Here is a 55,179-nt window from a genome sequence, read left to right on the forward strand (position 1 = left end):
CGTTGCAGATGACGGCGAGGCGGCGCAAAAACCGGTCCTACGTAATCTTTAGGCGGATAAAAATTGCTGGCTGATATATATAGCGGAACTGAATGGAATTATTACGCTGTGTTGGGTAACCGTAATAAATTGAATAAGTATAATCAGACAACATTTCCCCATCGATTCTCCGCCGTCTTGCGACGAGCTATGGCGAATAACCTGCGCGCGTCGCCATTCGTAGCTTTTGCGTCATTTTCTTTGACCGTAATAAGCATTTTTACCCGGTACCCCCGGGCAAGGTTAATTCTGTTTATTGTTAATTATTTGTTAATTAATCGCTATTTGTTGGGATTTTGTGATGATGTCTTGCATTTTCCTCGGTTCCCGCAGGGGCTGCGGCGACGCATTATTATTCGCCGCGAAGGACCGGGGAAAGAAAAACGAAACTTCTGTTACGAAAAAAAGTCTGAGAAAGACGAATTAGTCGGGATAGAGATTGTGTTGTGTTTGCGCTCACGGCTATAGTATCGGCTTAACTTTGTTATCGAACCTTGGGCAGAGATAGCCCAGGCTATGGAGAAATGGATGAAATCACTGTTTAAAGTCACGCTGTTGGCCACCACTATGGCGCTTGCCCTCAATGCCACACAGGTTATGGCTGCGGATACTACGGCCACTGCGGACCCTGCCGCCACGGCTGGCGCCACAGCGACTGCTCCGGCAACTGCTCCAGCCAACGCCACTTCGGACAAATTTAAAAGCAGCGAAGAACAGGCTGCCTACGCGCTGGGTGCATCGCTGGGCCGCTATATGGATAATTCGCTGAAAGAACAGGAAAAACTGGGCATCAAACTGGATAAAGACCAGCTGATCGCCGGTGTGCAGGATGCCTTCGGCAACAAAAGCAAGCTGACCGACGAAGAGATTGAAGCCACCCTCCAGGGCTTCGAGGCGCGCGTGAAACAAGCCGCCCAGGCCAAAATGGAGCAGGAAGCGAAAGACAACGCCGACAAGGGCGATAAATTCCGCGCTGATTACGCCAAGCAAAAAGGCGTGAAGAAAACGCCGGGCGGCGTTCTATATAAAGTTGAAAAACCGGGCACCGGCAAAGCGCCGACCAACAGCGACACCGTGGTCGTCAACTATAAAGGCACCCTGGCCGACGGTACTGAATTCGACAACTCCTATAAGCGCGGCGAGCCGCTGTCATTCCGTCTCGACGGCGTGATTCCGGGCTGGACCGAAGGCCTGAAGGAAATCCACAAAGGCGGCAAGATCGAGTTGGTCATCCCGCCGGAACAGGCCTATGGCAAAACAGGCGTCCCGGGTATCCCAGCCAATTCGACGCTGATTTTCGAGGTCGAACTGCTGGATATTAAACCTGCGGCCAAACCCGCTGAAGGCGCTAAACCCGCTGCGGAAGAGCCTGCCGCCGGCGCGTCTGAAACCAACAAATAATTATCCCGTTTAGCCGGGGCAGCCAAAAGCTGACCCGGCGTTAAACTGGCTGAAGCGGCGTCCGTTTACCGGACGCCGTTTTTTTTATAGACGACAAATCACCCCTATGATCCTGCGATCCCGGGTGTCGGCGCCATGGTTTTTCGCGCGGCAGGTGCTTTTTACATCACCCGTGTGAATAAATATTCCGCAATTCTTGCGCTAATGGCAGTAATGTGTGCGTTATAGTGGCATCATCGGCCGCGAAGATGTAAAAATCTGCCAAACACAAGGACAGTGTTTTACCGGATTTGCTAGAATAGCGACCGGGTAATACAACTTACAGCCGAGTCTGCCAATAGATTCTGTGACAGGCTCGCTTTCACGGGTGGTGTCTGCATATGTCTATTTCTCTTCCGACCTCAGAATTCACCGAGCTGGATGTTTTGGACGAACGGCCATTCAGCCCGGTTGACCACGAAATCTTATCCTCTTATGAAGCCGCGGTGGACGGTCTGGCCATGCTTATCGGTGAGCATTGCGAAATCGTTTTGCATTCCCTGGAGGATTTAAAAAGCTCCGCCGTGCGTATTGCCAACGGCGAGCATACCGGCCGTAAAATCGGTTCGCCCATTTCCGATTTGGCCCTGCGTATGCTGCATGACATGGCCGGCGAAGACAGCAGCGTCTCCAAGGCTTATTTTACCCGCGCCAAAAACGGCGTATTGATGAAATCAGTCACCATCGCTATCCGCAACCGTGAGCAGCGGGTCATTGGTTTGCTTTGCATCAATATGAATCTCGACGTGCCGTTTTCGCAAATCATGCAAACTTTTATTCCGCCGGAAACCCAGGAAAACGCCACGTCCGTGAATTTTGCCTCGTCGGTGGACGACCTGGTGGCGCAAACGCTGGAGTTCACTATCGAAGAGGTGAACGCGGACCGCGGCGTTTCCAATAACGCCAAGAACCGGCAAATCGTGCTCAATCTCTATGAGAAAGGCATTTTTGATATCAAGGACGCCATCAACCAGGTGGCCGACCGGTTAAATATCTCCAAACATACGGTTTACCTGTATATCCGCCAGTTCAAAAGCGGCGATTTCCTGGGATTGGATCGGTGAGTCTGTGCTATTGCCTGATGGTGTCCGGCCCGGCTTACGGCACGCAGCGGGCCAGCTGCGCCCTGCAGTTTGCCGAGGCGGTGCTGGCCGCGGGCCATCGGCTCAAGAGCGTGTTTTTTTATCAGGACGGCGTCTATAACGCCAATCGCTATACGTCCCCCGCCGGCGACGAGGCGGATATCGTGCGCGCCTGGCAGTTGCTGGGCCAAAACCACGGCGTCGCCCTGGATGTATGCGTGTCGGCGGCGCTGCGGCGGGGCGTTATCGACAAGCCAACCGCCGGTGATATCCCGGCCGGGCAATATAATTTGCAGCCGGGGTTTACCATGAGCGGCCTGGGCGCGCTGGCGCAAGCCCTGCTCGAATGCGATCGGTTCATACAGTTTTAGGATGTATAGATGAAACGTATTGCCTATGTCTTTACCCATGGCCCCCACGGCGGCGCGGCGGCGCGGGAAGGGCTGGACGCGCTGCTGGCCACTTCCGCCCTGACCGACCGGGTCGGCGTATTTTTTATCGGCGACGGCGTCCTGCTGTTATTGCCGGGGCAGCAGCCGCAAAACATCCTGGCGCGTAATTTCATCCCCACGTTCGGTGTCCTGCCCATCTATGATATCGATCGCTATTATCTGTGCGCGGAGTCGCTGGCGGAACGCGGACTGGCTGACGCGGGCGCCTGGGTGCTGGACGCCGAGGTCCTGCCCGCCGAGCTTTGGCGGCAAACCTTGTCCGGTTTTGACCTCGTACTGACTTTTTAAGGCGCTGACCCTATGCTCTATACGCTGAGCCGTTCCCCTTATGCCTGCGATCTCGGCGCGCTGCTGCTTAGCGCGCGGCCGGGGGACGATTTGCTGCTGCTGCAGGACGGGGTCATCGCCGGGCTGGCGGGAACGGCGGCGCTGAAACGGCTCGCCGCCGCGCCGTTCGCGCTGTACGCCCTGGAGGCCGATATTCTCGCCCGCGGCCTGTCTGCTCATTTTTCAGACAAAATTGCCGTTATCAGTTATAATGACTTTGTCTCGCTCACGGTTAAACAACCGCAACAAATGGCGTGGTAAGCAGGGTGGCGCCTATGGATTTCGAGTTGCCCCCAGCCCGAAAGATTACGGGTATATTGTATATTTCTTGACACCCTCACCAGTCGGCCATAAAATTCTGCGTCCTCGTTCTTTGCCTTGCGGCTTGACGAGGCGATTTATTACGTGTTTACGAAGCAAAAACCAGGAGTTTTATCGAATGGCAACAATTAACCAGCTGGTACGCAAGCCACGCACCATGAAGGTTGCTAAAAGCAACGTTCCGGCGCTGGAAGCATGCCCGCAAAAACGTGGCGTATGTACCCGCGTATATACCACCACCCCGAAAAAACCGAACTCCGCACTGCGTAAAGTGTGCCGCGTTCGTCTGACTAACGGTTTTGAAGTCACCTCCTATATCGGCGGTGAAGGTCATAACCTTCAGGAACACTCCGTGATCCTGATCCGCGGCGGTCGCGTAAAAGACCTTCCCGGTGTTCGTTACCACACCGTTCGCGGTGCGCTCGACTGCTCAGGCGTTAAAGACCGTAAGCAAGGCCGTTCCAAATACGGCGTGAAAAAGCCCAAGTCTTAATGGTTCTCCGTTAAGTAAGGCCAAACATTTTATTATTAATGTCAAAGAACTCATTGAGTTTTGGACAATCCTGAATTAACAACGGAGTTATCCCATGCCACGTCGTCGCGTCATTGGTCAACGTAAAATCCTGCCGGATCCTAAGTTCGGATCTGAGCTGTTGGCAAAATTTGTCAACATCCTGATGGTAGATGGTAAAAAATCTACAGCTGAAGCAATTGTCTATACCGCGCTGGAGACCCTGGCTCAGCGCTCTGGTAAAGGACATCTGGAAGCTTTTGAAGTAGCACTGGACAACGTGCGTCCGACTGTCGAAGTCAAATCACGTCGCGTTGGTGGTTCTACTTATCAGGTGCCAGTAGAAGTTCGTCCGGTCCGCCGTAATGCCCTGGCAATGCGTTGGATCGTTGAAGCTGCTCGTAAACGCGGTGATAAATCTATGGCCCTGCGTCTGGCGAACGAACTTTCCGATGCAGCAGAAAATAAAGGCACTGCTGTTAAGAAACGTGAAGACGTTCACCGTATGGCAGATGCCAACAAGGCGTTCGCCCACTACCGCTGGTAATTACCTCGCAGTAGTTATGCTAACCAAGCGGGCGGGTGAAACGGCTCGTCCACTTGGGCTAGCTCGAATCGAACGCCCCAGTAATCGAGGATACAAATGGCTCGTATAACACCTATTGCACGCTATCGTAATATCGGTATCAGTGCACACATCGACGCCGGTAAAACCACCACGACCGAACGTATTTTGTTCTATACCGGTGTTAACCACAAAATCGGTGAAGTTCATAACGGCGCGGCCACCATGGACTGGATGGAACAGGAACAAGAGCGTGGTATTACCATTACCTCCGCTGCGACCACCTGTTTCTGGTCAGGCATGGCTAAACAGTTTGATGCCCACCGCATCAACATCATCGACACCCCGGGACACGTTGACTTCACCATCGAAGTAGAACGTTCCATGCGTGTTCTTGATGGCGCGGTCATGGTTTACTGTGCGGTAGGCGGTGTGCAACCACAGTCCGAAACCGTATGGCGCCAGGCGAACAAATATAAAGTTCCGCGTATCGCGTTCGTCAATAAAATGGACCGTATGGGCGCGAACTACCTGCGCGTTGTTGAACAGCTGAAGACCCGTCTGGCCGCTAACCCGGTTCCGATTCAGCTGGCCATCGGCTCGGAAGAAAAATTCACCGGCGTTGTCGACCTGGTGAAGATGAAAGCCATCAACTGGAGCGAAGCTGACCAGGGCGTGACTTTCAATTATGAAGAGATCCCGGCCGAGCTGGAAGAACTCGCTCATAAATGGCATCAGCATATGGTGGAAGCCGCGGCTGAAGCCAACGAAGAGCTGATGGACAAATACCTCGGCGGCGAAGAGCTGACCGAAGAAGAGATCAAAAAAGGTCTGCGTCAACGTGTACTGAACAACGAAATCATCCTGGTAACCTGCGGTTCCGCATTTAAGAACAAAGGCGTACAGGCGATGCTGGATGCGGTTATCGAATATCTGCCCGCTCCGACCGACGTTCAGGCCATCAACGGCGTGCTGGAAGATGGTGAAACTCATGCTGAGCGTCACTCCAGCGATGACGAACCCTTCTCGGCGCTGGCGTTTAAAATCGCTACCGACCCGTTTGTGGGCAACCTGACCTTCTTCCGGGTGTATTCCGGCGTGGTTAATTCCGGTGATACCGTGCTGAACTCCGTTAAAGACAAACGTGAGCGTTTCGGCCGTATCGTCCAGATGCATGCCAACAAGCGTGAAGAAATCAAAGAAGTGCGCGCGGGCGATATCGCTGCGGCAATCGGCTTGAAAGACGTGACCACCGGCGATACGCTGTGCGATCAAAGTCAGCCGATCATCCTGGAACGCATGGAGTTCCCAGAGCCGGTTATCTCCGTTGCCGTTGAACCGAAAACCAAAGCCGACCAGGAAAAAATGGGTCTGGCTCTGGGCCGCCTGGCGCAGGAAGATCCGTCTTTCCGCGTTTGGACCGATGAAGAGTCTGGTCAGACTATCATCGCCGGCATGGGTGAGCTGCACCTTGAAATCCTCGTTGACCGTATGCGTCGCGAATTCAATGTGGAAGCTAACGTCGGTAAACCGCAGGTAGCTTATCGCGAAACCATCCGCAACACTGTTGAACAAGAAGGCAAGTTTGTTCGCCAGTCCGGTGGTCGTGGTCAGTTCGGTCACATCTGGTTGCGTATCGAACCGATGGAACCAGGCGGCAAAGGCTATGAGTTCCTTAATGAAATCGTTGGTGGTGTGGTTCCCAAGGAATACGTGCCCGCGGTAGATAAAGGAATCCAGGAACAGCTGAAAAGCGGCGTCCTGGCAGGCTACCCGATTGTCGACGTGCGCGTTGCGGCCTTTGATGGTTCGTACCACGAAGTCGACTCCTCGGAAATGGCTTTTAAAATCGCCGGCTCCATGGCGTTTAAAGAAGGCTTCATGAAAGCGAAACCAGTTCTGCTGGAACCTATCATGAAAGTTGAAGTTGAAACGCCTGAAGACTACATGGGTGACGTTATCGGTGACTTGAACCGTCGTCGCGGTATGATCGACGGCATGGAAGACACCGCGACCGGTAAAACCGTTCGTGCGCAGGTCCCCTTGTCTGAAATGTTTGGATATGCTACAGATCTGCGTTCACAGACTCAGGGCCGTGCTTCTTACTCCATGGAGTTCCTGAAGTACAATGAAGCACCGAACAACGTTGCTCAGGCCATTATCGAAGCCCGTAAAGCCAATAAATAAGCTTTAGGGTCTACAATTAATATCCCGTGCTCTCTCCAATGGGGGGGAGCATAAGAGTAAGGAATATAGCCGTGTCTAAAGAAAAGTTTCAACGCACAAAACCGCACGTTAACGTCGGCACCATCGGCCACGTCGACCATGGTAAAACGACCCTGACCGCCGCCATCACCACCGTTCTGGCCAAAGCTTACGGCGGCAGCGCCCGTGCTTTCGATCAGATCGACAACGCGCCGGAAGAAAAAGCCCGTGGTATCACCATCAACACGTCACACGTTGAATACGATACCCCCGCTCGCCACTACGCGCACGTAGACTGCCCGGGACACGCCGACTATGTGAAGAACATGATCACCGGCGCCGCCCAGATGGATGGCGCAATCCTGGTGGTTGCCGCAACCGACGGCCCGATGCCGCAAACCCGTGAACACATCCTGCTGGCTCGCCAGGTAGGCGTTCCTTACATCATCGTGTTCATGAACAAATGCGACATGGTTGATGATGAAGAACTGCTGGAACTGGTTGAAATGGAAGTGCGTGAACTTCTGTCCCAGTACGACTTCCCAGGCGACGACACCCCGGTAATCCGTGGTTCAGCGCTGAAAGCACTGGAAGGCGACGAAGCCTGGACGTCTAAAATCATCGAACTGGCCGAAGCCCTGGACAGCTACATCCCGGAACCGGTCCGTGCGATTGACAAACCGTTCCTGCTGCCAATCGAAGACGTATTCTCCATCTCCGGCCGCGGTACGGTCGTGACCGGTCGTGTAGAGCGCGGTGTGGTTAAAGTGGGCGAAGAAGTTGAAATCGTCGGCATCAAAGCCACCATCAAAACCACCTGTACCGGCGTTGAAATGTTCCGCAAACTGCTGGACGAAGGCCGTGCCGGTGAAAACGTGGGCGTGCTGCTGCGCGGCACCAAGCGTGACGACGTAGAGCGTGGCCAGGTACTGGCAAAACCGGGTTCAATCCACCCGCATACCCAGTTCGAATCAGAAGTTTATATTCTGAGCAAAGATGAAGGCGGCCGCCATACTCCGTTCTTCAAAGGCTACCGTCCCCAGTTCTACTTCCGTACCACTGACGTGACCGGTACCATCGAACTGCCGGAAGGCGTGGAAATGGTAATGCCAGGCGACAACATCAAAATGGTTGTCAACCTGATAGCACCGATCGCGATGGACGACGGCCTGCGTTTCGCTATCCGCGAAGGCGGCCGTACCGTTGGCGCCGGCGTGGTTGCCAAGGTTATCGCTTAAGACCGCAAGGTCTTTGGTTAAAGGGGCGCTTCGGCGCCCTTTTTTATTGGCTAAAGAAGCGCTTAGCTCCTTGCTGCCAATATTTACAAAACAATTATACTTCCGCTATTGAAATGACAAGCGTTCTCATTTAAATTATGCTTAGTTTTAGTTCAATGAGTATAAAGAATGTACGTTTGTTTGTGTAATGCGGTAAGCGATACGGCCATACGCAAAGCGGTTAGAAGCTATCAACCGAATACTTTTCAAGAACTTAAGAGCATCATTCCGGTGGCGAACAAGTGCGGCAAGTGTGCTTGCAAAGCCCGCCTGATCATGGAAGACGAATTACAGCAATTGGTACATTACGAAAAAATTGCATAATTAGTAGGGTTATTACCTTGATTTACTCTGACGCGGTTATATTCTGTACATTACCGCAACGGAGGAGTTAATTATGAAAGGCGATGCCCAAATCATTACCCATCTCAATAAGCTGCTTGGCAACGAGCTGGTAGCCATCAATCAGTATTTCCTGCATGCCCGTATGTTCAAAAACTGGGGACTCATTCGTCTTAACGATATTGAGTACCATGAATCCATCGATGAAATGAAGCATGCGGATCGTTATATCGAACGCATTCTTTTTCTGGAAGGGCTGCCAAATCTGCAAGATCTCGGCACGCTGAATATCGGCCAGAATGTGGAAGAAATGCTGCGCTCGGATCTTAACCTTGAGCTGCAAGGCGCGCAGGATCTCCGCGAGGGCATTGCTTATGCCGATAGCGTCAGGGATTATGTCTCCCGCGATTTGCTGATCGAAATTCTGGCCGATGAGGAGCATCATATCGATTTCCTCGAAACCGAATTGGATTTGATTAAGCTGGTCGGCCTGCAGAATTATCTCCAGTCCCAGTTAAAAGATGCCGCGCAGTAATGATTTGAGCGTGAATAGCCAGCGGGCCTCCGTTACCCGGCCCGATACTTAATAATAAATAACCGCCTGCCCGTATATTGATTTTACTATGGCACGCATCGGCTTGTAGTTGACGCACCTGTGGTCGTCGGACGTTGTTGCCAGTTGTTGGCCGCCCGATCGCTGGGCCAGCAGGCGCCGGCGGGCGACAGCGCAGGGCGCCGGCTACGGGCTGATGTATATCAACCAGCCCGCCAACGCCAGGCAAGGGCCAAAAGCAATCTGCCTGTGCCTATCGGCGCAACGCGTCATCCAGCACCCCGCCAGGCCGGCAAGCGCCGCCCCGCAGCATAATTCCGGCAATACCCGCCACCCCAGCCAGGCCCCCAGGCCCGCCAGCAGCTTGATATCGCCTCCGCCGATACCGTCATGTCCCTTGACGCGCCGGAACAGCCCATTGAGCAGCAGCAGTGCGCCGCCGCCGCACAATGCCCCCAGCAGGCCGTCGGCCAAGGCGCAGATCGTCGGGATGCCGCGCTCGCGGGTTATCTGGTTTAACAACCCGCACACCAGGAAGGGCAGGGTAAGCCGGTCGGGTAGCCGCAGGGTGTAATAATCTATCCAGCTAAGGGTCACCAAAAACCAGTTGAACAGGCAGTGAAACAGATAATGTATCCACAGGGCCGCCAGCAATCCGTCCGCCGGCGCGCCGATCGGGACGGGCAGCAACGCCAGGATACCGCTGGCCTCGTAGCGGTGGCGCCAAACCCCACGGGTTGATGCCGTCCAAAGGGCGCGACGCGCCTTGCCGTGGCCGCCCCTGCGCCCCCGCGCCTCATGTTCTGAACCGCAGGCCGGCCCGGGCAATTCCCCGGATGATAGATAGCGCGGCAGACCCGGCGCCTGCTGGATAATACACCCGGTCCACCGGCCCATCACCGCGCCCGGCAGCACGACCCAAAGCAAATACATCGCCGCTTCCATTGGCATTCTCCTTCCTTCATCCGCAGCTTGCCAGCCTGCGGCAAAATCACCCCGCTTGCCAAATTGAGCGGCAAAAACTGTAATCGATGCCGCATCCAGGCGGTTTAATCCCATATCCCGCTTGCTTCCTGAGCAGATTTACGTATAATGCGCGGGCTTGTCTTATGCAAATAAGAAAAAAGCCGACTTGCCACCTGCGAAGTCCGCGCTGGCCATGTAAGCCCGACGGCGAATGCCCAAGGGTGAAATTGAAATGGTAAGCCAGCACACAACATTCCCGATATGGGGATAATACTGAACGATTACACTCCCCCATCAATCGAAATGGGTGTGAGGAGTAATTTTCTACGTTTATAAATAATTGGAGCTCTGGTCTCATGCAGAACCAAAGAATCCGTATCCGTTTGAAAGCGTTTGATCATCGTTTGATCGATCAATCAACCGCGGAAATAGTCGAGACTGCCAAACGTACCGGTGCTCAGGTACGTGGTCCGATCCCGCTGCCGACCCGCAAAGAGCGCTTTACCGTTCTGATCTCTCCGCACGTCAATAAAGATGCGCGCGATCAGTACGAAATCCGCACTCACAAGCGTCTGGTTGACATCGTTGAGCCAACCGAAAAAACCGTTGATGCTCTGATGCGTCTGGATCTGGCTGCTGGTGTTGATGTGCAGATCAGCCTGGGTTAATCAGGTCACCGAACGATTGAGAGGTTGAAACAATGAAGGGTTTAGTCGGTCGTAAAGTGGGCATGACTCGCATCTTCACTGAAGATGGCGTTTCCATCCCAGTAACCGTAATTGAAATCGAAGCAAACCGCGTGACTCAGGTTAAAGACCTGGACAACGACGGATACCGCGCCATTCAGGTCACTACCGGCACTAAAAAAGCCAACCGTGTTACCAAGCCTGAAGCCGGTCACTTCGCCAAAGCAGGCGTTGAAGCTGGCCGCGGCCTGTGGGAATTCCGCGTCGAAGACGTCGCTGAAATCACCGCCGGTCAAAGCATCAGCGTAGAACTGTTTGCTGACGTTAAAAAAGTTGACGTTACCGGTACGTCCAAAGGTAAAGGATTTGCAGGCACTGTAAAGCGCTGGAACTTCCGTACCCAGGATGCTACCCATGGTAACTCCTTGTCCCACCGCGGTCATGGTTCAATCGGTCAGAACCAGACTCCGGGTAAAGTATTCAAGGGCAAGAAAATGGCAGGCCAGATGGGTAACGAGCGTGTAACCGTTCTAAGCCTGGACGTAGTACGTGTTGACGTTGAGCGCAACCTGCTGCTGGTCAAAGGCGCTGTTCCGGGAGCAACCGGCGGTGACCTGATCGTTAAACCGGCTGTCAAGGCGTGACGTTGAGGAGATAGGAATGGAATTGGTATTGAAAGACGCGCAAAGCGCGCTGACTGTTTCCGAAACTACCTTCGGGCGTGACTTCAACGAAGCGCTGGTACACCAGGTTGTTGTTGCTTATGCAGCAGGTGCCCGTCAAGGTACTCGCGCTCAGAAGACCCGTGCTGAAGTAACTGGTTCCGGTAAAAAACCGTGGCGCCAGAAAGGTACCGGTCGTGCGCGTTCAGGTACGGTGAAGAGCCCAATCTGGCGTTCTGGTGGTGTGACGTTTGCTGCCAAACCGCAGGATCACAGCCAGAAGGTTAATAAGAAGATGTACCGTGGGGCGCTGAAAAGCATCCTGTCTGAATTGGTACGTCAAGAACGTCTGATCGTCGTTGAATCGTTTTCTGTAGAAGCGCCTAAAACCAAGCTGCTGGTACAGAAACTGAAAGACATGGCGCTGGAAGATGTGCTGATCATTACAAGCGAACTCGATGAGAACCTGTTCCTGGCCGCGCGTAACCTCTACAAAGTAGACGTTCGTGATGTCGCAGGTATCGACCCGGTTAGCCTGATCGCCTTCGACAAAGTCGTCATGACGGCTGACGCTGTGAAGCAAGTTGAGGAGATGCTGGCATGATTCGTGAAGAACGTTTGCTGAAAGTTTTGCGCGCGCCGCACGTTTCTGAAAAAGCGTCTGCAGCGATGGAAAAGCATAACACCATCGTACTCAAAGTAGCTAAAGACGCGACCAAAGCAGAAATAAAAGCCGCTGTGCATAAACTGTTTGAAGTCGAAGTCAATGACGTTCGTACCCTGATCGTTAAAGGGAAAACGAAGCGTCATGGACAGCGTATCGGTCGTCGTAGCGACTGGAAAAAAGCTTACGTCACCCTGAAAGAAGGCCAGAACATGGACTTCATCGGCGGCGCAGAGTAAGTCGGAGGAGAAGAACAATGGCAATTGTTAAATGTAAACCGACATCTCCGGGTCGTCGCCACGTAGTTAAAGTGGTCAACCCTGAGCTGCACAAGGGCAAGCCTTACGGCCCGTTGCTGGAAAAACTCACTAAATCCGGTGGACGCAATAACAATGGCCGTATCACTACGCGCCATATCGGTGGTGGTCATAAACAACAGTACCGCGTAGTCGATTTCAAACGCGACAAAGACGGTATCCCGGCGATCGTTGAACGCCTGGAATATGATCCGAACCGTTCCGCCAACATCGCTTTGGTGTTGTATAAAGACGGTGAACGTCGTTACGTACTGGCGCCGAAAGGCATGAAAGCCGGTGACCAGATTCAGTCTGGCGTCGACGCTGCCATCAAAGCCGGTAACACGCTGCCGATGCGCAATATCCCGGTTGGTTCCACAGTGCATAACGTGGAAATGAAACCAGGTAAAGGCGGTCAGCTGGCTCGTTCCGCTGGTGCTTATGTTCAGATCGTTGCTCGTGACGGTGCTTATGTCACGCTGCGTCTTCGCTCCGGCGAAATGCGTAAAGTGCAGTCTGAATGCCGCGCAACCATGGGTGAAGTGGGCAACGCCGAACACATGCTGCGCGTACTGGGCAAAGCCGGTGCAAGCCGCTGGCGTGGTATTCGTCCAACCGTTCGCGGTACGGCGATGAACCCGGTGGATCACCCGCATGGTGGTGGTGAAGGTCGTAACTTTGGTAAGCACCCGGTCAGTCCGTGGGGCCTGCAGACCAAAGGTAAGAAGACCCGTAGTAATAAGCGTACCGATAAGTTCATCGTACGTCGCCGTAGTAAAAAATAATTATTAGAGGATAAACCATGCCACGTTCTCTCAAGAAAGGTCCATTCATAGACCTGCACTTGCTGAAGAAGGTAGAGAAAGCGGTGGAAAGCGGTGACAAGAAGCCTATACGCACTTGGTCCCGTCGTTCAACGATCTTTCCAACAATGATCGGTTTGACCATCGCTGTCCATAATGGTCGTCAGCACGTACCGGTATTTGTTTCCGATGAAATGGTCGGACACAAACTGGGTGAATTCGCGCCGACGCGTACTTATCGCGGCCATGCGGCCGATCGAAAGGCTAAAAAACGCTAAGGTAGGAGGAAGAGATGGAAACTATCGCTCAACATCGCCACGCTCGTTCTTCTGCTCAAAAGGTTCGCCTTGTGGCTGACCTTATCCGCGGTAAGAAAGTGTCGCAAGCTCTGGAAGTTTTGGCCTACACCAACAAGAAAGCTGCTGGTCTGGTTAAAAAAGTACTGGAGTCTGCCATTGCTAACGCTGAACACAACGATGGCGCAGATATCGATGATCTGAAAGTCGCGAAAATTTTCGTCGACGCCGGCCCAAGCATGAAGCGCATTATGCCTCGTGCCAAAGGCCGGGCAGATCGCATCCTGAAGCGCACCAGCCACATTACTGTGGTTGTGTCCGATCGCTGAGACTCTGGAGACTAGCAATGGGTCAGAAAGTACATCCTAATGGTATTCGCCTGGGTATTGTCAAACCTTGGAACTCTACCTGGTATGCGAATACTAAAGAATTCGCTGACAACCTGGACAGCGACTTTAAAGTTCGTCAATTCCTGATTAAGGAACTGGCGAAGGCTTCCGTTTCTCGCATCGTGATCGAGCGTCCGGCCAAGAGCATCCGTGTGACTATTCACACCGCTCGTCCGGGCATCGTCATCGGCAAGAAAGGTGAAGACGTCGAAAAACTGCGTAAGGTCGTTGCGGATATCGCCGGCGTTCCTGCGCAGATCAATATTGCCGAAATCCGTAAACCGGAACTGGACGCTAAATTGGTCGCTGACAGTATCTCTTCACAGCTGGAACGTCGCGTTATGTTCCGTCGTGCTATGAAGCGTGCTGTACAGAACGCCATGCGTCTGGGCGCTAAGGGTATTAAAGTTGAAGTCAGCGGCCGCCTTGGCGGCGCTGAAATCGCACGTACCGAATGGTACCGCGAAGGTCGTGTTCCGCTGCATACGCTGCGTGCGGATATCGATTACAACACCTCCGAAGCGCGCACCACTTATGGTGTCATCGGCGTAAAAGTGTGGATCTTCAAAGGTGAGATCCTGGGTGGTATGGCTGCCGTTGAACAACCGGAAAAACCGGCTGCTCAACCTAAAAAGCAGCAGCGTAAAGGCCGCAAGTAAGGAGAGTCGCTGATGTTACAACCAAAGCGTACAAAATTCCGTAAAATGCATAAAGGCCGCAACCGCGGTCTGGCTGCGGGCACGGATATTAGCTTCGGTACTTTCGGTCTGAAAGCTGTTGGCCGTGGTCGTCTGACTGCTCGTCAAATCGAAGCAGCGCGTCGTGCTATGACGCGTGCAGTTAAGCGTCAAGGTAAGATCTGGATCCGTATTTTCCCGGACAAACCGATTACCGAAAAGCCGCTTGAAGTTCGTATGGGTAAAGGTAAAGGTAACGTAGAGTATTGGGTTGCCTTGATTCAACCTGGCAAAGTCCTGTATGAAATGGACGGCGTACCGGAAGAAATTGCCCGCGAAGCATTCAAGCTGGCAGCAGCAAAACTGCCGATTAAAACCACCTTTGTAACTAAGACGGTGATGTAATGAAAGCAAAAGAGCTGCGTGAAAAAAGCGTTGAAGAGCTGAACACCGAACTGCTGAATTTACTGCGCGAGCAGTTTAACCTGCGCATGCAGGCAGCAAGTGGCCAGCTGCAACAGACTCACCTGTTGTTACAAGTGCGTCGCAATGTTGCACGCGTTAAAACGTTATTGACTGAGAAGGCGGGTGCGCAATGAGTGACAATATCCGTACTCTGCAAGGTCGCGTTGTCAGCGACAAAATGGAGAAATCCATTGTCGTGGCCATCGAACGTTTTGTGAAACACCCGATTTACGGCAAATTCATCAAGCGTACGACCAAGCTGCACGTACACGACGAGAGCAATGAAAGTGGTATCGGTGACGTCGTGGAAATCCGCGAATGTCGTCCGATTTCCAAGACTAAGTCCTGGACGCTTGTTCGCGTTGTAGAGAAAGCGATTCTGTAATACAGTAAGCGCGCTCAAAACAAAGTAAACGGCTCAAAGCACGAGCCGTTTATTTTTTCTACCCATATCAAGAGGGCAGTGTTATAATGCTGCGCCCTGTATTATGGGGTTTTTCTTAACGACCTAATATGGGTCCTAAAGTTGTAGTTGACATTAGCGGAGCACTAACATGATCCAAGAACAGACTATGCTGAACGTGGCCGACAACTCCGGCGCGCGTCGCGTAATGTGTATCAAGGTTCTAGGTGGCTCGCACCGTCGCTACGCAGGCGTCGGCGACATCATCAAAATTACCATCAAGGAAGCAATTCCGCGTGGCAAAGTAAAAAAAGGTGATGTCCTGAAGGCGGTAGTGGTGCGCACCAAGAAGGGTGTCCGTCGCCCTGACGGTTCTGTCGTTCGCTTCGATGGTAATGCTTGTGTTTTGTTGAATAACAATAGTGAGCAACCCATCGGTACGCGTATTTTTGGGCCGGTGACTCGTGAACTGCGTACCGAAAAGTTCATGAAAATCATTTCTCTGGCACCAGAAGTACTTTAAGGAGCGAATCATGGCAGCGAAAATCCGTCGTGATGACGAAGTTATCGTGCTAACCGGCAAAGATAAAGGTAAGCGCGGTAAAGTAAAGAATGTCCTGTCTACGGGCAAGGCCATTGTTGAAGGTATAAACCTGGTTAAGAAACATCAAAAACCAGTTCCGGCTACGAACCAGCCGGGCGGCATTGTTGAACAGGAAGCGGCAATTCAGCTTTCCAACCTTGCCATCTTCAATGGTGCCTCCAACAAGGCGGACCGTGTAGGCTTTAAGATTGAAGACGGAAAAAAAGTCCGTATTTTCAAATCTAACGGCGAAACAATTAAGTAACTTGGAGTAGTACGATGGCGAAACTGCATGATTACTACAAAGACGAAATAGTCAGTGAGCTGATGAAACAGTTCGACTACCATTCTGTCATGCAAGTCCCTCGGGTCGAGAAGATCACCCTGAACATGGGTGTTGGTGAAGCGATTGCTGATAAGAAACTGCTGGATAATGCAGCGAATGATTTAGCAGCAATATCCGGTCAAAAACCGCTCATCACCAAAGCGCGCAGATCCGTTGCGGGCTTCAAAATCCGTCAGGGCTATCCGATCGGCTGTAAAGTAACCCTGCGTGGTGAACGCATGTGGGAATTCTTTGAGCGACTGATATCCATTGCTGTACCACGTATTCGTGACTTCCGTGGCTTGTCCACCAAGTCATTCGATGGTCGTGGTAACTACAGCATGGGCGTGCGTGAGCAGATCATCTTCCCGGAAATCGATTATGACAAAGTCGATCGCGTTCGTGGCTTGGATATTACCATCACCACTACTGCGAAATCCGATGATGAAGGTCGTGCGCTGTTGGCCGCCTTTAACTTCCCATTCCGCAAGTAAGGCAGGGTACTCATGGCTAAGCAATCGATGAAAGCACGTGAAGTTAAGCGTGTGAAATTAGCTGAAAAATTCTTCGCAAAACGCGCTGAACTTAAAACCATCATCTCTAGCGTAAATTCTTCTGATGAAGAACGTTGGGATGCGGTTCTCAAGCTGCAGACTCTGCCGCGTGATTCCAGCCCGTCTCGTCAGCGTAACCGCTGCCGCCAAACTGGTCGTCCGCACGCTTTCCTGCGGAAATTCGGGTTGAGCCGTATCAAGGTCCGTGAAACTGCCATGCGCGGTGAGATCCCGGGTCTGAGAAAGGCTAGCTGGTAATTGTCACCAATTGAATCACGGGAGTAAAGACAGATGAGCATGCAAGATCCGATCGCGGATATGCTGACCCGTATCCGTAACGGTCAAACCGCGAACAAAACAGCGGTCTCCATGCCTTCCTCCAAGCTTAAAGTGGCAATCGCCAATTTGCTGAAAGAAGAAGGCTTTATTGAAGAATTCAAAATTGAAGGCGACACCAAGCCTACGCTGGAAATCGTACTCAAGTACTTCCAGGGTAAGCCAGTGGTAGAAACCATTCAGCGTATCAGCCGCCCAGGTCTGCGTATCTATAAGAAAAAAGATGCGTTGCCTAAAGTTATGGCCGGCCTAGGTATTGCGGTTGTTTCCACCTCTAAAGGTGTTATGACTGATCGTGCGGCTCGCCAGGCTGGTCTTGGTGGCGAGATTATCTGCTACGTAGCTTAATCGGGAGGAAAACATGTCTCGTGTTGCAAAAGCACATGTCGTAATTCCTGCCGGCGTAGAGGTAAAACTCAACGGTCAGGAAATTTCGATTAAAGGTAAAAACGGCGAGCTGAGTCGTACTATCCACGATGCCGTCCATGTTAACTATGCAGACAACAATCTGACGTTTGTGCCTCGTGAAGGCGAAGCGAATGGTTGGGCTTTAGCGGGTACTACCCGTGCGTTGTTACATGCAATGGTTGTCGGTGTTACTGAAGGCTTCACCAAGAAGCTGCAGCTGGTAGGCGTAGGTTATCGTGCCGCGGTAAAAGGCAATGTGGTGAATTTGGCCCTTGGCTACTCTCATCCTATTGACCACGTTTTACCGGAAGGCATCACCGCTGAATGTCCAAGTCAAACTGAAATCGTGCTGAAAGGCGCTGATAAGCAGGCTGTTGGGCAGATTGCGGCTGATTTGCGAGCCTATCGCCGTCCCGAGCCTTACAAGGGCAAGGGTGTCCGTTACGCCGACGAAGTCGTGCGTACCAAAGAGGCTAAGAAAAAGTAAGGTAACACTATGGATAAGAAAGCAGCTCGTATCCGTCGTGCGACCCGCGCACGCCGCAAGCTCCAAGAACTGGGCGCAACCCGCCTGGTTATACATCGTACCCCGCGCCATATTTATGCGCAGGTCATTGCCCCGAATGGTTCTGAAGTACTGGTAGCCGCTTCTACTGTAGAAAAAGCTATCGCGGAGCAATTAAAGGGTACCGGTAACAAAGATGCCGCGACCGCTGTAGGTAAAACTATCGCAGAACGCGCTCTGGAAAAAGGCATTAAGATTGTGTCCTTTGACCGTTCCGGATTCCAATATCATGGTCGAGTCCAGGCACTGGCAGATGCTGCCCGTGAAGCTGGCCTTCAGTTCTAAGGTAGAGGTGTAAGATGGCACACATCGAGAAACAAGCTGGCGAACTGCAGGAAAAGCTGATCGCGGTAAATCGCGTATCCAAAACCGTAAAAGGTGGCCGTATTTTCAGCTTTACCGCACTGACAGTAGTTGGTGATGGTAACGGTCGCGTAGGTTTTGGCTACGGCAAAGCACGCGAAGTTCCGGCAGCGATCCAGAAAGCGATGGAAAAAGCCCGTCGCAATATGATGAATGTCGCGCTGAACAGCGGCACCCTGCAGCACCCGGTTAAAGGTGCTCATACGGGTTCTCGCGTGTTCATGATGCCGGCTTCCCAAGGTACCGGTATTATCGCCGGTGGTGCAATGCGCGCCGTCCTGGAAGTCGCAGGGGTTCACAACGTATTAGCAAAAACCTATGGTTCCACCAACCCGATTAACGTGGTTCGTGCAACTATCGACGCCCTTGCTAACATGAAGTCCCCCGAAATGGTCGCTGCCAAGCGTGGTAAATCCGTTGAAGAAATTCTGGGGTAACTGAGCATGGCACAGATGATTAAAATAACTCAGACTCGCAGTTCCATCGGTCGTCTGCCGAGACACAAGGCAACTTTGGTTGGCTTGGGCCTGCGTCGCATTGGTCATACAGTAGAGCGTGAAGATACTCCCGCTATACGTGGTATGGTCAATTTGGTTTCCTACATGGTCAAAGTTGAGGAGTAAGAGATGCGCTTAAATACTCTGTCTCCGGCTGAGGGCTCTAAACACGCGCCTCGGCGTGTAGGACGCGGTATCGGTTCCGGCCTGGGTAAAACCGCAGGACGTGGTCACAAAGGTCAGAAGTCTCGTTCTGGCGGTGGCGTACGTCGTGGGTTTGAAGGCGGCCAGATGCCTTTGTACCGTCGTCTGCCTAAATTCGGTTTCACCTCGCGCAAAGCCATGGTTACGGCGGAAGTTCGCCTGTCCGAACTGGCGCAGGTTGAAGGCGAGGTTATCGATCTCAACACGTTAAAAGCGGCTAACATTGTTGGCACCCAGATTGAATTCGCGAAAGTCATGCTTTCCGGCGAAATCAATCGCGCAGTGACCCTGCGCGGTCTGCGTGTCACCAAAGGCGCTCGTGCTGCAATCGAAGCTGCCGGCGGTAAAATTGAGGAATAAGTAGCAGATGGCCAAACAACCAGGATTAGACTTTCAAAGTGCTAAAGGCGGATTAGGCGAACTGAAACGCAGACTTTTGTTTGTTGTCGGTGCGCTGATTGTTTTCCGTATCGGCTCTTTTATTCCGATTCCTGGTATCGATGCCACTGTGCTTGCGAAATTGCTCGAGCAGCAAAGAGGCACCATCATAGAGATGTTTAACATGTTCTCTGGTGGTGCGCTCAGCCGTGCTTCAATCTTCGCCTTGGGGATCATGCCGTACATTTCGGCGTCGATCATCATTCAGCTGCTGACCGTGGTTCATCCAGCGCTGGCGGAGATTAAAAAAGAGGGTGAGGCCGGCCGTCGCAAGATAAGCCAGTACACCCGCTATGGCACGTTGGTGCTGGGTATATTCCAATCTATCGGTATAGCTACCGGTTTGCCGAATATGCCCGGGATGCAGGGCCTGGTATACAATCCAGGCTTTGCGTTTTACTTTACCGCTGTCGTGAGCCTGGTCACCGGGACAATGTTCCTGATGTGGTTAGGCGAACAGATAACTGAACGGGGTATCGGCAACGGTATTTCCATCATTATCTTTGCCGGTATCGTGGCGGGTTTACCGCCGGCCATTGCCCATACCATCGAGCAAGCTCGTCAAGGCGACCTGCACTTCCTCCTGTTGCTATTGGTTGTGGTGCTCGTATTTGCAGTGACGTTTTTTGTTGTTTTCGTCGAGCGTGGTCAACGCCGTATAGTCGTTAACTACGCCAAACGTCAGCAAGGGCGTCGTGTGTATGCGGCACAGAGTACGCATTTGCCGCTGAAAGTGAATATGGCCGGCGTTATTCCGGCGATTTTTGCTTCCAGTATCATCCTGTTTCCGGCCACGATTGCTTCATGGTTCGGCGGCGGCACCGGTTGGGGCTGGTTAACGGCGATTTCGCTGTATTTACAGCCTGGGCAACCGCTTTATGTGTTACTCTATGCATCTGCAATCATATTCTTCTGTTTCTTCTACACGGCACTGGTGTTTAACCCGCGTGAAACAGCAGATAACCTGAAGAAGTCCGGTGCATTTGTACCAGGCATTCGTCCGGGAGAGCAAACGGCTAAATATATTGATAAAGTGATGACCCGTCTGACCCTGGTCGGTGCGATGTACATTACCTTTATCTGCCTTATCCCGGAGTTCATGCGTGACGCAATGAAAGTTCCCTTCTATTTTGGGGGCACATCTTTATTGATTGTCGTTGTGGTTATCATGGACTTTATGGCTCAAGTGCAGACTCTGATGATGTCGAGTCAATACGAGTCCGCATTGAAGAAAGCAAACCTGAAAGGCTATAACCGCTAATCCGGAAAGCTTGAGAAGTTACGGAGAGTAAAAATGAAAGTTCGTGCTTCCGTCAAGAAATTATGTCGTAACTGCAAAATCGTTCGACGTCACGGCGTAGTTCGCGTGATTTGCAGCGAGCCTAAGCATAAACAACGCCAAGGCTGATAAATTCGGCATATTTTTCTTGCAAAGTTGGGTTGAGCTGGCTAGATTAGCCAGCCAATCTTTTGTAGGTCAACGCAACATTGTTTGAGTATCCTGAAAACGGGCTTTTCAGAATGGTGTTGCCGTTTAAATTTTTAGGAGTGCATAGTGGCCCGTATAGCAGGCATTAACATTCCTGATCAAAAACATACCGTGATCGCGTTAACTTCAATCTACGGTATCGGTAAGACCCGTTCACAAGCTATTTGTGAAACCGCGGGTATTGCTGAACATGTTAAGATCAGTGAGCTGTCTGAAGAGCAGATCGACACGCTGCGTGACGCAGTTGCTAAATTTGTGGTCGAAGGTGATCTGCGCCGTGAAGTAACCCTGAGTATCAAACGTCTTATGGACCTTGGTACCTATCGTGGTTTGCGTCATCGTCGTGGTCTTCCGGTTCGCGGTCAGCGTACCAAGACCAATGCCCGTACCCGTAAGGGTCCGCGCAAACCGATCAAGAAATAATCGGGGTGAGTAAATAATGGCTAAGGCACCTGTTCGTGCACGTAAGCGTGTTAAAAAGCAAGTTTCAGATGGCGTGGCTCATATCCATGCGTCTTTCAACAATACCATCGTTACTATTACCGATCGTCAGGGTAATGCGTTGGGTTGGGCGACGGCCGGTGGTTCCGGTTTCCGTGGTTCTCGTAAATCTACTCCTTTCGCCGCACAGGTTGCAGCAGAGCGTTGCGCTGAAGCAGTGAAAGAGTATGGCATCAAGAATCTGGAAGTTATGGTTAAAGGACCTGGTCCGGGCCGTGAGTCTACCGTTCGCGCGTTAAACGCGGCTGGTTTTCGCATCACAAATATTACTGATGTGACTCCGATCCCCCATAACGGTTGTCGTCCGCCGAAAAAGCGCCGCGTATAACGCCGCTTCTAGGTTAGTTGGAGAAAGAAAATGGCAAGATATTTGGGTCCTAAGCTCAAGCTGAGCCGTCGCGAGGGCACAGACCTTTTCCTGAAGTCTGGTGTTCGCGCGATCGATTCCAAGTGTAAAATTGAACAGCCTCCTGGACAGCATGGCGCGCGTAAACCGCGTCTGTCTGACTACGGAGTGCAGTTGCGTGAAAAACAAAAAGTCCGTCGTATTTACGGCGTTCTGGAACGTCAATTCCGCAACTACTACAAAGAAGCAGCGCGTCTTAAAGGCAATACCGGTGAAAACCTGTTGCAGTTGCTTGAAGGCCGTCTGGACAACGTTGTTTACCGTATGGGTTTTGGTGCCACTCGCGCCGAATCACGTCAATTGGTCAGCCACAAGGCGATCATGGTAAATGGCCGTGTTGTCAACATCGCTTCTTACCAGGTTACTCCGAATGACGTTGTAAGCATCCGTGAGAAAGCGAAAAAGCAATCCCGTGTTCGTGCCTCATTGGAACTGGCTGAACAGCGTGAAAAGCCGACCTGGCTTGAAGTTGACGCTGCTAAGATGGAAGGGGTGTTCAAACGTATTCCAGAACGTACCGATCTGTCTGCGGACATTAATGAACACCTGATAGTCGAGCTTTACTCCAAGTAAGGCTTAGTACCAAAGAGAGGACACAATGCAGGGTTCTGTGACAGAGTTTCTAAAACCGCGCCTGGTAGATATCGAGCAAATCAGTTCGACGCACGCCAAGGTGACCCTTGAACCTTTAGAGCGTGGCTTTGGCCATACCCTAGGTAACGCACTGCGCCGTATTCTGCTTTCGTCGATGCCGGGTTGCGCGGTGACCGAGGTTGAGATTGATGGTGTACTGCACGAGTACAGCACCAAAGAAGGTGTACAGGAAGACATCCTGGAGATTCTGCTCAACCTGAAAGGGCTGGCGGTGAGAGTTCAAGGTAAAGATGACGTTATCCTTACTCTGAATAAATCTGGCATTGGCCCTGTAACCGCAGCCGACATCACCCATGACGGGGATGTCGAAATCGTCAAGCCGCAGCATGTGCTCTGCCACCTGACCGATGAAAACGCATCGATTAATATGCGTATCAAAGTTCAACGTGGCCGTGGTTATGTGCCGGCTTCTGCCCGAATTCATTCGGAAGAAGATGAGCGCCCAATTGGTCGTTTGCTGGTTGATGCGTGCTATAGCCCTGTAGAGCGAATTGCCTACAATGTTGAAGCTGCACGTGTTGAACAGCGCACCGACCTGGATAAGCTGGTCATCGAAATGGAAACCAATGGCACGATCGATCCTGAAGAGGCGATCCGCCGCGCGGCTACCATCCTGGCTGAACAACTTGAAGCTTTTGTTGATTTGCGTGATGTACGTCAACCGGAAGTCAAAGAAGAGAAACCAGAATTCGATCCGATCTTGCTGCGCCCAGTTGACGATCTGGAATTGACTGTCCGCTCTGCTAACTGCCTTAAGGCAGAAGCTATCCACTACATCGGTGATCTGGTACAGCGTACCGAGGTTGAGCTCCTTAAAACGCCCAACCTTGGTAAAAAATCTCTTACTGAGATTAAAGACGTGTTGGCTTCCCGTGGGTTGTCTCTGGGCATGCGCCTTGAGAACTGGCCTCCGGCAAGTATTGCTGATGAATAACCCGATCACAGGGTAAGGTTTTACTGAGAAGGATAAGGTCATGCGCCATCGTAAGAGTGGTCGTCAACTGAACCGTAACAGCAGCCATCGCCAGGCTATGTTCCGTAACATGGCCGGCTCTCTGGTTCGTCACGAGATAATCAAGACGACCCTGCCAAAAGCGAAAGAGCTGCGCCGTGTTGTTGAACCGCTGATTACACTTGCCAAGACCGACAGCGTTGCAAATCGTCGTCTGGCATTCGCCCGCACTCGTGATAACGAGATCGTGGCAAAACTGTTTAACGAGCTTGGCCCGCGTTTCGCGAGCCGTGCCGGTGGTTACACTCGTATTCTCAAGTGTGGCTTCCGTGCTGGTGACAATGCACCGATGGCTTACATCGAGCTGCTGGATCGTGCAGCAGAGTCCCAAGTTCCAGCTGAAGCGGTTGCAGAATAAAGAATTATCTGTAATCGTTAATGCTTACAAAACCCGGCTTAGGTCGGGTTTTTTATTGCCTGAAATTCATCTCCGGCACGGCTTATCATTTAAGCACTAACGCGTTATCCTAAAAGGCTGAAGGATGGCCGTAGGAGGGCTTAGCATGTGGTTATTCGATGAATGGGCCGAGCGGCATATCCAGCAGGCGCAAAAGAAAGGCGAATTCGATAATTTGCCGGGATATGGCAAGCCCTTGCAGCTCGATGATGACAGTGCGGTGCCGGAAGAGTTGCGGGTGGGGTATCGCCTGCTGAAAAATGCCGGTTACCTGCCAGCGGAATTACAGGATCGCCGGGAAGCTCTACAGCTTGCCGATTTATTACGCGGCATAACCGAAGATGATAGCCGTCATCAGGCCTTCAGCGCGCGGCTGCGATTGTTGGAGTTCAAGCTGTGCCAGGCCGGCGTAAGCACGGAATTTTTACGGCGCGGCTACCAGCAGCAACTGCAAACGCATTTCGAACGCCGGCAAAATGCCGAATAAAGGATGCTGGATTGATGGGCGCCGTTTCGCCAGGAAGACTGTATATCAAAGGTCAACGGCGTGCTGAGGCCGGTTTTTATTATCGGCGTTATTTACTATACTGTTCGTTATCGAAGTCCGCGCGTTGTGCGCGGTTTATTAGGCGCTATTTTTAGGCACTCTTTTTATTTTAGGCACTATGAAAATTAATGAGGAAATTATGACTGACAAATACCGCCACACCAAAGGCACCATACAGGATAACGCCATTGCGGCGCTGCTGCACGATCCGCTCTTTCGCCAGCGTCGTGAGAACAATTTAAAAGGGAAGGGCAGCTACAGCCGTAAAGGCAAACATGCCAAGGCCCATAACTGGGAGGCCAGTGGTAAGATCATCGAGGGTGATGTTACCACTGGCCTTCTTGCCGCCCGTGCCGGCGCAGCACTCATCTTCGGCCCCAATCACGGCTTGAGCGTTTAACCTCAGAGCGTAGGCGGCTGCGCCGGGGGCTGCTGTGACAGCGGCGGCGCGACGCTCTGGTTCTGTTGTTTAAGCAAATCGCGAATTTCAGTCAGCAGCGTTTCTTCGGCGCTTGGTTTAGGCGGTGCCGCCGGTTCCTCTTCCTGTTTGCGATGGAATCGGTTGATAAGCTTGATTACGCAGAATACCGCCAGCGCCACGATCAAAAAATCAAAGATGTTTTGCAGGAAAATTCCGTACTGCAGGACGACCGCCGGCGTATCTCCCTGCGCCGGTTTCAACACCCAGCCAAACGATCGGAAATCGACGCCGCCAATCAATAAACCCAGCGGCGGCATAATGACGTTGGCCACCAGTGACGAGACGATTTTACCAAACGCCGCCCCGATGATGACACCTACCGCCAGATCGACCACATTGCCGCGCATGGCGAATTTTCGGAATTCTTGCAGGAAACTCATAGGCTTGCTCCTTAATTTAACAATAAGTTAATTTTAACAAAGGATGCCACATTTGCCAGACACTTTAACAATTTGTGTCAATTCTTGCCACGTAACAGGCTATTCGCCTGAGGGAAAATATGGGTAACCGCGTAGGTAAAGTTAGCGGCCTGGGCCGCGTCGCAATCGCCGATATCATGGAATACCATTAAATCATCAAATGCGTTATTAAACTTCATCACCATTTGCTTGGCTTTTGGGTACAGGCTCCCGTCGATGGTATAACGGGCCAGAGGTAGAAATGTCCCGCCCAGAGACAACGCCGAGGTCGGCTTATCCAAGCCGGCGATGCGATAAAATTCAATATAACCGTCACTGTAGCCCACTGCAACCAGGGCATTTAGCGCGGAGAATGCCACGCTCGCCACCTGGGGCACGCCAAAAAATCCCGGAACGTAAGCTTTGCCGCGTCGCAGCAACAGAGTATCGCGGCGCGCAATGTCGTACAGCATCACCTCGCTGAGATGTAAGTTCTCATCGACCCGGTAATAACCGAGATAACATTGGTCCGCGGCAATAAAACTGGCTTTAAACCCCGCGGGCGCCGGCCAGGGGGGCGCTACCTTATCAGGCGAAATCCATCCGCCGGCATCGGGAACAAACAGCTCGCCCTGATTGGTGACCCAGGACTCGCAGCGGTTTTCAAAGATGCCGGTAATGTTGATTTGTTTATAGGGCGGGATTTCGCGCAGCTCGGACGTCAGTTCGCTAGCAGGCAACCGGTAAAATTCGGCCATACGCACCAATGGCTTAAGCTTGTAAATGACTACGACGATGACGCCATTTGGCGAAGTCACAATATGGTCAGCCATGTGACGGTTAGGGTTACCGGCAAAGCGGATACGATCGTCGTCCGGCCGTTGCCCTATGATCCGGTTCTCCCGGTCCAGCCAAAAAGTTAACTGCTGTTTTATGCGTAAATGATGTTTCGAGGCGCTGATATGCGTGGATTCCATTGGATCGGGCAACCAGCGGCGCAGCCCGTCCTGCTGGGAAATCGGCACGGCGCTGAGTCCCTCATTATCGATGAGTAATTCATTATTTCCTACGGGCGTATCGGCATCGGGGGAGGTGGCTGCGTATAGCAAAAAAAGCTGCTGTTTCGGCCCTATGGCGGTCAGCGTCGGGGGTGGGAATTGCACGGGTAGTTCCCCGGTTTTGGCCAGTAGCCGGTGCTGCCATTCTCGATTGTTGCCGGTGTGGTTGCCGGTTATAGAATGAAGGATATTCTCAAAAGTGGTCCAAATCGCCAATGCCGGATAGGCGGATGTGAACGAGGATGTGAGCGCCGTATCCATTTTAAACGCCCTTACAAGGGAAGACGAGGCGTGCAGCAGCGTCGCCCGGCGTAAAGGATCGAGGCGCAGGAGCAACGCCACCTGACGTAGCCGGGTACGCAGCGCCGGTTCGGGCGGCGCGGGGGAGCTTGCGTCGCAGTTTGTCCGGCACAGCGCGGTTAGCGTGGGAAACGCGGTGTCGTTATAGGTGCGCATCGCCAGAGCTTCGAGTCTGGACCAGGGCTGATCGTTTATCGGGGCGAGTATCGGATCGGTTTTGTCAATCAGGGCAAAGGATTCAGTGAATAACTCATAACGCAGGGTCCAGCGCGCGCGGCTTGCCGAATGGTCTTGATACGAAGCCATGTAATACAGATCGTCAAAATGGCTGATATTCAGGCACTTATCGCCGGCTTTAAGAAACAGGGTATTACCGCGGCTAAAGGCCCCATTGAGCAAAGGGGGCAGTAATATAGTCATATAGGGTTTACATGCGGCGATCGTTCCCGCGTTCATTTCACGCGCCAGGGTCTGACCGAGCCGGTGTGAATTCAGCCCGGTGGACGGCATCGATAATACAAAACTGCTGCTGATGAAATCATATTCGACGCGAAAAGTCCCGGCACGGTGTCTCTGAGGGTGGGTTAATAAAAAGGTGGATTTCCTGGCTTCGGGAACCAGCCAATACCAGTGTTGATCGATGCGGGCCTTAAGACTGGCAGGATCATAAAAGCCGATCATATCGGGAAAGGAAGGTTGTTCATCAAGCTCATAGGGCGATAAAAAGGCGCGGCTAATACGAAATTTGCTGAGGCTATCTGACGCTCTCATGGATGGCTGGTTTTTTTGCAGGTTCAGATTGAAGACGGTTCCGTGGTGAACGATATCTATGGTGGCAAACGGGTCGCCCCATAGACGCGGTGCCATATGCCAGTCGTCTAGATAGCCCACCGGGCTAAGTTGTTCGGTTTCCGGGCAGAAAGCCCATCCATGGCCGTTGATTTCAAAAAATAATTTCTGTTGGTCGGCAAAGAATACGCGGTGTTGGGGATAAACCACGGCCAGATGAATCGGCATGGTGCTGGATAGGAGCCACTGCCGGCTATCACGATCGCTGGCCGAGGTGTGGTTGTTAACGGTAAGGGGCGGAATCGCGGGTTGATATTCCTGTAATTGGCACTGCCGTTTACCTATATCCAAACAGACATATTTTTTGTAAATACCCAGTTGCGTTTGTATATCGAGCTGTACAAACACGGGGTAACCCTCCCCCGTCAGTTCGCCGTTTTCCACCGCGATTACCGGCGTATGCTTCAAGTGCGGCTGCATTTCCATGATTGAATATTCGATGCCTTTCAACGTCAGGGTGAGCGGCGTGTGGCCGTTTTCACCGTATCCATAGGTTACTTCAAACAGGCGGGAAGTGCGGGTAGTCAAGAACTTATGGCTTTCTGAAGACAGTAGCAGCCCTTCACGAATAATCTTCGGGGAGAATTTTAGCAATGCATATCCCGCTATGGCCAGGCGCAAGCTGTTTCCCATGATGACCAAAGAACGCATCGCCGCGATGCCGGGGTCGAAACTCAATATTATCCGTTTGCCGATGCTGAACAGAAAAACATGGAGCTGCTCGTTGGTGCCTACCACGCCGCCCGCGATCTGGGCGGAAATGGGAATGACCTGTTTAAACAGACGGTCGGTCGAGGCGACAAACGCTGTCTTTTCATAGGCGCGGGCCGCGCCGATCAGGCCCATCCGATAGAGGGTAAGGCTGGCTTTTATGCCGGTAAAAAATAACGGCAGCCCCACAAGTATACCGTCAACGGAACACTCGATAAATGCGGAGTTTTGATCGCCCTCCCGCAGGGAATTGACGCAATCATAGAAGGGAATGATCAGGCCTTTGATGTCTTCGATTATCTCCGGCAGTTCCTTGCCTACGGCGTCATAACCGGCTTGATATAACCTTACGCGATAGGCCTGATAATGCATATCCGCATACCGCGCGATGAGCTGGGTGATGGGTTCCGCGCGGCTTTTTTGGATGGCCGGCTGTTTCAGCGTGATAATGTTAAGATCGTGGCGGCTTTTTATTTTCCCGGTCGGCCAGTTCTGCATATAGGGACGAAGATCGCGCAATTCGGGGTCATGAATATTTATGCGCCGCAGAAGATAGCCGCGGTCGGTGATTCTCAAGGCATACAGCCGCTGCTCATGGTGGCGTGTAGCGCGCAAAAAAGCCGTATCGGGTCTATTGAAATATTTGACCACCACATTCGAAAAAAACATCTCGGCCGGCCGCCGTTTACGATAGAGCCGGGGCTCGACCAGTTGAACTTCCGAGTGCTGTAAAAAAGCATCATCATCTTGCTGCAGATTGTCGTCCTGAAAATCGCTGGGGGTAAATGCCGCGGCCAGCAGCGCCGTATCCGCCTGAAGAATCTGCCTGGATATCCGTTCCACCGCGGCGCGGTAGTATTCATCAAGGTCCGGCACGGCCCGATGTCTGGCGTGGCAGCGCTGACCGCCTGGATGGGCCATTAACTGCAACACCGCGTTTTGATATACTCCTTGAAGAATCAACAGGAACGATTTCTTTTTCATCGGCGCCAGGCTGCGGCTTTTGCCGCAGTATTGGTCCAATAATTCCTCCGCCGCCCACTTTCGCCCGCGCCAGGGGCGCGTGTTATACACCTGCTGATACGCAGTAAAGCTGTCGTTAATATGCTTGGCTTTATCGTGCCGGCTCGCCAGGACCTCAATCAGATGATCCAATGTCCCGGTAAGTTTATCCCCGGGCAGACTATCGTCGATAGCGTAGGCGGGATGAATATACAAATGATAAAACAGCAATCCGGAATAGAGCGCGGGCTCGGCCGCTTTAGCCAAAAATCCCGGTTCAAAGACGCTAACGATCCCTAGGCCAAGCTGGATCAGCGATAACCCGCTCTCCCGTGATAAATCACTTGCGCCTGATGAAATGACGGCCCGCGCGCCGGTATGTAACAGCACCCAGGTCGGGCTGCCTACCCATAGAGCGTCCGTATTGTTGATAGACGGCGCCCCGCGATGATCGCCGGTAATCTTGGCGCCTAACTCAAGCTCTGAATGCAGGTACATTTCAGGCATTTCGTACGCTTCGTAGTGCCGCTGCCATACCTCTTTGGCATAATGATCCGGCGTGGTGAAGGACCAGTTCTGCGCGGCGGCGGTCAAGTCCTTCAGCGTACCGGGGCGTATGCGCACGAAAATTTTGGCTATCCGCAGCGGGATGCTGTCCTCTTTGAAGATCAGTTTGCACAAGGCCTGTCCAACCAGCTCGCGCTGTTGTTCCGGACTCATTTCCTCCCCCCGCCGTTCGCCGTAAAGGTGACTGCCGAATAGCGTCAGCCTGGCGATCTCGGGTATCAGCTCCGGCTGGCGTTCGACATGGTTCAAAATGAGCGTCGCCAGCCGTTCTTCATCGATCGCACTCAGATCGAGACGCGTATTGATATGGATATGCCTATTCATAAAGGCCGCCAGGCGGTATTTCCAATCGGGTTCCGGCAGGCTGGACAGCGCCGGGGTATTGCGCCGGAAGCGCTTGATTGAAGGCGCGGGCGAGGGGGCGAGCGCGGCAGGCCGCCCAACCGGATAACGCCATTGGCCGCCTGCCTCCGGCTGACGCGTGATGGCGACCAGATCGGCGTTAACGTCCGCGGCGGCGGCAAGCTGGCGGTTGACCTCAAAAGGAGAAATCGCGATTAAGGAATAAACCAGCCGCTGGTAAAAATTACGCGGTTTTTTAAGATCCGGGGCGTTAAGCGGCAGGTCATGGGCGTATTGCCGGTACCATCCGTATTGCTGCGCCATAACATACAAATCTCCGCCGCTTAACGGTGTTTTCTCTTGGCGGTATGGCGGTGCTATCGATGATGAAGTTACGGCGCGTATTTTTTCAGGGTAACCGGTATGTTGGCGGTAAAAGCCGTCGTCCGCCGTGCGGCCGCCGGTTTGTGGCGAATTCGTGGTAATACGCGTCCCTTCCATGTTCATCTCCCTGTGGATCGGTCTCCTGGCGGCGCCAGTCGCGCCCCTTTTGCGCAGGGCTAACTACGGCGCTGAAACAAGCATAGCCGGCGCAAATAAAACGGCGCCGGGTTATGGGTTATCAACAGGTTAACGCAGGAGAACGGCGGGATAAGGGGGCGGAGGAAGCTGTTGGCCGCGCAGGGGAAAGCGCGGCGGCCAGTGCGGTGCGCTATAAAAAGAACGGACTGGGCTGGAACAACCGCTCGACGTCGGTAATAAACTTCTTATCCGTGAGGAACATAATGACGTGATCCCCCTGCTGTATCCGGCAGTTTTTATTGGCGATAATCACCTCGTCGCCCCGAACGATGGCGCCGATGATGGTGCCGGGCGGCAATTTAATGGCGTCGATGGCCCGGCCCACCACTTTGGAGGTGCTTTCATCGCCATGGGCTATCGCCTCAATGGCTTCGGCCACGCCGCGGCGCAGCGAGGAGACGCTGACGATATCGGCTTTGCGCACATGGCCAAGCAGCGCCGAGATAGTGGCCTGCTGCGGCGAAATGGCGATATCGATCACGCTGCCCTGCACCAGATCCACATAAGCGCGGCGCTGGATCAGCACCAGAACCTTTTTGGCGCCCATGCGTTTGGCCAACATAGCCGACATGATATTGGCTTCATCATCATTGGTGATGGCGATAAATACGTCGATTTGCTCAATGTGCTCTTCGGCCAGCAGTTCTTGATCGGAGGCATCGCCATAAAATACGATCGTGTCATGCAGCAACTCCGCCAATTCCGCCGCACGCTGTTGGTCGCGCTCAATCAGCTTGACGCTGTAATCTTTTTCCAGCCGCTGCGCCAGGCCGGCGCCGATGTTGCCGCCGCCGACGATCATGATCCGTTTATAGGGTTTTTCAAGCCGCTGGAGTTCGCTCATTACCGCCCGGATATGCGGCGACGCGGCGACAAAAAACACTTCATCCCCGGCTTCGATCACCGTGGAGCCCTGGGGACGAATCGGCCTGTCCTGGCGAAAAATCGCGGCTACCCGCGTCTCGATGTGCGGCATATGCTCGCGCAAGGATGATAAGGCATTACCCACCAGCGGGCCGCCGTAATAAGCTTTCACCGCCGCGATACTGACTTTCCCCTGCGCGAAGTTAACGACCTGGAGCGCGCCGGGATATTCGATAAGTTTGTAAATGTTATCGATTACCAGCTGTTCGGGCGAAATCAAATGATCGATGGGCACCGCTTCCGTATTAAACAGCTTGGCGGCTTCGCGGATATAGTCGGCCGAACGGATGCGGGCGATACGGTTAGGCGTTTTGAATAACGAATAGGCTATCTGGCAGGCCACCATATTGGTCTCGTCGGAGTTGGTGACCGCAACCAGCATATCCGCGTCTTCCGCGCCGGCCTCCCGCAGCACGCGGGGATGGGACGCATGGCCCTGGATGGCGCGCAGATCGAATTTATCCTGCAGTTGGCGTAGCTGATTGGGATTGGTATCAACGATGGTAATATCGTTATTCTCACCTACCAGGTTTTCCGCCAGGGTGCCGCCAACCTGGCCCGCCCCAAGGATTATTATTTTCATAGTCGACTCGTTATGCCCATTATATGCGCGCCATGGCTGCGGGTGCTGCGCCTTTAATCATCTTAGCGTAAAAGAAGCCGTCGCCACCGTCCGGATCGGGTAAACATTGGATGCCGGGCCTGGCCGCATCACCGGTTTCAACCAGAATGGCGTCCGGGTGACCGGTCAGAAACGCCCCGATTTGCTCGCGGTTTTCTTCCGGTAAAATGGAACAGGTCGCATACAGCAGGGTGCCGCCGGGTTTTAGCAGCGGCCATACGGCGGCAAGGATTTCTTTTTGCAGCGCCGCCAATTCGGCGATATCCCGGTCACGGCGCAGCCATTTGATATCGGGATGGCGCCGGATAACCCCGGTGGCCGAGCAGGGCGCATCCAGCAGGATACGATCCCAAGTCTGTCCGTTGCTCCATTGCTCGGGCATACGCCCGTCACCGACGATGACATTAGCATGCTGCCCGAGGCGGTGCAGGTTTTCTTTGATGCGTTCCAGACGCTGGCGGTCGATGTCTACCGCGGTAACCCGCGCATCGGGCGCCAGCTCCAGGATGTGCGTGGTTTTACCGCCGGGCGCCGCGCATAAATCCAGGATATCCTCGCCCGATGCCGGCGCCAGCAACAGCGCGCAGCCCTGCGCCGAGGCATCCTGCACGGTCACCCAGCCCCGATCAAAACCGGGCAGGCGGCCAACGTTGCAGGGCACATCCAGCTTAATCGCTTCGGGCAATGTGGGATGGGCGCTGGCGCCGATGCCTTCCTGCGCCAGCAAAGCCAGATATTCCGCGCTGCTGTTATGAAGGCGGTTCACCCGCAGCCACATCGGCGGCCGCTGGTTATTGGCTTCCAGGATGGATAAGTCCTCTTGCGGGTAGGCCTGGCGGATACGCTTGACCAGCCAGGACGGATGCAGGAAACGGCTCTCCTGCTGGTCGGCCAGGGCCTGTAGTTCCGACTGTTGCCGCTGGAACTGGCGCAATACCCCGTTCACCAGGCCTTTTAATTGCGGCATTTTCAGCGTCACGGTGCCTTCTACCGTCTCGGCCAGCGCGGCGTGGGGCGGTATGCGGGTATATAGCAACTGATAAATGCCCACCATCAATAGATAGTGCACTGTGCGCTGTTTGCCGGTAAGCGGCTTCGCCATCAACTGCTTGATGTACCATTCCAACTGCGGCAGTGTGCGTAAAATACCGAAGCACAGCTCTTGCAGCAGAGCGCGATCTTTATCGCCCAGCGCGTTCTGCACGGCGGGCAATATCTGGCTTAATGACTGGCCGTGCTCAAGCACCTGGGCCACGGCTTTGGCGGCGATGGCACGGAGGTTATAGTGTTTATTCATAGTTGACCGGAAGGTAATGGGTGGCCGTAATAAAACCGCCCGGCTGGCTTTACGCCATACCGGGCGATAGCCAAAATGGCGTTAATCCAGGACGGTGCCGGGAGTAAACCACTCGCGGCGGGAATTGAGTAAATCCGGCGCAGGCATGGCTTTTTTCCCCGCGGGCTGGAGCAGCGTCATATTAAGCGCGCCATCGGCGGTTGCCACCCGGATACCGGTTTTATCGGCCTGCAGGATGGTGCCGGGCGCTGCCGGCGTCACGGCGTCGATTGCCACGGCCTGCCATACTTTGATTGATTGATCGGCAACGTTGAAAAAGCTGATGGGCCAGGGATTAAAGGCCCGTACGCAACGCGCCAGCTGCGCGGCCGGCAGCGACCAGTCAAGCCGCGCTTCTTCTTTACTGAGTTTTTCGGCATAGGTGGCCAGGGCCGGCTCCTGTTTTTCCGGCTTCAGCGTGCCGGCAGCGCAATGGGCCAGGGTTTCCAGCAACGCCCGGGGGCCGATGTCCGCCAGTTTTTCATACAGGCTGGCGCTGGTGTCGTCCGGTTGGATAGCGCAGGTGGCTTTAAACAGCATATCCCCGGTATCCAGGCCGGCATCCATTTGCATGATGGTCACGCCGGTGGCGTCGTCGCCCGCCCAAAGCGCGCGCTGGATGGGCGCCGCGCCGCGCCAGCGGGGCAGCAGCGAGCCATGGACATTAAGGCACCCCAGGCGCGGCATAGCCAGCACCGCCGCGGGTAAGATCAGGCCATAGGCCACCACCACCATGATATCGGCGCCAAGCTCCGCAACCGCCTGCTGATTCTCCGGCGGGCGCAGGGACTTGGGCTGGAAAACCGGCAATTGATGCTCCAGCGCCAGGCTCTTTACCGCGCTGGCCGTAAGCTTGTTGCCACGGCCGGCCGGGCGATCCGGCTGGGTAAACACCCCCACGACCCGATGCCCGGAACCCAGCAGGGCTAAAAGATGGCGGGCGGCGAAATCCGGCGTGCCGGCAAAAATAATGCGTAAAGGATCGGACACGTTAGTTCCTGTATGGCGACGATTATTTGTCCGCGCGGGCGTTGATTTTCGCCAGTTTTTCCATTTTTTGGCGAATACGCTGACGCTTCAGGGGCGAAAGATAATCAACGAACAGCTTGCCGATTAGATGATCCATTTCGTGCTGGATACAAATCGCGAGTAATTCATCCGCCTCAAGCTCAAACTCATTGCCGTCGCGATCCAACGCCCGGACCGTCACCTTCTCCGCGCGTGGGACGAAGCCGCGCTGATCGGGGATCGACAGACAGCCTTCTTCGATTCCGGTCTCGCCGCTTTTACTGATTAACTCGGGATTGATAAAAACATGGCGCTCATCGCGAGCTTCCGATACGTCAATCACGATAATCTGTTGATGTATATCGACTTGCGTCGCGGCCAGGCCTATTCCTTCTTCGGCGTACATGGTTTCAAACATATCATCCACGATACGACGAATAGCGTCATTTACTTCTTTTACGGGTTTCGCAACAATGCGAAGCCGCTCGTCCGGGTAATGTAACACCTGCAATACTGGCATATGAGTCTATATCTGCGTCCGATTATGAAAACTATTCTATCTCTTATTCTAGACATTTCCCCTCCTGATTGACAGCATCCGCAAGCAAATGTCATCACATCCGGCGGTTGGCGCGGGTTAAGGGGAACAAATGACTTTGATGGAAATGTGGTTACGCATGGCGGCGGTAAAGGGCGTCAATGGCGCAAAAGTGCATGAAACCCTCGCGCAATTGCCCCTTTGCGATGATTTTACGCCACAAGCGCCGCTTTTCGCCGCTCTCACCGCTGGCCAGCGGCAACGGTTTCATCAATGCGGGTCCGCCGACCAGGAAGCGACCCTGCGCTGGCTGGAAGACCCGCTGCATCATTTTATTCCCTTTAGCGATGCCCGCTATCCCGCGGCGCTTAAAGTTATCGGCTGCCCGCCGCCGGCGTTGTTTGTCACCGGCGATGCCGCCTGCCTCGATAGCCTGCAGGTGGCCATGGTCGGCAGCCGGCAGGCGACGGTATACGGCGAACAGTGGGGGAGCTGTTTCGCCGCCGCCCTGGCGCAGTGCGGGGTCACTATTACCAGCGGGATGGCGCTCGGCATCGACGGCATCTGCCATCGCGCGGCGTTGGACGCGGGTGGGAAAACCATCGCGGTGCTGGGCAGCGGCCTGCAAAATCTTTACCCTGCGCCGCATCGCAGGCTGGCCGAACGCATCGTGAGTCAAGGCGGGGCGCTGGTGTCGGAGTTTCTATTAAACGCCGCACCCCTGGCCACGCATTTTCCTTATCGCAACCGTATCATCAGCGGATTGAGCCGGGGAGTGCTGGTAGTGGAGGCGGCGGCCCGCAGCGGTTCGCTGATTACCGCCCGTTATGCCCTCGACCAGGGCAAGGATATCTATGCTCTGCCCGGTCCGCTGGGCAACAGCGGCAGCGCCGGCGCCCATTGGCTGATCCAGCAGGGCGCCTATCTCGTCACCCAGCCAAAAGAGCTGCTGGAACAGCTTGGCGGCGGGTTGAATTGGCTCTCTTTGGCGCCGCCGGAAATTATTTGTTCCCCAGGAGGCGAAGTTGAATTGCCATTTGCCGATGTGTTGGCTAACGTAGGAGATGAGGTTACACCTGTTGACGTCGTCGCTGAACGTGCCGGCCAACCTGTGCCAGAGGTAGTGACCAAGCTATTGGAACTGGAGTTAGCAGGCTGGATCGCTGTTGTACCCGGCGGCTATGTCCGATTAAGGAGGGCAGGCCATGTTCGACGTACTAATGTACTTGTTTGAAACATATATTCACAACGAAGTGGAAATGCGTGTGGATCAGGATAAATTAACCGATGATTTAACCCGTGCTGGTTTTCATCAGGATGATATTTATAACGCGCTGAACTGGCTGGAGAAGCTGGCTGATCTACAGGACGGACAGGGTAAAGCCTTTGCTTTGGGCGCCGATCCGCTTGCATTGCGTATTTATACTGACGAAGAGAGTCAGTTCCTGGATACGGAATGCCGTGGTTTCTTATTGTTTCTTGAACAAATCCAGGTGCTGAACCTTGAAACCCGTGAAATGGTCATCGATCGCGTTATGGCATTGGATGCCACCGAGTTCGATCTGGAAGATCTAAAATGGGTTATCCTGATGGTGCTGTTTAATATCCCTGGATATGAAAACGCCTATCAACAGATGGAAGATCTTGTATTCGAAGAAGATGAGAACCGTCTGCACTAGACATCACCGACGATAAATTTCTATGGCAAAAGCTGCGCTCTTTACCGCAAGGCAAACCGAGTCCTGCCCCGAATGCGGGGCAGGACTCGTTATTCGTTCCGGGCAACACGGCCCGTTTCTCGGCTGTTCCCAATACCCTGGCTGCGCCTATGTTAAATCGCTGAAACCGCAGGCCGACGGGCATATCGTTAAAATCCTTGAAGGCCAGGAATGTCCGGTCTGCCAGGAGACGCTGGTGCTGCGTCGGGGCCGCTACGGCATGTTTATCGGCTGTTCCGATTATCCGCGCTGCGGTTATATCGCCGCCATGGATAAACCCGACGAGACGGCTTTTGGCTGCCCGTCATGCCGGTCGGGGAAGCTGGTGCAGCGTACGTCCCGCTTTGGCAAAATTTTCTACGCCTGCGATCAATACCCGCAATGCCGGTTTGTGCTTAATTTCAAGCCGGTGGCGGGCGTTTGCGAATTCTGCCATTTCCCGCTGCTGATGGAAAAAAGCACGGCGCGGGGGCCCAAGCTGTTTTGCGCCGATAAAACCTGCGGCAAACCCGTAGCGATAAAAGAAAATGATGAAAAATAGATCGCCGGCGGCGACGCTGGCCGCACTGGTAACGGCTCTGCGGCAGGAGCGGGTTATCGCTTATCCTACCGAAGCGGTGTTTGGCCTGGGCTGCGACCCGGACAGCGAAACCGCGGTGCAATCCCTGCTGGCCCTCAAGCAGCGGTCCTGGACTAAAGGGCTGATACTAATCGCGGCCAATTATGCCCAATTATTACCCTATATCGACGATACCCGACTCACCGGCCCGCAGCGCGAGCGGGTATTTGCTTGCTGGCCTGGCCCGGTAACCTGGGTGATGCCGGCCCGGGCGAAAACGCCGCGCTGGTTGACCGGGCAGTTTACCACGCTGGCGGTGCGGGTGACCGCCTACGCCCCGGTTCAGCAGCTCTGCCTGGCATTCGGCAAACCGCTGGTTTCCACCAGCGCCAATTTGTCCGGACTGCCCCCAGGCCGCAGCGTGGCGGAGGTCCGCCAACAATTGGGCGATGATTTCCCGGTGATGGACGCCGGCGTGGAAGGACGGTTGAATCCTTCCGAAATTCGCGACGCATTGACCGGTGAACTTATCCGGCAAGGTTAACCTGGAGATTGGGCTATGGATTCTTACGCCGTTTTTGGTAATCCGATAAACCACAGCAAATCGCCGCATATCCATGCGCTGTTTGCGGCGCAAACCGGTATTGCCCATCCTTATGGGCGGGTATTGGCCCCCCATGATACGTTTGAACAAACCCTGCGGACCTTTTTCGCCGAGGGAGGCGCCGGGGCAAATATCACCATGCCGTTTAAAGAGCGGGCTTTCGCGCTGTGCGATCAGCTAACCGAGCGGGCTTCCCAGGCCGGTGCGGTGAATACCGTCAAAAAACAAACCGACGGCGCGTTGTTGGGCGATAACACCGACGGCATCGGCCTGCTGACCGATTTGCAGCGGCTCGCCCTGATCGACCCGGACAGCCGAATCTTGCTGGTCGGCGCCGGCGGCGCGGCGCGCGGCGTCATCCTGCCGCTGCTTTCCTGTGGCTGCACGATAACGCTCACTAACCGCACCTTTAAACGCGCGCAGGAATTAGTGTCTTTTTACCAGCATGTGGGAGATATCAGCGCACGGCCGCTCAGCGAACTGGCCGCGCCGGATTTTGATCTTATCATTAATGCTACCACATCAGGCGTCCACGGCGAAGTTCCCGCGCTGGCGCCGGCGCTGATTACGCCGGCGGTACGCTGTTACGATATGTTTTATCAGCGCGGGCCGACGCCGTTTTTGCGGTGGAGCGCGCAGCAGGGGGCCTCGCGATATGCCGATGGCCTCGGCATGCTGGTGGGGCAAGCCGCCTTCTCGTTTATGTTATGGCACGGCGTGCTGCCCGATATCGCTCCGGTCCTGGCGCAACTGCGCGGCGAGCTCGCCGCCTGAGTGGCGTACAGGATCGTGCCGCGGCGCATTGACGCGGCGCGGTGGGGCCGGGCGTGCTACCGGCCTTGGGCCAGGTACTCATCTTTCCAGCGGACATAGTTACTGGCCGAATAGGTCAAACCGGTAATTTCCGCCGGCGTCAGCGCCCTGGCTTTCCTGGCTGGGCTGCCGAGATAAAGATACCCGCTTTCCAGGCGCTTACCTGGCGACACCAGGCTGCCGGCGCCAATCATCACCTCGTCCTCCACCACGACCCCATCCAGCAAAATCGATCCCATGCCCACCAGGACCCGGCTGCCGATAGTGCAGCCATGCAGCATGGCTTTATGGCCTACGGTGACGTCCTCGCCGATAATCAGCGGATTGCCCTGCGGGTTGGCGGCGGATTTATGGGTAACGTGCAGGACGCTGCCATCCTGAATATTGGTGCGGGCGCCGATAAGCACCCGGTTGACATCACCGCGAATGGCGACCAGCGGCCAGATGCTGACGTCATCACCCAGATTCACCTGGCCAATCACCACGCTGGAAGGATCGATCATGATCCTGTGGCCGAGGATCGGGAAGGTTTTTTGAAAGGGACGCAAAGATTTTGATGATTCCGACATAATGTTAACCTTAAGCCGATCTATTTTTACTGACTCTAGCGTCGCTATGTCAGTGATTACAACCCCTTCGATCCGGTAAATGTTCATTTTTTGATAAGAGATCGCCCAAGATCGGTGCAGAAGGGCTGAAAAATAACCAGTCGATCAGAAAAGATCAAAAAACGCTTGTGCAAAATAAACGTATCCCTATAATGCGCCTCCATCGACCGGGACTGTGAGCAACATCGCAGCGCCAGGAAACGAGTCAGAACGCGGGCCTAAAGGGCTTGACACTGAAAGAGGAAAGCGTAATATACGCCACCTCGCGCCAGACTGATTATAGCGGCGCACTGCTCTTTAACAATTTATCAGACAATCTGTGTGGGCACTCACAAGACGGTATCGAAACACAAAATACCAAGTCTTGAAGAGTGACATACGGTAATTCAAAAGATTAACAGTATGACAATCTTTGAGCATCAAGCTTTTAATTGAAGAGTTTGATCATGGCTCAGATTGAACGCTGGCGGCAGGCCTAACACATGCAAGTCGAGCGGCAGCGGGAAGTAGCTTGCTACTTTGCCGGCGAGCGGCGGACGGGTGAGTAATGTCTGGGGATCTGCCTGATGGTGGGGGATAACTACTGGAAACGGTAGCTAATACCGCATAACGTCGCAAGACCAAAGTGGGGGACCTTCGGGCCTCACGCCATCGGATGAACCCAGATGGGATTAGCTAGTAGGTGAGGTAATGGCTCACCTAGGCGACGATCCCTAGCTGGTCTGAGAGGATGACCAGCCACACTGGAACTGAGACACGGTCCAGACTCCTACGGGAGGCAGCAGTGGGGAATATTGCACAATGGGGGAAACCCTGATGCAGCCATGCCGCGTGTGTGAAGAAGGCCTTCGGGTTGTAAAGCACTTTCAGCGAGGAGGAAGGGGTAGGGGTTAATAGCGCCTATCATTGACGTTACTCGCAGAAGAAGCACCGGCTAACTCCGTGCCAGCAGCCGCGGTAATACGGAGGGTGCGAGCGTTAATCGGAATTACTGGGCGTAAAGCGTACGCAGGCGGTCTGTTAAGTCAGATGTGAAATCCCCGGGCTTAACCCGGGAACTGCATTTGAAACTGGCAGGCTAGAGTCTCGTAGAGGGGGGTAGAATTCCAGGTGTAGCGGTGAAATGCGTAGAGATCTGGAGGAATACCGGTGGCGAAGGCGGCCCCCTGGACGAAGACTGACGCTCAGGTACGAAAGCGTGGGGAGCAAACAGGATTAGATACCCTGGTAGTCCACGCTGTAAACGATGTCGATTTGAAGGTTGTGGCCTTGAGCCGTGGCTTTCGGAGCTAACGCGTTAAATCGACCGCCTGGGGAGTACGGCCGCAAGGTTAAAACTCAAATGAATTGACGGGGGCCCGCACAAGCGGTGGAGCATGTGGTTTAATTCGATGCAACGCGAAGAACCTTACCTACTCTTGACATCCAGAGAAGTTTGCAGAGATGCGAATGTGCCTTCGGGAGCTCTGAGACAGGTGCTGCATGGCTGTCGTCAGCTCGTGTTGTGAAATGTTGGGTTAAGTCCCGCAACGAGCGCAACCCTTATCCTTTGTTGCCAGCACGTAATGGTGGGAACTCAAAGGAGACTGCCGGTGACAAACCGGAGGAAGGTGGGGATGACGTCAAGTCATCATGGCCCTTACGAGTAGGGCTACACACGTGCTACAATGGCGCATACAAAGAGAAGCGAACTCGCGAGAGCCAGCGGACCTCACAAAGTGCGTCGTAGTCCGGATTGGAGTCTGCAACTCGACTCCATGAAGTCGGAATCGCTAGTAATCGTGGATCAGAATGCCACGGTGAATACGTTCCCGGGCCTTGTACACACCGCCCGTCACACCATGGGAGTGGGTTGCAAAAGAAGTAGGTAGCTTAACCTTCGGGAGGGCGCTTACCACTTTGTGATTCATGACTGGGGTGAAGTCGTAACAAGGTAACCGTAGGGGAACCTGCGGTTGGATCACCTCCTTACTGAAAGATGCCTCATTGTGACGTGTCCACACAGATTGTCTGATAACTGTAACGAGCAAGAAAAACCTTCTATAGGCTTGTAGCTCAGGTGGTTAGAGCGCACCCCTGATAAGGGTGAGGTCGGTGGTTCGAGTCCACTCAGGCCTACCAGTTCTACTTACCCTGGTCATTTTCACCGCGGCGTGACCCATGTGCTCACGCACACTGCGTTACTCGCGCCGAAACTGTCTGCGGCTAAGCGAACTGGCTATCGTGCTGTCCCTTATCCCGATGTTCAATTGCTGTGTATCCTTTATGGTGCCCGGTGATTTTTTCGTGGAAAAGACTGGCCGGTATTACGAGGTTTTAACGACTTGGGGCTATAGCTCAGCTGGGAGAGCACCTGCCTTGCACGCAGGGGGTCAGCGGTTCGATCCCGCTTAGCTCCACCATTTCCTTCAGGGCCTGCGTTTGTGACATATGTTTACGGCCTGTGTCTAAGGAAGGGATAGGTAAGATTGTCTGGTTTTTCTTGTTTATTTCAGAGCACACTCTAACGAGTATGCTGCGAAATACCGCTCTTTAACAATCCGGAACAAGCTGAAAATTTGAAATACCATGCTGAGCAAAATCAGTATGCGAGTCTCTCAAATAAGCAAATCCAAGTTGTTGCCGTGTCGATGGCAACATCTGATACTTTCTCTGTCGCCAAGGTGCGGTTTTTTGACCACGCTGAGGCTAGACGGTGCGAGCGATTACAGGGCAAGGCGCCCGGCACGGAGAAACCGCAGTGGACTGTCTGTCCATGAGGATTTCGAGTACCGGGGCAACGCCGCCATGAAGTCGCGCAGCCCGTCGGACAGAAAAGACAGACATCTTAGGGTTGTGAGGTTAAGTGACTAAGCGTACACGGTGGATGCCTAGGCAGTCAGAGGCGATGAAGGACGTGCTAATCCGCGAAATGCGCCGGTGAGCTGATATGAAGCGCTATCAGCCGGCGATGTCCGAATGGGGAAACCCAGTGCAATTCGTTGCACTATCGTTACGTGAATCCATAGCGTATCGAGGCGAACCGAGGGAACTGAAACATCTCAGTACCTCGAGGAAAAGAAATCAACCGAGATTCCCCCAGTAGCGGCGAGCGAACGGGGAACAGCCCAGAGTCACCATCAGCTTTTGCATCAGGAGAACGGTCTGGAAAGTCCGGCAACACAGGGTGATAGCCCCGTATCCGAAGGTGCAATGGCTGTGAGCTCGATGAGTAGGGCGGGACACGTGATATCCTGTCTGAAGATGGGGGGACCATCCTCCAAGGCTAAATACTCCTGACTGACCGATAGTGAACCAGTACCGTGAGGGAAAGGCGAAAAGAACCCCGGCGAGGGGAGTGAAACAGAACCTGAAACCGTGTACGTACAAGCAGTGGGAGCCTTGATTTATCAGGGTGACTGCGTACCTTTTGTATAATGGGTCAGCGACTTATATTCTGTAGCAAGGTTAACCGTTTAGGGGAGCCGTAGGGAAACCGAGTCTTAACTGGGCGTCAAGTTGCAGGGTATAGACCCGAAACCCGGTGATCTAGCCATGGGCAGGTTGAAGGTTGGGTAACACTAACTGGAGGACCGAACCGACTAATGTTGAAAAATTAGCGGATGACTTGTGGCTGGGGGTGAAAGGCCAATCAAACCGGGAGATAGCTGGTTCTCCCCGAAAGCTATTTAGGTAGCGCCTCGTGAATTCATCTTCGGGGGTAGAGCACTGTTTCGGCTAGGGGTCCACCCCGGATTACCAACCCGATGCAAACTGCGAATACCGAAGAATGTTACCACGGGAGACACACGGCGGGTGCTAACGTCCGTCGTGAAGAGGGAAACAACCCAGACCGCCAGCTAAGGTCCCAAAGTCATGGTTAAGTGGGAAACGATGTGGGAAGGCATAGACAGCCAGGATGTTGGCTTAGAAGCAGCCATCATTTAAAGAAAGCGTAATAGCTCACTGGTCGAGTCGGCCTGCGCGGAAGATGTAACGGGGCTAAACCATGCACCGAAGCTGCGGCAGCGGACATATCACTTAAAGCGCTTGATGACGTGGATAACGTCAGTCAAAAGGGGCGGGACAGGGTGATGGGAGAGTAAACCGTCCACGCCAGGGATGGCGTGGAACGAGCCTACAAGGACGTATTCACGGCGATGTTTACGAACCATCATGTTGTCCCGACCGGACACCGCAGGCGTTTTAAGGATATGTCCGTTGGGTAGGGGAGCGTTCTGTAAGCCTGCGAAGGTGGCCTGTGAGGGCTGCTGGAGGTATCAGAAGTGCGAATGCTGACATAAGTAACGATAAAGCGGGTGAAAAGCCCGCTCGCCGGAAGACCAAGGGTTCCTGTTCAACGTTAATCGGAGCAGGGTGAGTCGACCCCTAAGGCGAGGCCGAAAGGCGTAGTCGATGGGAAACAGGTTAATATTCCTGTACTGGGTGTGACTGCGAAGGGGGGACGGAGAAAGCTAGGTTCGCCGGGCGACGGTTGTCCCGGTTCAAGCGTGAAGGTGGAAAGAGCAGGTAAATCCGCTCTTTTATTCAACACTGAGGCGTGACGACGAGCCACTACGGTGGTGAAGGAATTGATGCTACGCTTCCAGGAAAAGCCTCTAAGCTCCAGGTCACATCGAATCGTACCCCAAACCGACACAGGTGGTCAGGTAGAGAATACCAAGGCGCTTGAGAGAACTCGGGTGAAGGAACTAGGCAAAATGGTGCCGTAACTTCGGGAGAAGGCACGCTGGCATTAGGTGGAGGGACATGCTCCCCGAGCCGAAGCCAGTCGCAGATACCAGCTGGCTGCAACTGTTTATTAAAAACACAGCACTGTGCAAACACGAAAGTGGACGTATACGGTGTGACGCCTGCCCGGTGCCGGAAGGTTAATTGATGGGGTTAAGCGCAAGCTGAAGCTCTTGATCGAAGCCCCGGTAAACGGCGGCCGTAACTATAACGGTCCTAAGGTAGCGAAATTCCTTGTCGGGTAAGTTCCGACCTGCACGAATGGCGTAATGATGGCCAGGCTGTCTCCACCCGAGACTCAGTGAAATTGAACTCGCTGTGAAGATGCAGTGTACCCGCGGCAAGACGGAAAGACCCCGTGAACCTTTACTATAGCTTGACACTGAACATTGAGCCTTGATGTGTAGGATAGGTGGGAGGCTTTGAAGTGTGGACGCCAGTCTGCATGGAGCCAACCTTGAAATACCACCCTTTAATGTTTGATGTTCTAACTCCGGCCCGTGATCCGGGTCGAGGACAGTGTCTGGTGGGTAGTTTGACTGGGGCGGTCTCCTCCTAAAGAGTAACGGAGGAGCACGAAGGTTAGCTAATCACGGTCGGACATCGTGAGGTTAGTGCAAAGGCATAAGCTAGCTTGACTGTGAGAGTGACGGCTCGAGCAGGTGCGAAAGCAGGTCTTAGTGATCCGGTGGTTCTGAATGGAAGGGCCATCGCTCAACGGATAAAAGGTACTCCGGGGATAACAGGCTGATACCGCCCAAGAGTTCATATCGACGGCGGTGTTTGGCACCTCGATGTCGGCTCATCACATCCTGGGGCTGAAGTAGGTCCCAAGGGTATGGCTGTTCGCCATTTAAAGTGGTACGCGAGCTGGGTTTAGAACGTCGTGAGACAGTTCGGTCCCTATCTGCCGTGGGCGTTGGAAGATTGAGAGGGGCTGCTCCTAGTACGAGAGGACCGGAGTGGACGCACCACTGGTGTTCGGGTTGTCATGCCAATGGCATTGCCCGGTAGCTACGTGCGGAAAAGATAACCGCTGAAAGCATCTAAGCGGGAAACTTGCCTCGAGATGAGTCTTCCCTGTGGCTTTAAGTCACCTGAAGGGACGTTAAAGACGATGACGTTGATAGGTCGGGTGTGTAAGCGCAGCGATGCGTTGAGCTAACCGATACTAATGACCCGTGAGGCTTAACCTTACAACACCTAAGATGTTTAAGAGACGAAAGAATTTTCAGCTTGTAACGGAAGATATAACCAGCAGCCGGTCGAAACACGGACGGGCTGTCAACAACGCGGAGCGTTGGCCTTGCACAGGGGAAATGACAAAATTGCCGGGAGCAATTTTGTACAGCGCACAGCGCTGGCCCGCAGGGCGAGTCTCAGGATGAGACGAGAAATTTGCCTGGCGGCACTAGCGCGGTGGTCCCACCTGACCCCATGCCGAACTCAGTAGTGAAACGCCGTAGCGCCGATGGTAGTGTGGGGTCTCCCCATGCGAGAGTAGGGAACTGCCAGGCATCCATTTAGTACCAACGCCTACACAGCGTTGTTAATAACGACTTAAGCGCTGATATGGCTCAGTTGGTAGAGCGCACCCTTGGTAAGGGTGAGGTCCCCAGTTCGACTCTGGGTATCAGCACCAGTTTAGACGGTAGAGTTCGGTAAATACAGAATTTGCCTGGCGGCACTAGCGCGGTGGTCCCACCTGACCCCATGCCGAACTCAGTAGTGAAACGCCGTAGCGCCGATGGTAGTGTGGGGTCTCCCCATGCGAGAGTAGGGAACTGCCAGGCATCCAATTGATAAGCCCTCTGTGAAAACAGAGGGCTTTTTCATTTGCTGCAAAAACCGGCCCGCCGGAAAGACGTTGTGCTTCACGGAGCTGAAATGCGCCCGCGCCCCCCCCGGTGCGCTAAACCCACCGCGCACCGGGCCTCGCTCCAGCCGGCCAAACCCTAGCCGGTCAAACCGGCACCCAGCCCAATCCTAGTCTGAACCACCATGATGGCGCACAATATTATCCCGCAGCGAGATGAGCTCCTGATTGAGCCGCTGCAACTGTGCAAGCTCCATTTCCGAACTGCTGAACAACATCTGGGACAGACATAAAGACTCATCCTCCAGCCGCTTCCCTTTTTCAGTAATAGAGATCATCACCTGCCGCTCATCCTGGGGATTACGCACGCGCTCGATAAACCCTTCCCCTTCAAGCCGCTTAAGCAACGGCGTCAAGGTACTGGTTTCTAACGCCAGCGTCTCGCCGATACCGCCTATGGGCAACTTGCCCCGTTCCCACAAAACATTCAGCACCAAATATTGCGGATAAGTTATCCCCATCGCATCGAGCAGCGGCTTATAAAGCCGCTTGATGGCAATGGAAGTGGAATAAATGGAATAACATAATTGCTCCGCCAGGCGGGGACGATATGCCACGAAATTCTCCTTAAACGTCGGACTGCTGCCATCATACCACCAGCTGGATGCTGTTATCTATCGCGAGAACAAATAGCTTGACACTTAATTGGGCAGTGATATATTTATCGCAATATAATTTATCGCGATAAATGAAATATTACTCCAACGGCTCATTGAGGAAACAAAAATGTTTAAGAAAACGCTGACCATAATCGCTGCCGGCTTGGCCCTGGCCTTCGGGGCGCAAGGCGCCGCACTGGCAAGCCCGGTAAAAAATATTGTTCTGGTGCACGGCGCTTTTGCCGACGGCTCGGGCTGGGAAGCGATTACCCGTATTCTGGACAAAGCGGGCTACCATGTTTCAATTGTGCAGGAACCGCAAACATCGCTGTCCGATGATGTCGCCGCCACCCGGCGCATCCTCAGCCAACAGCAGGGCAAATCCCTGCTGGTTGGACATAGCTATGGTGGTTTTATTATCAGCGAAGCGGGACAGGACCCCTCCGTTGCGGGACTGGTATATATCGCCGCCTTCCAGCCGGAAAAAGGCGATACGCTGGCCGGCCTGGCAGCCAAAATCCCCGCGGCCACTCAAGGCATAACGCAAACCAGCGACCATTTTCTCTATCTGAAGCCTGAATTGTTCCATGCCGATTTCGCCGCCGACCTGCCCGCCCGCCAGGCCGATTTTATGGCCCGGTCACAGGTCATGCCGGCCGCGGCTATTTTCTCAACCGCCGCGGCAGAGCCGGCCTGGAAAACCAAACCAAGCTGGGCCGTAGTGGCCACGCAGGATCGGGCCATTAATCCCGATCTGGAACGGTTTATGGCTAAACGCGCGCACAGCAACGTTGTGGAAGTAAAAGGCAGCCACGCGGTGTATGCCTCCCAACCACAAGAGATAGCGGCGTTTATCGAAAAAGCGGCGCAAAGCTTATCCCAGTAAGCTTCACTCGCGGGACGCAGAGATGCCCATCATCACACCAGGCCGCATCCAGCGGCCTATATCCATGCAGGATTAACAAACGCGGTCGGCTATTCGCTTTCAAACCATTCGCTGTTCTGCCCTTCAATAATTTTTATTGAACGGATCATCTCTTGTAAATGATTACGCATCGCATGCTCGGCGGCCTGGGGATCGTGGGCTTTGATTGCATCAACAATCGCCTGATGTTGCACCAATAATAAACTGGGCGGCGACACCTCATTCAGGGTCAAAAAACGCACCCGGTCCATGGCGGCCTTAATATTTTCCACGGTTTCCCATGCCAGCTGACAATCGACGGCTCGGGAGATCAATAAATGGAATTCATCATCCAGGATAAGAAACTCTTGCTGCTGATCTGCGCTGGTCGTCAGGGCTTGACGGCTCAGGTTATGTTCCATCAATTGCAAATACTCCGGCGTCACTTCCAGCGCCGCCCGCCGCACAATCGCGGTTTCAATCACTTCCCGGATAAAACGGCCTTCAATTACCAGCTTGGATGATATTTTCCTAACGAAGGTTCCCCGCTGGGGTAATACCTGCACCAGGCCGGTCTCGGCCAACTTGATAAAAGCCTCGCGGACGGGCTGGCGCGAAACATTAAAATTGGACGACATCTCTTTTTCAGAAAGATAAGTGCCAGGTTTAATCTGGCAGGACACGATATTCTGGCGTAAATACCGGTAAATCTGCTGATTCAGGGGTTCGCCATTGGTTAATATAAATTCGCGCACCGGGATTATCTCCTGTTAGCCGGCTATCCGTCTCGTGCCGGCATATTGATTCCATAATAACATGGTAAGGGGACTCCGGCGTATCGGCGCCGCCGATACGCCGCCGATAGCAGGAATTTTCTTATCGCCGGTTATTGCAAGCTATAGCACCATTAATCAGCCTCATGCGAGGCTGATTAATCATGATTGCCGCAGCGAAACGCCAGCGGCCTGCTTTGGCGCTTTCACCACAAAAAACACTAATATGGCTCCCAGCGCCGCAATACCGCCGGCTAACAAAAACGCGCTGTCGAACTTACCGGTATTTTGTACGATAAACCCGGTGGCCACCGGCCCGACGATGCCCGAAACGCTCCCGACCAAGTGGATAAAACCGCTGGCGCTGCCTACCTTCGATTTATGCACCACATCCTGAATAATGGCCCAGTAGATGGCGCCGGTAAGATAAAGAAAGAAGATGGATACCGACATCAGGATCACCGCGGGCACCACGCTGGTGACGGTGCCCGCCAACGCCACGCACGCGGCCGCGGCCAGCAGGCAAACCACCAGGACGATCTTACGCGACAATAAGAGCTTGCCGGTCACCTTGAAAATTTTATCCGACACCATGCCGCCCAGGGCTAAACCAATAAAACCGACAATCCAGGGAATAACCGTGGTCAGGCTCATTTCTTTAATATTCAGGCCATGGGCTTGAACTAAATAAGAAGGGAACCAGCTCAGGAAGAAAAACAAAATATAGTTGTAGCAAAAAAATGCAAAGGCAGTGGCCAGTATAATTGGCTGGCGTAAATAAAACCCCAGGCCATGTTTAGCTTGTGCTAATTCTTCTTCAGCGGAATGAGTTTCGACTTTAAGCTGTTCGATTAACGCTTTTTCTTCCGCGCTCACTCGTTTACTTTTAGCCGGATTATCCGCTACGGCAAACAGCCATATCCCCATCCAGACAATACCGATAGCCCCAATAATCATAAAGGCCGGACGCCAGCCGAACGCCAACGCCAAATAGCCCACAATCGGTCCGGCTACCGCGCCGCCCAAGGGCGAGCCCGCGCTAAGCAATCCCATCGCCGTGGCCGCCTGTTTCTTGGGGAACCAACCGTTGATCATCTTGTTGGCCGACGAGCAAATAGGCCCTTCCGCCATGCCAAACAGGATGCGCAGGATCAGCATGGAATAAAAACCGGTGGCGATAGCGGTCATACCGCAAAATATTGACCACAGGCCTACTGCCGCGGCCATTACCGCGGTTGGGCCGAATTTATCGACCGCCAGGCCGCCGATGAAATTAAATATGGCATAACCAAAAAAGAAACTGCCGAAAATAATACCGAACTGCTCGGCGTTAAGCGTTAAATCTTTTTCTATCATTGGCACGGTAATAGATAAGGCAACACGATCCAGATAATTGATCATGTAAACCAGCGCTAACAAGAACACAATGGCCCAGCGTAAATTTTTGGACATAAGAACTCCACTCGGTATTATGCTGATAATGTACTCTGTCTTCTGCAGGGATAGTCAGAGGGGGCGATGATTGCATTCATCGCCCATCGTAGGTGCAAATAATTTATATTAAGCGAACTTTAGTAGGACTTTGCAGCAATGGCGCTGATCTTGTTCAAATAGCATCAAGGCGGCTGCCACATCCGCGGCATCCATGCAATGGGTCACCAATTTAGCAACGTCGATTTTGCCTTGTTGCATCCACTCAATGACCTGGGGGAAGCGGCGGCTATTGAGCCTGGATGAAAAAATGGAAATTTCCTTACTGGTGATGCTTTGCTGCGTTACGCTGCTGGCTTCGCCGGAAAAACCCATCAAACCGATGCGTGCGGCGGGGGAAGCCAGGTTAACCGCTTCTTGCAGGATAGCGGGATGACAGGCGGCATCCACCACCAGCGTCGGGCGAATACCCTGTCTTTCCAGCTCGCTTTGCAGCGACAAATTGCTGTTATTGATCACTTGATCCGCACCGTTATTACGCGCCATATCCAGACGTTCCGGGATACGATCGGCCACGATGACCTGGCTTACGCCATACACTCCCTTTAATACCTGGACCACGGTCAGGCCGATGGGACCGGCGCCATAGACCAGCGCCACATCCCGCGGCGCGGGTTGTAAAAACGCCGTCATGTTGGCGGCAATAGTAAAGGGTTCCACCATGCTGGCCAAATTGTCCGGAATAGACGCCGGAATTTGATAGGCGTTTTGTGCCGGTGCGCACGCATAATCGCTAAAACCGCCGTCACGGTGCACGCCGATCACTTGAAGTTTGGTACAAACGTTGGGCCGGCCCACTGAGCAGGGGTAACAGTGGCCGCAGCTGACCACCGGGTCCACCGACACCCGTTCGCCGATGCGCGCCGCGTCCACGCCCGCGCCCACCGCATCTATCACGCCAAAAAATTCATGGCCGATAACGCGGGGATATTTAGCGAAAGGATTATGGCCGTGGAAAATATGCACATCGGAACCGCAAATCCCGGCATATTTCACCCGTACCCGTACCTCGCCGTTGCCCGGTTGGGGGATCTCGCGCCGCTCAATCACCAACTGTCCCGGTTTTTCAATTACGATGCTATTCATGGATTGATCTCTCATTACCAGTTCCACAGCGTGCCGTCAGTTAAACGGGCCACGGGTAAATGCGCCGGTTCGTAGGGATATTTCGCGGCCAGCTTCTCGTCAAATTCGATACCCAAGCCGGGTTTGTCGCCCGGATGCATATAGCCGTCGTCGAATGTCCAGTTATGCGGGAACACCTCCAGCATCTGCTCGCTATAACCCATATATTCCTGCACGCCGAAATTAGGCACCCACAAATCGAAATGCAGCGCCGCCGCCATGCAAATCGGCGAAAGATCCGACGGGCCGTGCGATCCGGTGCGGACCTGGTACAGCGAGGCGAAATCCGCGATGCGGCGCATGCCGGTAATGCCGCCCGCGTGGGTGATGGTGGTGCGGATGTAATCAATCAACTGTTCTTCGATGAGCTGCTTACAGTCCCAAATACTGTTGAATACCTCACCTACCGCAATCGGCGTCACGGTATGCTGGCGGATTAGGCGGAAGCATTCTTGGTTTTCCGCCGGGGTGGGGTCTTCCATCCAGAACAAACGGTAAGGTTCGGCGCTTTTGCCGAAGCGGGCGGCTTCAATGGGCGTCAGGCGATGATGCATGTCGTGCAGCAAATGCTCGTTAAAGCCGAATTTGTTGCGCACCGCCTCGAAAAGCTTGGGAGTGAAATCGAGATATTTTTCCGTGGACCAGAGCTGTTCTTCCGGCCAACTGCCTTTGGTTGCGGGTTCATAGGCCAGCCCTTTACCCTTGGCCATGCCATAGGTGGTTTTCATTCCCGGCACGCCGCACTGCACGCGAATGGCTTTAAACCCCTGTTCCTGGTGCTTGGCGTAATCGTCCAGCACTTCGTCAATGGAATGGCCGGTGGTGTGGCAGTACACCATGACGCCGGTACGGGACGCGCCGCCCAAAAGCTGATACAGCGGCATATTGGCCGCTTTGGCTTTGATGTCCCACAAGGCCATATCCACCGCGGAGATAGCCGACATGGTGACCGGTCCGCGGCGCCAGTACGCGCCCTTGTAAAAGAACTGCCAGATATCCTCGATCTGATGGGCATCCCGGCCAATCAATTGCGGGCAAACATGATCCTTGAGATAGGAGGCAACCGGTAATTCACGGCCGTTAAGCGTGGCATCGCCGATACCGGTGAGTCCGTTATCGGTGGTAATTTTCAGCGTGACGAAATTTCTGCCGGGGCAGGTAACAAATACTTCCGCTTTAATAATTTTCATCAAATAAGGTCCTTAAGCTATCCAGGTAAGGCGAGCAAATCGTCTATGTCTACTACCATACAAGTAGATTGGATACAATTTTGCAACTTCGATCACATTTTTACGTTTATCATTAGCTCCGGTAAAAATTTAACGGGAACGTGATCTCGATTCCCACTGATTTACCGGCGCTACGGGCGGCGGTATTAATGTTTGGTCCAGTCCTGATACTCTTTTTTCAGGCGTAGCGGAGCGGTTTCCGGCATCATCGCCAGCCCTATCACCGAGATCACGCCCAATACCGCAACATAAATCGCCAGGCCGTAATAATGTCCGCCGGTGGCTTGCAGAATTTTTATGGCTACCAGGCCCAACACGCCGCTGCCGATAAGAGATCCGATTTGCCAGATAAGCGCAATACCGCTACAACGGATATGCGTTGGGAACAATTCGGGAAAGTAAGATGCCTGGGGCGCGTAGCACATGCTGTGGCCCAGGGTCAGAACCACGATCATCACCAATTGGGTCAACCAGTAGTTGTCCTGGTTGATCGCCAGGAAGAACGGGACAATCATAATCACCTGTAGCAACGCGCCGAGCATATAGATGGGTTTGCGTCCGAAGCGATCCGAAAGATGGCCCATCAGCGGGATGGCTACGATTTCCAGGGCCACCGCGACGATCATCGTCTCCATCACCAGGTTGGTATTGAGATTGTTGGCTTTGACATAAGCCAGTACGATAACGGTAAACATGGCGAACACGCAGGCTTCAATCAGTTTGGCGCACACCCCTTTGACGACAATGCCCGGAAAATCCCGGATAACTTCTACGATTGGCCGGGATTCCTGCGCTTTGGTTTCCCTGATTTTGGCGAACACCGGCGACTCATCGATACGCAGGCGGATAAACAGACCCACCACCACCAGCAGCAAACTGAGCAGAAATGGAATGCGCCAGCCGAAGTCCATCATCTGCGTCGGCGACAGGGTGGCATTAAGCGCGGCAAACAGCGCCAGCGGCAGCAAGAAACCCAGCGGCGCGCCAATTTGCACCCAGCTGGCAAAAAAACCGCGGCGAGCGGGCTGAGAATATTCCGCGGTCATCAAGACCGCGCCGGCCTGCTCGCCGCCAACGCCAAAACCCTGCAATATACGGATAAAAATCAATAAAATGGGCGCCCAAACGCCTATTTTTTCATACGTTGGCAGCAGGCCGATGCAAAACGTGCCGAGACCTACGATCAGGATGGTAATCACCAGCGCTTTTTTCCGGCCCACTTTATCGCCGATATGGCCAAAGACGATGCCGCCGATCGGCCGCGCCAGAAAGCCCACCGCATAGGTGGCGAATGCCGCCAGGGTACTAACCAGAGGATCGGCGCTGGGAAAGAACAGGTGGCCGAAAAATAGCACCGCGGCCGTGCCGTAGGCGAAAAAATCATAATATTCCGCCGCGGTGCCGATAGCCGACGCCGAGGCGACGCGACGGATAAGCGACACATTTTCTTTTTCGGTAAGGTATTCTGAAGAGGCTGCCATTTGTTACCCTCTGGTTTTGTGGGCGCCCTGTTTTTATGGCGCCCGATAGAGTAAAAATAATTCTGAACCTACTACCATACAAGTAGATAATATGATTTTTTCAGGCTGGATCACATTTACTTAACAGATAGCCACGGCGCACGTTAGTGCCGGGTGGACCAAAACCCTGACAAACGGCAGGCCAGGGAGGGGGGAGTTACGCCAGGACGGCAAATGCGGCAACATGGTGATGGGCCGGCAAGGGCGGCACGCCGGCAATGTCAGAAGAAGAGCCGCCCGCGGCGGCCCTGGTAAAGGGTTAGAGGGTTTCGTTAAGACGATTGCCGCTGGCGGTATCAAACAGATGCAGGCTTTCCGGCTTGGCTTCCAGCCATAGCGGCCGATCGGGCTGGCCGTTAACCCGGCCGGCGAATTGGATATGCAGTGGAAATCCGCTCCAGTCCACATGCAGCAGGCTGGTTTCGCCGGTCACTTCCATCAGCCGCAGCGTAGCGGGGGGGTGGTTGGTGGCCGCCGCCTGGATAAAATCATGGGGGCGGATGCCCAGGGTTATCGGCGCCTCCCCCTGCAACCGTGCCGCAGCATGCCATTTTTGCGGCAAGGGGAACCAGAGATCGCCGCAGCGCACGCCCGGCAGATCGTCGCGCCGCGTAATATTTCCTTCCAGCAGGTTCATTGGCGGCGAGCCGATAAAGCGGGCGACAAAAGTATTCACCGGCCGATCGTAGATCTCCAGCGGTTGTCCCTGCTGTACAATCATGCCCTCTTTCATAACCACGATTTGATCCGCCAGCGTCATGGCTTCCACCTGATCGTGGGTAACATAAACGGTGGTGGTTTTTAACTGCTGATGCAGGGACTTGATTTCGGCCCGCAGTTCCATACGCAGTTGGGCATCAAGGTTGGACAGCGGCTCGTCGAATAAAAATACCCGCGGATTGCGCACCATCGCCCGCCCCATGGCCACGCGCTGGCGCTGGCCGCCGGACAATGCTTTGGGCAGCCGCTGCAACAAGCGTTCAATGCCCAGCATGCGGGCAACCTGCTCCACCTTGGTCTGTTGCTGCGGGCGCGGCACTTTTTTAATCTGCATATGGAACGCCAGGTTTTCCGCCACCGTCAGATGGGGATATAACGCATAGCTTTGAAACACCATGGCAATGTCCCGATCCGCCGGGTCCAGATCGTTAATTCGCTGTTCACCGATAAAAATATCGCCGTCCGATACCGTATCCAGTCCGGCCAGCAGG

62 protein-coding genes, 3 tRNA genes and 4 rRNA genes (1 of these 69 only partly in view) are annotated in these 55,179 nt (G+C 53.7%); 54 read left to right on the top strand and 15 right to left on the bottom strand.

All coding sequences use genetic code 11. The features are described 5' to 3' along the window. Positions 1–567 precede the first annotated feature (567 nt). From fkpA to bfr, 11 genes are all read left to right on the top strand, one after another. The gene (fkpA, locus tag ACL2XP_RS01030) at positions 568–1,440 is read left to right on the top strand and encodes an FKBP-type peptidyl-prolyl cis-trans isomerase (protein WP_413736757.1); all 873 of its coding nucleotides are present in this window, start codon (positions 568–570) and stop codon (positions 1,438–1,440) included. A gap of 380 nt (positions 1,441–1,820) precedes the next feature. Then, complete coding sequence (locus ACL2XP_RS01035) at positions 1,821–2,543, top strand: transcriptional regulator (RefSeq protein WP_413736758.1); 723 nt, start codon at positions 1,821–1,823, stop codon at positions 2,541–2,543. Between the two features lie 2 nt (positions 2,544–2,545). Continuing rightward, on the top strand, positions 2,546–2,932 hold the full coding sequence (gene tusD, locus ACL2XP_RS01040; protein ID WP_413739046.1) for a sulfurtransferase complex subunit TusD: 387 nt from the start codon (positions 2,546–2,548) through the stop codon (positions 2,930–2,932). Between the two features lie 9 nt (positions 2,933–2,941). Continuing rightward, positions 2,942–3,301: a sulfurtransferase complex subunit TusC gene (gene tusC / locus ACL2XP_RS01045; RefSeq protein WP_413736759.1), complete on the top strand. Its 360-nt coding sequence runs from the start codon at positions 2,942–2,944 to the stop codon at positions 3,299–3,301. 12 nt (positions 3,302–3,313) lie between these two features. After that, complete coding sequence (tusB, locus tag ACL2XP_RS01050) at positions 3,314–3,601, top strand: sulfurtransferase complex subunit TusB (protein ID WP_413736760.1); 288 nt, start codon at positions 3,314–3,316, stop codon at positions 3,599–3,601. A gap of 178 nt (positions 3,602–3,779) precedes the next feature. Next, complete coding sequence (rpsL, locus tag ACL2XP_RS01055) at positions 3,780–4,154, top strand: 30S ribosomal protein S12 (RefSeq protein ID WP_162367223.1); 375 nt, start codon at positions 3,780–3,782, stop codon at positions 4,152–4,154. Positions 4,155–4,248: 94 nt separating this feature from the next. Then, positions 4,249–4,719: a 30S ribosomal protein S7 gene (gene rpsG, locus ACL2XP_RS01060; protein ID WP_011412093.1), complete on the top strand. Its 471-nt coding sequence runs from the start codon at positions 4,249–4,251 to the stop codon at positions 4,717–4,719. A 96-nt stretch (positions 4,720–4,815) separates the two neighbouring features. After that, complete coding sequence (gene fusA, locus ACL2XP_RS01065; protein ID WP_413736761.1) at positions 4,816–6,924, top strand: elongation factor G; 2,109 nt, start codon at positions 4,816–4,818, stop codon at positions 6,922–6,924. A 71-nt stretch (positions 6,925–6,995) separates the two neighbouring features. Then, the gene (tuf, locus tag ACL2XP_RS01070; RefSeq protein ID WP_413736599.1) at positions 6,996–8,180 is read left to right on the top strand and encodes an elongation factor Tu; all 1,185 of its coding nucleotides are present in this window, start codon (positions 6,996–6,998) and stop codon (positions 8,178–8,180) included. A 168-nt stretch (positions 8,181–8,348) separates the two neighbouring features. Then, positions 8,349–8,543 (top strand): bacterioferritin-associated ferredoxin, encoded by a 195-nt coding sequence (bfd, locus tag ACL2XP_RS01075; protein WP_413736762.1) that lies wholly within the window; start codon positions 8,349–8,351, stop codon positions 8,541–8,543. Positions 8,544–8,616: 73 nt separating this feature from the next. After that, positions 8,617–9,096, top strand: coding sequence for a bacterioferritin (bfr, locus tag ACL2XP_RS01080; RefSeq protein WP_413736763.1), 480 nt, complete (start codon positions 8,617–8,619; stop codon positions 9,094–9,096). Between the two features lie 204 nt (positions 9,097–9,300). Here the strand turns inward: bfr and ACL2XP_RS01085 are convergent, their stop codons facing one another. Further along, entirely contained in the window at positions 9,301–10,065 is a 765-nt protein-coding gene (locus tag ACL2XP_RS01085; RefSeq protein WP_413736764.1) for a prepilin peptidase, read from the bottom strand. 371 nt (positions 10,066–10,436) lie between these two features. Here ACL2XP_RS01085 and rpsJ point away from each other — a divergent pair, with 371 nt between their 5' ends. The 30 genes from rpsJ (at position 10,437) to ACL2XP_RS01235 (ending at position 25,100) form a co-directional block, all read left to right on the top strand. After that, complete coding sequence (gene rpsJ / locus ACL2XP_RS01090) at positions 10,437–10,748, top strand: 30S ribosomal protein S10 (RefSeq protein ID WP_001181005.1); 312 nt, start codon at positions 10,437–10,439, stop codon at positions 10,746–10,748. A 32-nt stretch (positions 10,749–10,780) separates the two neighbouring features. After that, on the top strand, positions 10,781–11,410 hold the full coding sequence (rplC, locus tag ACL2XP_RS01095; protein ID WP_410013276.1) for a 50S ribosomal protein L3: 630 nt from the start codon (positions 10,781–10,783) through the stop codon (positions 11,408–11,410). Positions 11,411–11,426: 16 nt separating this feature from the next. Continuing rightward, complete coding sequence (gene rplD, locus ACL2XP_RS01100) at positions 11,427–12,032, top strand: 50S ribosomal protein L4 (RefSeq protein WP_162368693.1); 606 nt, start codon at positions 11,427–11,429, stop codon at positions 12,030–12,032. Next, a complete protein-coding gene (gene rplW, locus ACL2XP_RS01105; RefSeq protein WP_162368692.1) occupies positions 12,029–12,331 on the top strand; it encodes a 50S ribosomal protein L23 in 303 nt (100 codons plus the stop codon). The genes rplD and rplW overlap by 4 nt, the downstream gene beginning before the upstream one ends. A 17-nt stretch (positions 12,332–12,348) precedes the next feature. Beyond that, the gene (gene rplB, locus ACL2XP_RS01110) at positions 12,349–13,173 is read left to right on the top strand and encodes a 50S ribosomal protein L2 (RefSeq protein ID WP_413736765.1); all 825 of its coding nucleotides are present in this window, start codon (positions 12,349–12,351) and stop codon (positions 13,171–13,173) included. A gap of 17 nt (positions 13,174–13,190) precedes the next feature. Continuing rightward, positions 13,191–13,469: a 30S ribosomal protein S19 gene (rpsS, locus tag ACL2XP_RS01115; protein WP_132923660.1), complete on the top strand. Its 279-nt coding sequence runs from the start codon at positions 13,191–13,193 to the stop codon at positions 13,467–13,469. Positions 13,470–13,483: 14 nt separating this feature from the next. Further along, a complete protein-coding gene (rplV, locus tag ACL2XP_RS01120; RefSeq protein WP_162368690.1) occupies positions 13,484–13,816 on the top strand; it encodes a 50S ribosomal protein L22 in 333 nt (110 codons plus the stop codon). A gap of 17 nt (positions 13,817–13,833) precedes the next feature. Beyond that, on the top strand, positions 13,834–14,535 hold the full coding sequence (gene rpsC, locus ACL2XP_RS01125; protein WP_162368689.1) for a 30S ribosomal protein S3: 702 nt from the start codon (positions 13,834–13,836) through the stop codon (positions 14,533–14,535). A gap of 12 nt (positions 14,536–14,547) precedes the next feature. Further along, a complete protein-coding gene (gene rplP / locus ACL2XP_RS01130) occupies positions 14,548–14,958 on the top strand; it encodes a 50S ribosomal protein L16 (protein ID WP_413736766.1) in 411 nt (136 codons plus the stop codon). After that, entirely contained in the window at positions 14,958–15,152 is a 195-nt protein-coding gene (rpmC, locus tag ACL2XP_RS01135; RefSeq protein ID WP_410013279.1) for a 50S ribosomal protein L29, read from the top strand. The genes rplP and rpmC overlap by 1 nt, the downstream gene beginning before the upstream one ends. Then, positions 15,149–15,403, top strand: coding sequence for a 30S ribosomal protein S17 (rpsQ, locus tag ACL2XP_RS01140; protein ID WP_162368686.1), 255 nt, complete (start codon positions 15,149–15,151; stop codon positions 15,401–15,403). The genes rpmC and rpsQ overlap by 4 nt, the downstream gene beginning before the upstream one ends. A 169-nt stretch (positions 15,404–15,572) precedes the next feature. Further along, the gene (rplN, locus tag ACL2XP_RS01145; protein ID WP_132923655.1) at positions 15,573–15,944 is read left to right on the top strand and encodes a 50S ribosomal protein L14; all 372 of its coding nucleotides are present in this window, start codon (positions 15,573–15,575) and stop codon (positions 15,942–15,944) included. Positions 15,945–15,954: 10 nt separating this feature from the next. After that, positions 15,955–16,269: a 50S ribosomal protein L24 gene (gene rplX, locus ACL2XP_RS01150; protein WP_162368685.1), complete on the top strand. Its 315-nt coding sequence runs from the start codon at positions 15,955–15,957 to the stop codon at positions 16,267–16,269. Between the two features lie 14 nt (positions 16,270–16,283). Continuing rightward, a complete protein-coding gene (gene rplE / locus ACL2XP_RS01155) occupies positions 16,284–16,823 on the top strand; it encodes a 50S ribosomal protein L5 (protein WP_413736767.1) in 540 nt (179 codons plus the stop codon). A 12-nt stretch (positions 16,824–16,835) separates the two neighbouring features. Next, positions 16,836–17,141, top strand: a complete 306-nt coding sequence (gene rpsN, locus ACL2XP_RS01160; protein WP_162368683.1) for a 30S ribosomal protein S14 — start codon at positions 16,836–16,838, stop codon at positions 17,139–17,141. Between the two features lie 33 nt (positions 17,142–17,174). Continuing rightward, a complete protein-coding gene (rpsH, locus tag ACL2XP_RS01165) occupies positions 17,175–17,567 on the top strand; it encodes a 30S ribosomal protein S8 (RefSeq protein ID WP_410013282.1) in 393 nt (130 codons plus the stop codon). 13 nt (positions 17,568–17,580) lie between these two features. Next, entirely contained in the window at positions 17,581–18,114 is a 534-nt protein-coding gene (gene rplF / locus ACL2XP_RS01170) for a 50S ribosomal protein L6 (protein ID WP_413736768.1), read from the top strand. A gap of 9 nt (positions 18,115–18,123) precedes the next feature. Further along, positions 18,124–18,477 (top strand): 50S ribosomal protein L18, encoded by a 354-nt coding sequence (gene rplR, locus ACL2XP_RS01175; protein WP_413736769.1) that lies wholly within the window; start codon positions 18,124–18,126, stop codon positions 18,475–18,477. A gap of 14 nt (positions 18,478–18,491) precedes the next feature. Beyond that, entirely contained in the window at positions 18,492–18,992 is a 501-nt protein-coding gene (rpsE, locus tag ACL2XP_RS01180) for a 30S ribosomal protein S5 (RefSeq protein WP_413736770.1), read from the top strand. A 6-nt stretch (positions 18,993–18,998) separates the two neighbouring features. Next, complete coding sequence (gene rpmD, locus ACL2XP_RS01185; RefSeq protein ID WP_413736771.1) at positions 18,999–19,178, top strand: 50S ribosomal protein L30; 180 nt, start codon at positions 18,999–19,001, stop codon at positions 19,176–19,178. Between the two features lie 3 nt (positions 19,179–19,181). Next, entirely contained in the window at positions 19,182–19,616 is a 435-nt protein-coding gene (rplO, locus tag ACL2XP_RS01190; protein WP_413736772.1) for a 50S ribosomal protein L15, read from the top strand. A gap of 7 nt (positions 19,617–19,623) precedes the next feature. Beyond that, complete coding sequence (gene secY, locus ACL2XP_RS01195) at positions 19,624–20,955, top strand: preprotein translocase subunit SecY (protein ID WP_162368676.1); 1,332 nt, start codon at positions 19,624–19,626, stop codon at positions 20,953–20,955. Positions 20,956–20,988: 33 nt separating this feature from the next. Then, on the top strand, positions 20,989–21,102 hold the full coding sequence (rpmJ, locus tag ACL2XP_RS01200; protein ID WP_132923644.1) for a 50S ribosomal protein L36: 114 nt from the start codon (positions 20,989–20,991) through the stop codon (positions 21,100–21,102). A 147-nt stretch (positions 21,103–21,249) separates the two neighbouring features. Further along, entirely contained in the window at positions 21,250–21,606 is a 357-nt protein-coding gene (rpsM, locus tag ACL2XP_RS01205; protein ID WP_413736773.1) for a 30S ribosomal protein S13, read from the top strand. Between the two features lie 16 nt (positions 21,607–21,622). Continuing rightward, positions 21,623–22,012 carry a 30S ribosomal protein S11 gene (gene rpsK / locus ACL2XP_RS01210; protein ID WP_131867908.1) on the top strand — a complete coding sequence of 130 codons (390 nt, stop codon included), beginning with the start codon at positions 21,623–21,625 and terminating at the stop codon, positions 22,010–22,012. Between the two features lie 30 nt (positions 22,013–22,042). Beyond that, on the top strand, positions 22,043–22,663 hold the full coding sequence (rpsD, locus tag ACL2XP_RS01215) for a 30S ribosomal protein S4 (protein ID WP_011412065.1): 621 nt from the start codon (positions 22,043–22,045) through the stop codon (positions 22,661–22,663). 25 nt (positions 22,664–22,688) lie between these two features. Further along, positions 22,689–23,678: a DNA-directed RNA polymerase subunit alpha gene (locus ACL2XP_RS01220; RefSeq protein ID WP_413736774.1), complete on the top strand. Its 990-nt coding sequence runs from the start codon at positions 22,689–22,691 to the stop codon at positions 23,676–23,678. 40 nt (positions 23,679–23,718) lie between these two features. Then, complete coding sequence (rplQ, locus tag ACL2XP_RS01225) at positions 23,719–24,114, top strand: 50S ribosomal protein L17 (RefSeq protein WP_162368673.1); 396 nt, start codon at positions 23,719–23,721, stop codon at positions 24,112–24,114. 145 nt (positions 24,115–24,259) lie between these two features. Beyond that, entirely contained in the window at positions 24,260–24,640 is a 381-nt protein-coding gene (locus ACL2XP_RS01230; RefSeq protein WP_413736775.1) for a DUF1992 domain-containing protein, read from the top strand. Positions 24,641–24,839: 199 nt separating this feature from the next. After that, a complete protein-coding gene (locus ACL2XP_RS01235) occupies positions 24,840–25,100 on the top strand; it encodes an alternative ribosome-rescue factor A (RefSeq protein WP_413739047.1) in 261 nt (86 codons plus the stop codon). Between the two features lie 2 nt (positions 25,101–25,102). Here ACL2XP_RS01235 and mscL read toward each other — a convergent pair whose 3' ends face one another. From mscL to def, 6 genes are all read right to left on the bottom strand, one after another. After that, positions 25,103–25,561 (bottom strand): large-conductance mechanosensitive channel protein MscL, encoded by a 459-nt coding sequence (mscL, locus tag ACL2XP_RS01240; protein ID WP_413736776.1) that lies wholly within the window; start codon positions 25,559–25,561, stop codon positions 25,103–25,105. 77 nt (positions 25,562–25,638) lie between these two features. Then, positions 25,639–30,732, bottom strand: a complete 5,094-nt coding sequence (locus ACL2XP_RS01245; RefSeq protein ID WP_413736777.1) for a hypothetical protein — start codon at positions 30,730–30,732, stop codon at positions 25,639–25,641. A gap of 388 nt (positions 30,733–31,120) precedes the next feature. After that, positions 31,121–32,497 carry a Trk system potassium transporter TrkA gene (trkA, locus tag ACL2XP_RS01250; RefSeq protein WP_413736778.1) on the bottom strand — a complete coding sequence of 459 codons (1,377 nt, stop codon included), beginning with the start codon at positions 32,495–32,497 and terminating at the stop codon, positions 31,121–31,123. Positions 32,498–32,516: 19 nt separating this feature from the next. After that, positions 32,517–33,833, bottom strand: coding sequence for a 16S rRNA (cytosine(967)-C(5))-methyltransferase RsmB (gene rsmB, locus ACL2XP_RS01255; RefSeq protein ID WP_413736779.1), 1,317 nt, complete (start codon positions 33,831–33,833; stop codon positions 32,517–32,519). 81 nt (positions 33,834–33,914) lie between these two features. Then, positions 33,915–34,862 carry a methionyl-tRNA formyltransferase gene (gene fmt, locus ACL2XP_RS01260; RefSeq protein ID WP_413736780.1) on the bottom strand — a complete coding sequence of 316 codons (948 nt, stop codon included), beginning with the start codon at positions 34,860–34,862 and terminating at the stop codon, positions 33,915–33,917. A gap of 22 nt (positions 34,863–34,884) precedes the next feature. Further along, positions 34,885–35,400: a peptide deformylase gene (def, locus tag ACL2XP_RS01265; protein WP_413736781.1), complete on the bottom strand. Its 516-nt coding sequence runs from the start codon at positions 35,398–35,400 to the stop codon at positions 34,885–34,887. 130 nt (positions 35,401–35,530) lie between these two features. Between def and dprA the strand changes: the two genes are divergently transcribed. Genes dprA through aroE form a run of 5 tightly spaced genes read left to right on the top strand, consistent with a single transcriptional unit; the run spans position 35,531 to position 39,073 of the window. Beyond that, entirely contained in the window at positions 35,531–36,652 is a 1,122-nt protein-coding gene (gene dprA, locus ACL2XP_RS01270) for a DNA-protecting protein DprA (RefSeq protein ID WP_413736782.1), read from the top strand. Then, positions 36,624–37,097 (top strand): DUF494 family protein, encoded by a 474-nt coding sequence (locus ACL2XP_RS01275; RefSeq protein ID WP_413736783.1) that lies wholly within the window; start codon positions 36,624–36,626, stop codon positions 37,095–37,097. The genes dprA and ACL2XP_RS01275 overlap by 29 nt, the downstream gene beginning before the upstream one ends. 22 nt (positions 37,098–37,119) lie before the next feature. After that, positions 37,120–37,677, top strand: a complete 558-nt coding sequence (locus tag ACL2XP_RS01280) for a topoisomerase DNA-binding C4 zinc finger domain-containing protein (RefSeq protein WP_413736784.1) — start codon at positions 37,120–37,122, stop codon at positions 37,675–37,677. Then, complete coding sequence (gene tsaC, locus ACL2XP_RS01285; protein ID WP_413739048.1) at positions 37,667–38,239, top strand: L-threonylcarbamoyladenylate synthase type 1 TsaC; 573 nt, start codon at positions 37,667–37,669, stop codon at positions 38,237–38,239. The genes ACL2XP_RS01280 and tsaC overlap by 11 nt, the downstream gene beginning before the upstream one ends. A gap of 15 nt (positions 38,240–38,254) precedes the next feature. Beyond that, positions 38,255–39,073, top strand: coding sequence for a shikimate dehydrogenase (gene aroE / locus ACL2XP_RS01290; RefSeq protein ID WP_413736785.1), 819 nt, complete (start codon positions 38,255–38,257; stop codon positions 39,071–39,073). Between the two features lie 56 nt (positions 39,074–39,129). Here aroE and ACL2XP_RS01295 read toward each other — a convergent pair whose 3' ends face one another. After that, the gene (locus tag ACL2XP_RS01295) at positions 39,130–39,681 is read right to left on the bottom strand and encodes a gamma carbonic anhydrase family protein (RefSeq protein ID WP_413736786.1); all 552 of its coding nucleotides are present in this window, start codon (positions 39,679–39,681) and stop codon (positions 39,130–39,132) included. Between the two features lie 467 nt (positions 39,682–40,148). On the opposite strand from ACL2XP_RS01295, the gene ACL2XP_RS01300 reads away from it, so the two are divergent. The 7 genes from ACL2XP_RS01300 (at position 40,149) to rrf (ACL2XP_RS01330) (ending at position 46,244) form a co-directional block, all read left to right on the top strand. Further along, positions 40,149–41,691: ribosomal RNA gene (locus ACL2XP_RS01300) — 16S ribosomal RNA — on the top strand. A 73-nt stretch (positions 41,692–41,764) separates the two neighbouring features. Next, positions 41,765–41,841 (top strand) — tRNA-Ile (locus ACL2XP_RS01305). 205 nt (positions 41,842–42,046) lie between these two features. Next, positions 42,047–42,122 (top strand) — tRNA-Ala (locus tag ACL2XP_RS01310). A gap of 437 nt (positions 42,123–42,559) precedes the next feature. Continuing rightward, a 23S ribosomal RNA gene (locus tag ACL2XP_RS01315) occupies positions 42,560–45,647 on the top strand. Between the two features lie 205 nt (positions 45,648–45,852). Further along, positions 45,853–45,968: ribosomal RNA gene (gene rrf / locus ACL2XP_RS01320) — 5S ribosomal RNA — on the top strand. Between the two features lie 49 nt (positions 45,969–46,017). Next, positions 46,018–46,093 (top strand) — tRNA-Thr (locus ACL2XP_RS01325). Between the two features lie 35 nt (positions 46,094–46,128). After that, positions 46,129–46,244 (top strand): 5S ribosomal RNA (gene rrf, locus ACL2XP_RS01330). Together the 16S, 23S and 5S rRNA genes with 3 tRNA genes alongside form the textbook arrangement of a ribosomal RNA operon. 193 nt (positions 46,245–46,437) lie before the next feature. On the opposite strand, the gene ACL2XP_RS01335 is transcribed toward rrf (ACL2XP_RS01330), so the two are convergent. Beyond that, entirely contained in the window at positions 46,438–46,884 is a 447-nt protein-coding gene (locus ACL2XP_RS01335; RefSeq protein ID WP_413736787.1) for a MarR family winged helix-turn-helix transcriptional regulator, read from the bottom strand. Positions 46,885–47,053: 169 nt separating this feature from the next. Between ACL2XP_RS01335 and ACL2XP_RS01340 the strand changes: the two genes are divergently transcribed. Then, the gene (locus ACL2XP_RS01340) at positions 47,054–47,812 is read left to right on the top strand and encodes an alpha/beta hydrolase (protein ID WP_413736788.1); all 759 of its coding nucleotides are present in this window, start codon (positions 47,054–47,056) and stop codon (positions 47,810–47,812) included. A gap of 89 nt (positions 47,813–47,901) precedes the next feature. Here ACL2XP_RS01340 and ACL2XP_RS01345 read toward each other — a convergent pair whose 3' ends face one another. The 6 genes from ACL2XP_RS01345 to ACL2XP_RS01370 all read right to left on the bottom strand — a co-directional run. Beyond that, positions 47,902–48,585 (bottom strand): GntR family transcriptional regulator, encoded by a 684-nt coding sequence (locus ACL2XP_RS01345; RefSeq protein WP_413736789.1) that lies wholly within the window; start codon positions 48,583–48,585, stop codon positions 47,902–47,904. 180 nt (positions 48,586–48,765) lie between these two features. Then, positions 48,766–50,055, bottom strand: coding sequence for an MFS transporter (locus tag ACL2XP_RS01350; RefSeq protein ID WP_413736790.1), 1,290 nt, complete (start codon positions 50,053–50,055; stop codon positions 48,766–48,768). 108 nt (positions 50,056–50,163) lie between these two features. Then, complete coding sequence (locus ACL2XP_RS01355) at positions 50,164–51,180, bottom strand: Zn-dependent oxidoreductase (RefSeq protein ID WP_413736791.1); 1,017 nt, start codon at positions 51,178–51,180, stop codon at positions 50,164–50,166. A 14-nt stretch (positions 51,181–51,194) separates the two neighbouring features. Further along, positions 51,195–52,409 (bottom strand): D-mannonate dehydratase ManD, encoded by a 1,215-nt coding sequence (gene manD, locus ACL2XP_RS01360; RefSeq protein ID WP_413736792.1) that lies wholly within the window; start codon positions 52,407–52,409, stop codon positions 51,195–51,197. Positions 52,410–52,594: 185 nt separating this feature from the next. Continuing rightward, entirely contained in the window at positions 52,595–53,929 is a 1,335-nt protein-coding gene (locus ACL2XP_RS01365) for an MFS transporter (protein ID WP_413736793.1), read from the bottom strand. 298 nt (positions 53,930–54,227) lie between these two features. After that, positions 54,228–55,179, bottom strand: the 3' portion of a protein-coding gene (locus tag ACL2XP_RS01370) for an ABC transporter ATP-binding protein (protein ID WP_413736794.1). The gene runs 140 nt beyond the window's last position; 952 of the gene's 1,092 nt are visible here — the last part of the coding sequence; the start codon falls outside the window, past its right edge — the gene reads right to left on this strand; the stop codon is at positions 54,228–54,230.

It is taken from the genome of Sodalis sp. RH21, assembly GCF_047324175.1.
GTDB lineage: Bacteria > Pseudomonadota > Gammaproteobacteria > Enterobacterales > Enterobacteriaceae > Acerihabitans.

What these genes read in the sequence shown, in the direction of transcription:
- bfd (WP_413736762.1), top strand. Translation starts at nt 8,349, where the DNA reads ATGTACGTTTGTTTGTGTAATGCGGTAAGCGATACGGCCATACGCAAA.
- aroE (WP_413736785.1), top strand. Translation starts at nt 38,255, where the DNA reads ATGGATTCTTACGCCGTTTTTGGTAATCCGATAAACCACAGCAAATCG.
- rpsL (WP_162367223.1), top strand. Translation starts at nt 3,780, where the DNA reads ATGGCAACAATTAACCAGCTGGTACGCAAGCCACGCACCATGAAGGTT.
- rpsH (WP_410013282.1), top strand. Translation starts at nt 17,175, where the DNA reads ATGAGCATGCAAGATCCGATCGCGGATATGCTGACCCGTATCCGTAAC.
- def (WP_413736781.1), bottom strand. Translation starts at nt 35,400, where the DNA reads ATGCCAGTATTGCAGGTGTTACATTACCCGGACGAGCGGCTTCGCATT.
- trkA (WP_413736778.1), bottom strand. Translation starts at nt 32,497, where the DNA reads ATGAAAATAATAATCCTTGGGGCGGGCCAGGTTGGCGGCACCCTGGCG.
- rplC (WP_410013276.1), top strand. Translation starts at nt 10,781, where the DNA reads ATGAAGGGTTTAGTCGGTCGTAAAGTGGGCATGACTCGCATCTTCACT.
- dprA (WP_413736782.1), top strand. Translation starts at nt 35,531, where the DNA reads ATGACTTTGATGGAAATGTGGTTACGCATGGCGGCGGTAAAGGGCGTC.
- rpsD (WP_011412065.1), top strand. Translation starts at nt 22,043, where the DNA reads ATGGCAAGATATTTGGGTCCTAAGCTCAAGCTGAGCCGTCGCGAGGGC.
- ACL2XP_RS01280 (WP_413736784.1), top strand. Translation starts at nt 37,120, where the DNA reads ATGGCAAAAGCTGCGCTCTTTACCGCAAGGCAAACCGAGTCCTGCCCC.
- ACL2XP_RS01340 (WP_413736788.1), top strand. Translation starts at nt 47,054, where the DNA reads ATGTTTAAGAAAACGCTGACCATAATCGCTGCCGGCTTGGCCCTGGCC.
- ACL2XP_RS01035 (WP_413736758.1), top strand. Translation starts at nt 1,821, where the DNA reads ATGTCTATTTCTCTTCCGACCTCAGAATTCACCGAGCTGGATGTTTTG.
- ACL2XP_RS01245 (WP_413736777.1), bottom strand. Translation starts at nt 30,732, where the DNA reads ATGGCGCAGCAATACGGATGGTACCGGCAATACGCCCATGACCTGCCG.
- rplE (WP_413736767.1), top strand. Translation starts at nt 16,284, where the DNA reads ATGGCGAAACTGCATGATTACTACAAAGACGAAATAGTCAGTGAGCTG.
- rpsN (WP_162368683.1), top strand. Translation starts at nt 16,836, where the DNA reads ATGGCTAAGCAATCGATGAAAGCACGTGAAGTTAAGCGTGTGAAATTA.
- ACL2XP_RS01230 (WP_413736775.1), top strand. Translation starts at nt 24,260, where the DNA reads ATGTGGTTATTCGATGAATGGGCCGAGCGGCATATCCAGCAGGCGCAA.
- mscL (WP_413736776.1), bottom strand. Translation starts at nt 25,561, where the DNA reads ATGAGTTTCCTGCAAGAATTCCGAAAATTCGCCATGCGCGGCAATGTG.
- rpsS (WP_132923660.1), top strand. Translation starts at nt 13,191, where the DNA reads ATGCCACGTTCTCTCAAGAAAGGTCCATTCATAGACCTGCACTTGCTG.
- tusB (WP_413736760.1), top strand. Translation starts at nt 3,314, where the DNA reads ATGCTCTATACGCTGAGCCGTTCCCCTTATGCCTGCGATCTCGGCGCG.
- rplW (WP_162368692.1), top strand. Translation starts at nt 12,029, where the DNA reads ATGATTCGTGAAGAACGTTTGCTGAAAGTTTTGCGCGCGCCGCACGTT.
- rpmC (WP_410013279.1), top strand. Translation starts at nt 14,958, where the DNA reads ATGAAAGCAAAAGAGCTGCGTGAAAAAAGCGTTGAAGAGCTGAACACC.
- fusA (WP_413736761.1), top strand. Translation starts at nt 4,816, where the DNA reads ATGGCTCGTATAACACCTATTGCACGCTATCGTAATATCGGTATCAGT.
- ACL2XP_RS01350 (WP_413736790.1), bottom strand. Translation starts at nt 50,055, where the DNA reads ATGTCCAAAAATTTACGCTGGGCCATTGTGTTCTTGTTAGCGCTGGTT.
- rpmJ (WP_132923644.1), top strand. Translation starts at nt 20,989, where the DNA reads ATGAAAGTTCGTGCTTCCGTCAAGAAATTATGTCGTAACTGCAAAATC.
- fkpA (WP_413736757.1), top strand. Translation starts at nt 568, where the DNA reads ATGAAATCACTGTTTAAAGTCACGCTGTTGGCCACCACTATGGCGCTT.
- ACL2XP_RS01085 (WP_413736764.1), bottom strand. Translation starts at nt 10,065, where the DNA reads ATGCCAATGGAAGCGGCGATGTATTTGCTTTGGGTCGTGCTGCCGGGC.
- rplV (WP_162368690.1), top strand. Translation starts at nt 13,484, where the DNA reads ATGGAAACTATCGCTCAACATCGCCACGCTCGTTCTTCTGCTCAAAAG.
- rplQ (WP_162368673.1), top strand. Translation starts at nt 23,719, where the DNA reads ATGCGCCATCGTAAGAGTGGTCGTCAACTGAACCGTAACAGCAGCCAT.
- rpsJ (WP_001181005.1), top strand. Translation starts at nt 10,437, where the DNA reads ATGCAGAACCAAAGAATCCGTATCCGTTTGAAAGCGTTTGATCATCGT.
- ACL2XP_RS01295 (WP_413736786.1), bottom strand. Translation starts at nt 39,681, where the DNA reads ATGTCGGAATCATCAAAATCTTTGCGTCCCTTTCAAAAAACCTTCCCG.
- ACL2XP_RS01220 (WP_413736774.1), top strand. Translation starts at nt 22,689, where the DNA reads ATGCAGGGTTCTGTGACAGAGTTTCTAAAACCGCGCCTGGTAGATATC.
- rpsE (WP_413736770.1), top strand. Translation starts at nt 18,492, where the DNA reads ATGGCACACATCGAGAAACAAGCTGGCGAACTGCAGGAAAAGCTGATC.
- rplF (WP_413736768.1), top strand. Translation starts at nt 17,581, where the DNA reads ATGTCTCGTGTTGCAAAAGCACATGTCGTAATTCCTGCCGGCGTAGAG.
- ACL2XP_RS01235 (WP_413739047.1), top strand. Translation starts at nt 24,840, where the DNA reads ATGACTGACAAATACCGCCACACCAAAGGCACCATACAGGATAACGCC.
- rplX (WP_162368685.1), top strand. Translation starts at nt 15,955, where the DNA reads ATGGCAGCGAAAATCCGTCGTGATGACGAAGTTATCGTGCTAACCGGC.
- rplR (WP_413736769.1), top strand. Translation starts at nt 18,124, where the DNA reads ATGGATAAGAAAGCAGCTCGTATCCGTCGTGCGACCCGCGCACGCCGC.
- tusC (WP_413736759.1), top strand. Translation starts at nt 2,942, where the DNA reads ATGAAACGTATTGCCTATGTCTTTACCCATGGCCCCCACGGCGGCGCG.
- rpmD (WP_413736771.1), top strand. Translation starts at nt 18,999, where the DNA reads ATGGCACAGATGATTAAAATAACTCAGACTCGCAGTTCCATCGGTCGT.
- secY (WP_162368676.1), top strand. Translation starts at nt 19,624, where the DNA reads ATGGCCAAACAACCAGGATTAGACTTTCAAAGTGCTAAAGGCGGATTA.
- rplO (WP_413736772.1), top strand. Translation starts at nt 19,182, where the DNA reads ATGCGCTTAAATACTCTGTCTCCGGCTGAGGGCTCTAAACACGCGCCT.
- rpsQ (WP_162368686.1), top strand. Translation starts at nt 15,149, where the DNA reads ATGAGTGACAATATCCGTACTCTGCAAGGTCGCGTTGTCAGCGACAAA.
- rplN (WP_132923655.1), top strand. Translation starts at nt 15,573, where the DNA reads ATGATCCAAGAACAGACTATGCTGAACGTGGCCGACAACTCCGGCGCG.
- tsaC (WP_413739048.1), top strand. Translation starts at nt 37,667, where the DNA reads ATGAAAAATAGATCGCCGGCGGCGACGCTGGCCGCACTGGTAACGGCT.
- rpsG (WP_011412093.1), top strand. Translation starts at nt 4,249, where the DNA reads ATGCCACGTCGTCGCGTCATTGGTCAACGTAAAATCCTGCCGGATCCT.
- rpsC (WP_162368689.1), top strand. Translation starts at nt 13,834, where the DNA reads ATGGGTCAGAAAGTACATCCTAATGGTATTCGCCTGGGTATTGTCAAA.
- bfr (WP_413736763.1), top strand. Translation starts at nt 8,617, where the DNA reads ATGAAAGGCGATGCCCAAATCATTACCCATCTCAATAAGCTGCTTGGC.
- manD (WP_413736792.1), bottom strand. Translation starts at nt 52,409, where the DNA reads ATGAAAATTATTAAAGCGGAAGTATTTGTTACCTGCCCCGGCAGAAAT.
- ACL2XP_RS01365 (WP_413736793.1), bottom strand. Translation starts at nt 53,929, where the DNA reads ATGGCAGCCTCTTCAGAATACCTTACCGAAAAAGAAAATGTGTCGCTT.
- rpsK (WP_131867908.1), top strand. Translation starts at nt 21,623, where the DNA reads ATGGCTAAGGCACCTGTTCGTGCACGTAAGCGTGTTAAAAAGCAAGTT.
- rsmB (WP_413736779.1), bottom strand. Translation starts at nt 33,833, where the DNA reads ATGAATAAACACTATAACCTCCGTGCCATCGCCGCCAAAGCCGTGGCC.
- ACL2XP_RS01275 (WP_413736783.1), top strand. Translation starts at nt 36,624, where the DNA reads ATGTTCGACGTACTAATGTACTTGTTTGAAACATATATTCACAACGAA.
- rplB (WP_413736765.1), top strand. Translation starts at nt 12,349, where the DNA reads ATGGCAATTGTTAAATGTAAACCGACATCTCCGGGTCGTCGCCACGTA.
- rplD (WP_162368693.1), top strand. Translation starts at nt 11,427, where the DNA reads ATGGAATTGGTATTGAAAGACGCGCAAAGCGCGCTGACTGTTTCCGAA.
- ACL2XP_RS01355 (WP_413736791.1), bottom strand. Translation starts at nt 51,180, where the DNA reads ATGAATAGCATCGTAATTGAAAAACCGGGACAGTTGGTGATTGAGCGG.
- rplP (WP_413736766.1), top strand. Translation starts at nt 14,548, where the DNA reads ATGTTACAACCAAAGCGTACAAAATTCCGTAAAATGCATAAAGGCCGC.